A 57,671-nucleotide genomic window follows, 5' to 3' on the forward strand; every position below is an offset into this window, starting at 1 on the left:
GGTGATACACTTTGCATTGATGACGTGGCTTATCAACAGTTTCGTCGTAGAGTTCATCAAAAATGGCTACAACGTTTGTTTTTGTGCTTGCCATTAAAAGTGCGGTTGAAAATTGCGGAGAAAATTCGGGCAAAGAGTAATCAAGATAAACAAGCCAAATCACAGGAAATTATGGATGTAAACCAAGCCTTTACAACAGAAAAAGTACAAGAGTTTGGAGTGAATTTATTAATTCACGGACACACACACCGTGAGGCAATTCATCAACAAGAAGGATTTACCCGAATCGTATTAGGGGATTGGCGAAAAAATTATGCATCAATTTTAAAAATGGATGAAAGCGGAGAATTTGGTTTCATTAAAGATTAGAAGTGCGGTAAAGCAAAAACTCGTTATTTTACTTAATGATACTAGAATAATATTTATCCATAAAATCGTACCTAAAAGCTGGCGGATAAGCCCAACTTTTAGATACAGATAAAAGTGCGGTTAATTTAGGATTAGTTTTCTTTCGGTAAGCGAAGCAATGCGTAAATTAATCCTCCCCACAATAAGGTAAGGGCTATGATCATCATAATAATTGCACCAGTAGTCATTTTATTCTCCTTTAGTTTCATCAATCGTTAATTTGGTTTCGCTTTTCCATTTTAAGCGAGAAAGGAAAAATGCCACGACAAGTAAGCTAATAGACATCCCCCAACCAAAGGTGTTCACGAACCAGTTTGGATAACCTTCGTAACCTTCAGAGAAGACTTTTGCCCCTTCACTGAAAAGCATAAATGCTAAAACACCACTCGTTAATACAATGCATAAACGCCAGAAGAAACCCACTTTGAAAGATGAAGTTTCATTTAAGTGATTACCCAATAAACCGAGTTTTTCATTTGCCACAATCGCAATTAAAGACGCAAATGCTACGGCAACAATACCGAAATAGTTTACGAATTTATCGAACACATCTAACATCGGTAAGCCTGTTGTCGTGCCGAATAAGATGACAGAAACTATCATCATCGGTACACCCACGATGAATGTCACTTTTCCACGGCTAATACGAATTTTATCTTGAATTGCGGAAATAATTACTTCGATAACTGAGATGAATGAAGTTAATGCCGCAAAGGTTAATGAGCCGAAGAACAATACGCCTAGCACTTCGCCAAATGGTGCTTTGTTGATGATAGTTGGGAACGCAAAAAATGCTAAACCAATTCCGCCTTTTGCCACTTCACTGACTTCTTGACCTTGCGCTGTTGCAATAAAACCTAATGCTGCAAATACGCCGATACCCGCTAACACTTCAAAGCTACTGTTCGCAAAACCTACAACTAAACCACTTCCCGTTAAATCGGATTGTTTTTTGAGATAAGAGGCGTAAGTTACCATAATCCCAAATCCAATAGAAAGAGAGAAGAAGATTTGTCCATAAGCGGCAATCCATACACTTGGATTGGATAATTTTGTCCAATCTGGTGTAAATAATGCATCTAAACCTTTTGCTGCGCCGGGTAAGAATAAGGAATAAATCACAAGTGCCATAAACATCACAACAAGCACTGGCATTAATACGGAGGAGACCTTAGCAATTCCTTTTTGGACGCCCATAGAAAGTACGCCTAAGGCAACAATCCACATAGCAATTAATGGTGCGGTTACCATACCAACAAATTCAAAGCTGATACCGTTTTTAATATCGCCCATTTTTAAAAATTCGCCGATGAAGAAATCGATTGGTTTATCGCCCCACGCGCCAGTGAAAGAAAAATATGTGTAGCTTGCTGCCCAACCTAATACTACCGCGTAATATAACCCGATGATGACATTTACCATCATTTGCCACCAGCCAAACACCTCAAAGTGAGGGCTAAAACGACGATAAGAAAGTGGCGCGCCACCACGATGACGGTGTCCAATAGCATAATCTAAGAATAAAAGAGGAATCCCTGCGGTTAATAATGCAATAAGGTAAGGGATAATAAATGCGCCACCGCCATTTTCATAAGTGGTGTAAGGAAAACGCCAAATATTACCAAGACCGACGGCAGAACCAATTGCTGCCAGAATAAATGCACGACGACCAGAAAAAGTCTCACGCTTTTGTGCTTTTGGGGCTGAGTGAGCCATAAATTATCCTATGTAAAAAAATGAAAAGAGTTTCAATATAATGAAATCTAATCATCAGTCAATAAATAAGCCAAAAGAGCGGTAAAAATTAATGAATTTTTTAATAAAAAGAACATAAAACATTCAAAGCAAGCCAATTTTCACCGCACTTTTTTCGTTTTTTTTCGCGCCAAGCCCTACCAATGACTCGAAATTTCGCTACAATGCTGAACTTATCCCAAAATAAAAACAACAGGAAACAAACACAATGACAGGTGCACAACTCATCATGGAGTGCCTGAAAGCACACCATGTCACGACTCTTTTCGGCTATCCAGGCGGTGCAATCATGCCAACCTACGATGCCCTTTATGATGCAGGTTTAGATGCAATTAATCCAAATGATGATGTGTATATGGGAATGATTGGTATGCATGGTACAAAAGCTGCTAATTTTGCCGTGCAAGAAAGCGATTTATTACTTGTATGCGGTGCGCGTTTTGACGACCGTGTAACTGGTAAACTCGATACTTTTGCGCCTCATGCTAAAGTGATTCATTGTGATATTGATGCAGCAGAAATCCATAAATTACGCCGTGCAGATGTTGCATTACAAGGGGATTTAATCCAAGCACTAAATGCACTCAAACAAGATCTTGATATTGAACCTTGGCGTGAACAAATCAGAAATTTCAAAGCAAAATTAGATTTCACTTATGTTGAAAATCAAGGCAATCGCCTGATTGATCCTTGGGCATTACTCAACAGCCTATCTAATCGAAAACTAAATAATGCGGCACTCAACCGATTATTAAACAGTAAAACAGCCTATTTATTACAAGTATGTATTCCACCTGATGAATGTGTATGGCCACTTGTGCCACCGGATGCATGTAACGCGGATATGGTAGAGGATATGAATTAATGAATGAATATAAACTTGAACTCGTCGCTCGCCATCGTCCTGAAGTACTAGAACGCATTTTACGCGTAGCACGCCACCGCGGATTTACCGTTACAACAATGGACATGACACTCATTGAAACCCAAGTGCGGTTAAAAATCACTGTAAAATCTGACCGCACTTTTGATCTATTAGTGAATCAATTGGCAAAATTGCCAGATGTAAACGAAATAAAATAAGAATTAAGTGCAAGGCATTGCACGCTACTCTAACAAAATTTTACTCGGAGAGATTATTTATGCCAAAACTACGTTCAGCGACTAGTACACAAGGTCGTAATATGGCAGGCGCACGTGCCTTATGGCGTGCAACAGGAATGAAAGAAAATGACTTTGGTAAACCGATTATTGCGGTGGTGAACTCTTTCACTCAGTTCGTACCTGGGCATGTGCATTTAAAAGATATGGGACAGCTTGTTGCCGCAGAAATTGAAAAAGCAGGCGGCGTAGCAAAAGAATTTAACACCATTGCGGTGGATGATGGTATCGCGATGGGACACGGTGGAATGCTTTATTCTTTACCAAGCCGTGATTTAATTGCTGATAGCGTGGAATATATGGTCAATGCGCACTGTGCTGATGCGATGGTATGTATTTCCAACTGTGACAAAATCACTCCGGGAATGTTGATGGCAGCAATGCGCTTAAACATTCCAACTATCTTCGTTTCAGGCGGACCAATGGAGGCTGGCAAAACTAAACTTTCTGATCAATTAATCCGCTTAGATTTAGTTGATGCGATGATTGAGGCAGCCGATCCAAATGTGTCAGATGAACGTATTGATGCCATTGAACGTAGCGCTTGCCCAACTTGTGGTTCATGCTCAGGTATGTTTACCGCCAATTCCATGAACTGCTTAACTGAAGCCTTAGGTTTATCTTTACCAGGCAATGGTTCTATGTTGGCGACCCATGCTGACCGTAAAGAATTATTCTTAAAAGCAGGGCGTCAAATTGTTGAGCTTTGCAAACGTTATTACGAACAAGATGATGTAAGCGTATTGCCTCGTTCAATCGGTACTTTTAAAGCCTTTGAAAATGCTATGAGCTTAGATATCGCGATGGGTGGTTCAAGTAATACTGTTTTACACTTATTAGCGGCAGCACAAGAAGCAGGCGTAGATTTTAAAATGGAAGATATTGACCGTTTATCGCGCAAAGTGCCTTGTTTAAGCAAAATTGCACCAAACACCAATAAATACCATATGGAAGACGTACACCGTGCAGGCGGCATTATGGGATTGTTGGGTGAATTAGATCGCGCTGGATTAATTCATAAAAATACACACACCGTGCTTGGAATGAGTATGGGGGAACAACTAGACCAATACGATATTATTCGCAATCAAGATGAAGAATTACATAAATTCTTCCGTGCAGGCCCTGCTGGTATCCGTACAACTCAAGCATTCTCACAAGATTGCCGCTGGGATAGCGTCGATAATGATCGTGTAAACGGTTGTATTCGCAATAAAGAAAATGCGATTTCACAAGAAGGTGGCTTAGCCGTATTATTCGGTAATCTCGCTGAAGATGGATGTATCGTTAAAACCGCAGGCGTAGATGAATCTATTTGGAAATTCACAGGCACTGCAATCGTATTTGAAAGCCAAGAAGATGCGGTTGCAGGCATTTTGGGTGGCAAAGTTAAAGAAGGTCATATCGTTGTTATCCGTTACGAAGGCCCTAAAGGTGGACCTGGTATGCAAGAAATGTTATATCCAACCAGCTACTTAAAATCGATGGGCTTAGGTAAAAAATGTGCTTTATTAACGGATGGCCGTTTCTCTGGTGGTACATCAGGCTTGTCTATTGGACACGCTTCGCCAGAAGCTGCCTCTGGCGGTGCAATAGGCTTAGTACGCGATGGCGATATTATCAACATTGACATTCCAAACCGTGCAATTAACTTAGAAATCAGTAATGAAGAACTCGCAGCACGCAGAGCTGAACAAGATCAAAAAGGTTGGCAGCCTGCTAACCGTGAACGTGAAGTATCTTTCGCATTGAAAGTATTCGGTCACTTTGCCACCTCAGCGGACAAAGGTGCGGTACGCGATAAAACATTATTAAAATAATTTAACGGTTCCCCTTCCTTCATAAGAGGGGGATAAAACAAAGGAAAAACTAACCGCACTTCATCATCAAAACAAACACTATGAAAAACCTACTCACCAATTCTCAACCTTCTCAATCAGATTATATCAATGCCATTGTTAAACTTGGTTCACGCGTATATGAAGCAGCGCAAGTGACCCCTTTACAAAAAATGGGAAAACTTTCTGAACGACTGCACAATAATATCTGGGTCAAGCGCGAAGATCGTCAGCCAGTAAATAGCTTTAAACTACGCGGTGCTTACGCAATGATTTCTAGCCTTTCAGCAGAACAAAAAGCAGCAGGCGTAATAGCGGCATCTGCAGGTAACCATGCGCAAGGCGTGGCATTATCAGCGAAACAATTAGGCTTAAAAGCATTAATTGTTATGCCACAAAACACCCCAAGCATTAAAGTGGATGCAGTGCGTGGATTTGGTGGCGAAGTGTTGCTACACGGAGTTAATTTTGATGAAGCGAAAGCAAAAGCGATTGAGCTTTCAAAAGAAAAAAATATGACATTTATTCCTCCATTCGATCATCCATTAGTGATCGCTGGACAAGGCACTTTAGCGATGGAAATGCTACAACAAGTGGCAGATTTGGATTATGTGTTTGTACAAGTCGGCGGCGGCGGTTTAGCTGCAGGTGTGGCAATTTTGCTTAAGCAATTTATGCCAGAAATTAAAATCATCGGTGTAGAATCAAAGGATTCTGCATGCTTAAAAGCGGCTCTTGATAAAGGCGAACCAACAGATTTAACTCACGTTGGATTATTTGCCGATGGCGTTGCCGTAAAACGCATTGGCGACGAAACATTCCGCCTATGCCAACAATATCTTGATGATATGGTATTGGTCGATAGTGATGAAGTGTGTGCAGCAATGAAAGATTTGTTTGAGAACGTTCGTGCTGTTGCAGAACCATCTGGTGCATTAGGTTTAGCCGGTTTGAAAAAATATGCGAAACAAAACCATATTGAAGGCAAAAATATGGCGGCAATTTTGTCTGGCGCAAACTTGAATTTCCACACATTACGTTATGTATCTGAACGTTGTGAAATTGGCGAAAACCGAGAAGCTTTATTAGCCGTGAGCATGCCTGAACAACCCGGTAGTTTCTTAAAATTTGCTTATGTATTAGGTAACCGAGCTGTAACCGAATTCAGTTATCGTTGTGCAGATGATAAACGTGCTTGCGTGTTTGTTGGGGTAAGAACGACAAATGAGCAAGAAAAAGCAGATATTATTGCAGACCTCACTAAAAATGGTTTTGATGTTGAGGATATGTCTGATGATGATATTGCGAAAACGCATGTTCGCTATTTAATGGGTGGTCGTGCAGCCAATGATAATGAACGCTTATATACGTTCGAATTCCCAGAGCAAAAAGGTGCGTTATTAAAATTCTTGGAAACCTTGCAAAATCGTTGGAATATTTCATTATTCCATTATCGTGCCCACGGTGCGGACTATGGAAATATCCTTGCTGGTTTCCAAATTGAAGAACACGAACAAGCAGAATTTGAACAGACACTTGCCCAACTCAATTATGTTTTTGAAGATGTAACAGAAAGCAAATCTTATCGTTATTTCTTACGTTAATCTTATAAAAAAGGCGTGATATTTTTCACGCCTTTGTATTATTCAAACTCTAATTCCACCGCACTTTCGCCAAGTAAATTCACCAATTCCGTCAGAATTTCATCTGTTGGAATAATTGACCATTGCACGCCCAAACGTAACAACGCACGACCTTTCGGACTTTGATAATACACGTTAATCGGCAAGGTTCCACCACTCACTGGCTCAAGTAATGCTTTAAGTTGTTTAATGAAACTTGGTGTAATTTGATGCTCAGAAAGACTAATAGCTAAGGATTTGACATAACGAGAACGTGCTTCGTCTAAGGTCATTAACTCTCGCACCGCCATTTTTAATCCGCCAGAAAAATCATCAAAGCTCACTTGCCCTGATGCAACCACAACGGTATCTTTTTGTAACTTCTCACCAAATTGCTCTAGGCTTTCGCCAAATAATGTTAAATCTAAGCGACCAGAACGATCGTCTAATGTGGCAATGCCTAAGCGATTGCCTTTTTTTGTGATTGCAATTCGTGATGAGACCAATAATCCCGCCACAGTGCTAATTTGTCCACGGCGATTTGGTGCAAGATCTTTCAACCTTGTCGATGTGTAATGGGAAAGTTCTTTCAAATAACGGCTAACAGGATGGCTGCTTAAATAAAGCCCCAAGGTTTCTCGTTCGCCATCAAGAATTTGTTTTTCAGTGTAAGGTGGTGTATTAGCATAGGCATTTTCCACTTCTTCATGGGTTTCAGTCAGCACACCGAACATATCCGTTTGTCCCATTGCTTCATCTTTCGCATGCTGATCGGACGTTCTAAGCGCATCTTCTAAATTCTTAGAAAGTGCGGCGCGATGTGGGCCTAATTTATCAAAGGCACCCGACATAATTAGGCTTTCAAAGGTGCGGCGGTTAATTTTTTTCAAATCTACACGAGCGCATAAATCGAATAAATCTTTGAAAATACCCCCTTCATTTCTTGCCGTCACAAGTGCTTCAATCGGGCCTTCTCCTACCCCTTTAATCGCACCAATACCATACACAATTTCGCCTTGTTCATTGACGCTAAAATGATGTTTACCAATATTAATATCGGGAGGTGTCACTTTTAAGCCCATACGTAAACATTCGTCGTACAACCCTACGATTTTATCCGTATTATCCATTTCAGATGTCATCACTGCAGCCATAAATTCCGCAGGGAAATGGGTTTTGAGCCAAAGGGTTTGGTAAGATACCAAGGCATAAGCCGCAGAGTGAGATTTATTAAAACCATAGCCAGCAAATTTTTCCACCAAGTCGAAAATCTTCATAGATAGCTCGCCATCAACACCGTTTTTCTCAGCCCCCTCTTTAAATACAGAACGCTGTTTTGCCATTTCTTCTGGTTTCTTTTTACCCATCGCACGGCGTAATAAGTCAGCCCCACCCAAGGTATAGCCAGCCAATACCTGTGCAATTTGCATCACTTGTTCTTGATACAAAATAATGCCGTAAGTCGGCTCAAGAATAGGTTTCAAACTTGCATGTTGATATTTTGCGTCAGGGTAAGATACTTCTTCTCGCCCGTGTTTACGGTCGATAAAGTTATCTACCATGCCCGATTGCAACGGGCCAGGACGGAACAATGCCACCAATGCAATAATATCTTCAAAACAGTCTGGCTGCAGACGTTTGATCAAATCTTTCATACCACGCGATTCCAGCTGGAATACTGCTGTGGTTTCGGCACGTTTAAGTAATTCAAAAGATTCAGGATCATCAAGTGGAATGGCGGCAATATCTACTCGAGGCTTGCCTTCACGCACCATACGAACATTAATCATATCCAATGCCCATTTTATGATGGTGAGAGTACGCAAGCCTAAGAAGTCGAATTTCACAAGCCCCGCATATTCCACATCATTTTTATCAAAGTGAGTAACTGGATGTAAGCCTTCATTATCACAATAGAGTGGTGAAAAATCAGTAATTAAGGTTGGCGAAATGACCACGCCACCTGCATGTTTACCTGCATTACGGGTCACGCCTTCCAGTTTACGTGCCATATCAATCAACGCTTGCACTTCTTCATCACTATCGTAAGCAGTCTGTAATTGCGGCTCGGCTTCAAATGCTTTGGCAAGGGTCATACCTGGATCTGGCGGAATCAATTTCGAAATACGATCAACGAAACCATACGGATGCCCCAGCACTCGCCCTACATCTCGAATAACCGCTTTCGCCGCCATTGTACCAAAGGTAATAATTTGTGATACCGCTCCACGACCATAGGTTTCAGTAACGTGTTCAATCACGCGATCGCGACCATCCATACAGAAATCCACGTCGAAATCGGGCATAGACACACGTTCTGGATTTAAGAAACGTTCAAAAAGCAAATCAAACTCTAGCGGATCTAAATCCGTAATTTTCAGGGCATAAGCCACTAATGAACCCGCACCAGAACCACGACCTGGACCTACTGGAATATCGTTATCCTTAGACCATTGAATAAATTCCATTACGATTAAGAAATAACCTGGGAACCCCATTTGGTTAATTACATCTAGCTCAACTTGCAAGCGTTCATCATATTTTGGTCGTTTTTCTAACCGCACTTTTTCATCAGGGAATAAAAAAGCTAAACGTTCTTCCAAGCCCCCTTTGGATTTTTGTACTAAGAAATCTTCTGTACTTAAATCGCCAGTTGGGAATTGAGGTAAGAAATATTGACCAAGACGCAAAGTGACACTACAACGTTGCGCAATTAATAAAGTATTTTCAAGAGCGGAAGGAATGTCAGCAAACAGCTTACACATTTCGTCTTCGCTGCGGAAATATTGCTGTGAGGTATAATATTTCGGACGTTTAGGATCGTCTAAAGTATAGCCATCGTGAATTGCTACGCGAATTTCGTGGGCTTCAAAATCCTCTGTATTCAAAAACATCACATCATTAGTTGCGACCAGTGGTAAATTACAACGTTCTGCTAATTTCAAAGCCGCTTGAATATAACGTTCTTCATTGGGGCGACCTGTACGACTTAATGCCAAATAAAAATGATCGGCAAAAAATTCTTGATAAAAAGCGACCGCACTTTCAATTTCGGCTACGTTTTCTTTCAACAATTTTTTACCCACATCGCCTTGCATTCCCCCTGATAAAATAATCACGCCCTCACGATGTTCAATTAACCAATCTTGATCAATATAAGGTAAATCGTTATAACCTCGTTGATAAGCCTTTGATAACAATAAAGTAATATTTTTATAGCCTTCATTATTTTTAGCCAGCAAAGTAAGATCAAAGTATTCATCGCCACATAATGGGCTTTTTACTTTTACATCAGCCCCGATAATAGGCTTCATACCCGAAGAAAGCATTTCGCCATAAAAACGTACCACACCACAAAAATTAGTAAAATCCGTTAATCCCATCGCGACCATTTCATTAGCTGCACAGGCTTTCACTAAAGGTTTCACTTTGACAATACTGTCAATCATCGAAAAATCTGTGTGCGTGCGAAGATGGACGAAACGAGGTTGGGATGACATTGAAAATCCTTAAAGTGCGGTTAAATTTTGCCGTAAATATTGGGGCGATATTATAGCGAATTTTTCAAACAAATTCCTACGATACAAATAGCGTTTCCAAATTAGCTCGGATAACCGATTGCGTGAATAAAAAATGTTAAGTAGATCAAAAAATTGATAATTAGCCGTTTTCATTTTGTTAGATTTCCGCTAGTCTAAGGGCGATTTTTTTATTTATTTCAACGAATAAGGGTAACGCTATGACAACACTTTTTGAGGTTGCACAACATTGGTTAAACCAAGATCCTGACGCAGAAACTCGTGCAGAATTAATCGCACTTTTAGATGCAGCAAAAGGCGGAGATAAAGCGGCAGAAGCAGAATTACATGCGCGTTTTGATGGTCGTTTACAATTTGGTACGGCAGGTTTACGTGGCCGTTTGCAAGCTGGCTCAATGGGGATGAACCGAGTTTTAGTTTCTCAAGCTGCTGGTGGTTTAGCGGAATATTTAAAAGGTTACGATAAAGAACCATCTATCGTAATTGGTTATGATGGTCGTAAAAACTCTGATGTATTTGCTCGTGACACGGCTGAAATTATGGCGGGTGCAGGCGTAAAAGCTTATTTATTACCTCGCAAATTACCGACTCCAGTTTTAGCTTATGCGATCCAATATTTTGATACCACTGCTGGTGTAATGGTAACAGCAAGCCATAACCCACCAGAAGATAACGGCTATAAAGTGTATTTAGGTAAAGCAAATGGCGGTGGTCAAATTGTTTCGCCTGCGGATAAAGAAATTGCTGCATTAATTGATAAAGTTGCGGCTGGCAATATCCAAGATTTACCACGTAGCGATAATTATGTGGTGTTAAATGATGAAGTGGTAGATGCGTACATTGCAAAAACTGCATCATTAGCTAAAGAGCCAGCTTGCGACATTAACTATGTTTATACCGCTATGCACGGTGTTGGCTATGAAGTTTTAAGTAAAACACTAGCAAAAGCAGGCTTACCACAACCTCACGTAGTAGCAGATCAAGTTTGGCCAGATGGCACATTCCCAACCGTGAATTTCCCAAATCCAGAAGAAAAAGGTGCGTTAGATTTAGCAATTAAAGTGGCAAAAGAAAAGAATGCTGAATTTATCATTGCTAATGACCCAGATGCAGACCGTTTAGCCGTTGCGGTGCCTGATACGCAAGGCAACTGGAAATCACTACACGGCAACGTAGTAGGCTGTTTCTTAGGTTGGTACTTAGCAAAACAATATCAAGGTAAACAAGGCACATTGGCTTGCTCGCTTGTTTCTTCTCCAGCACTTGCTGAAATTGCGAAAAAATATGGTTTCCAATCAGAAGAAACCTTAACTGGTTTCAAATATATCGGTAAAGTATCTGGCTTATTGTTTGGTTTTGAAGAAGCATTAGGCTATTTAGTTGATCCAGACAAAGTACGTGATAAAGACGGTATTTCTGCGGCAATCGTGTTCTTAGATCTTGTGCGTCACTTGAAAAAACAAGGCAAAACTTTAGCAGATTATGCTGATGAATTTACCAAAGAATTTGGTGCTTATGTGAGTGGACAAATCTCTATTCGAGTAAGTGATCTTTCAGAAATCGGAAAATTAATGACCGCACTTCGTAACAATCCACCAGCAGAAATCGCTGGCGTAAAAGTGGCACAATTTATCGACCATACTAAAACAGATCGTCAAAGCGATATCCTTGTATTCAACTTGGAAAATGGCGGACGCTTAATTGCTCGTCCTTCAGGTACTGAGCCAAAAATTAAATTCTACTTGGATGCACGCGGTAAAGATCCAAAAGATGCAGATCGCGTATTAGCAGAATTTGATGAAGGTGTTCGTCACATTCTTCGCCAAGATGCTTATGGCAAACAAGCTTGCTAATTAATCGCTTCTAAAAATAAAACGCACTTTGTAGAAAGTGCGTTTTTATTACTAACTTTTTTAGGTTAATCAAGCGTCTTTCTATTTTAATAAGGAATTATCGAGTGCCAAATCTTCATTTTTATTTACCCCTATACCACGTGCGATAACATTTTTGGCAATTTCGTGTGCATCTTCTAAGGAATGTTCCGTATAGCTTCCGCATTGATAGATATTTAATTCGGGAATAGCGGTTTGATCTTGTACACCTAAAACATCTTGCATTGAAGCTAACCAAGCCTCAGACACTTGCTGTTCATTTGGTGTGCCAATCAAAGACATATAAAATCCAGTACGACATCCCATCGGAGAAATATCAATAATTTCTATGCTATCGCCATTTAAGTGATCACGCATAAATCCAGCAAACAAATGTTCAAGTGTATGAATACCTCTTGGGGAAAGAATTTCTTTTTTTGGAATACAAAAACGTAAATCAAAAACAGTAATATTATCGCCTTTTGGCGTGCGCATCGTTTTTGCAATGCGTACTGCAGGCGCGTTCATTTTTGTGTGATCCACTTTAAAACTATCAAGTAATGGCATAAATTTTCCTTGTAAATCAGTTGGTTAAGAAATAATTTGAATAAATATTTCTTTTTTACAAATTTTAATGAACTTTATAGTAAGGTTCATTGTCTTATAGAACAAGCAACTTGCAGTTGTTTTAATAAAATTGGTTCCTTAGGTTATTGCCCCACATTTATTGTGGGGTTTCTTTTATACAAAAATTTTTATTTTGAACATTTTTAAAAAACTTTGAACTTTCTTATAAAGGCTTAGTCTTATAGTGCAAGCAACTTGCAGTTGTTTTAATAAAATTGGTTCCTTAGGTTATTTTCCCCACATTTATTGTGGGGTTTTTTCTTGCGCATTTTATAATAAGAATGGCGTACTAAAAAATAATAACGCAACATAACGAACCATTTTTCCCAAAAAGATAAAGAGGCTACTCGCTACAAAATTTAATCTTAACCAACCAGCTATGGCACAAAATAAATCGCCAATGACAGGTAGCCAGCTCAAAAGTAAAGCAATCGCCCCATAACGCCGTAGCTGATTTATTGCCCATAAAGTGCGGTAATTTTTGGGATCGAATTTTGGTATCCATCGCCCAATCCCGTAAGTAGTTAAACTCCCCAATCCATTGCCAAGCGTGGCGAAAAAAACGAGTGCCAATATATCTGTACTAAATAAAGATCCCAACACTAATTTAGGTACAGCAAGCGCAACAAATATAACTTCTGAATTACCTGGTAATACTGTTGCACTCAAAAACGCGCTGATAAACATAAGGCATAAGCTATTAGCCTGCCAAAAATCAGTACTAAAAAATGAAAAAATATCCATTATCTTGGCGAAATAATTTCTCGCGTGCGAACATCAAACACATCCATCCCCGCATTTAACCCCGCTTGCACGCCTAAATCCGCATCTTCAAATACGATACAACGACTTGGATTTGCTTGAATTAATTCAGCACAGCGTAAAAAGGTTTCTGGGTGCGGTTTATGCTCTTTTACATCGTTTGCACTGACAATGGCATTAAAGTAAGGTGCAATAGCCAGTTTATCCATCAACATATCAATAATTTTACGGTGTGAGCCAGAACCTAGAGCCATTGGCTTTTTCTGATGAAAATATTTAACAATTTCAAAGGTTGGTAATAACTTTGATTGAGTTGGTATAAGTTGATAAGACAACTCACGTTTTGCAGCAAGTACATCCTCAATTCTATCTAATGGCATATTCGCCGCTTTCATCATTTCCCCTGCAATAGTTTTAACCGTCGCCCCACCGAAGTTATACATAATTTGGCAATCAAATTCATAGCCAAATCGCTCTCCCACCATCGTCCAAGCCTGTGCATGCACGGGCATTGTATCAATTAAAGTTCCATCCATATCAAAAATCAATCCTTCATATGGATTGAACATTTTGTAATCTAACATTTTTACATCCTTACAAGTTTTTTACCATTTTGCTACAAAACTGTGATCTATGCACTGTTTTATTTTAGTAAAGTGCGGTAAATTAATGAACAAATTTTGAACTAACAAAAACAAATGCGGTTATTTAAGCAATTAGAACGTTGGAAAATTCGCAAGCAAATAAATCAATCTATTATTGATGTGATATTTCGTTTACGAGCTCGTTTAGCCAATTACTGGCAAGCGGATGTGAATACGCCTCAAGTGGATTTTATGCTGCTGCATATTGCTTGCAGTTTAGGTCGGATAGAACGGGGAGGTTGCGTTTCTCCGCTTTATTCAGAAATGCTAGAAGAAATTCAAAGTGCGGTCATTTTTCCACAAGTTTTAGCTATTCATCAAGATTTACTCAAATTAATGCCATTTTCCATTCCTGAAGCAGAACAAACTTATTTTTTAGTGAACATTCATTCTTTGGTTCTTGAACAGAAGCAATTGAAGTCTTTGAAATGAATTATGCGGATGCTTATTCAATTTATGGTATAAAAATGGAGATTGATTTAGTAAATAATCCATCAAGTTACTAAAAACATTAAGGAAATCTACCGCACTTTTAAGTAAAATAGCGCAATTTTCCAAAGAGATAATAAATATGAAAGCCAAATTAGTCAGTTTACTTGTGCAAGCAAATATAAAAATAAGCGATCAACAAATTCAGCAGTTGATTGATCTGGTCAATTTACTCAATAAATGGAATAAAGCTTATAATTTGACGTCGGTTCGTGATCCACAAGAAATGTTAGTCAAACATATTTTAGATAGTCTTGTAGTAAGTCCTTATTTACAAGGTGATCGTTTTATTGATGTGGGAACTGGCCCAGGTTTGCCAGGCCTGCCTTTAGCTATTATTAATCCTTCCAAACAATTTGTTCTTCTTGATAGTTTAGGTAAGCGTATCAGCTTTATTAGAAATGCTATACGTGAGCTTAGACTTACTAATGCAACCCCTGTTTTAAGTAGAGTAGAAGAATATCAACCTGAAGATAAATTTGATGGTGTACTCAGTCGTGCTTTTGCTTCACTAAAAGATATGACAGATTGGTGTCATCATTTACCAAAAGAAAATGGATATTTTTATGCATTAAAAGGGATTTATCAGGAAGATGAAATTAATGAATTGAATAAAAAATATACTATTCAAAAAGTGATTGAATTATCTGTTCCAGAGCTTATAGGCGAACGACATTTAATCGTTTTACGTTAAATAGTTACAATTTAGTAAAAAATTTCTAAAAGTGTGATTTAGTTAACGTTTTTCAGTGCTTTTTAAGTTGAATCTAATTTGATCAAATGTATAATTAGAGCGTTTTAAGGTTTTAAAAATGTCGAGAATTGTACAACAAGCGAAAGTTCAGTATCAAAAAGCTATTTTTATTGAAATAGTCATTATGCTGCTATTGGCTTGTTTTTTTGCTTTATGGCAAATGAAAAGTGCGTTTGATTTTTTATTCGGATTTCTTTCGGCATTAATTCCTTTCGGTGTTTTTGTGTATGTGGTTTTTTATAGAAAACAACATTTAGCCACAAAATTGACCGCACTTTATAAAGGAGAAGCAATAAAATTTGTTTTAACCGTTGTTTTTATTAGTATTTCATTTAAATACTTTTCGGTTACAAATTTTATTATTTTTTTTAGTGGTTTTTTTATTGCATTAATGTTGAATAATTTAGTTCCATTTTTGCTTCGCCGAATTTGATTTTTATACTTGTACTAAGGGTTTATTATGTCTGGACAAACAACATCGGAATACATTAGCCACCATTTATCCTTTCTCAAAACAGGGGATGGGTTTTGGAATGTTCATATAGATACGTTGTTCTTTTCTATTCTTGCTGCGGTTATTTTCCTATTTGTTTTTTCTCGAGTAGGGAAAAAAGCAACAACTGGCGTTCCAGGAAAAATGCAATGCTTAGTTGAAATTGTAGTGGAATGGGTTAATGGAATCGTGAAAGAAAATTTTCATGGTCCACGTAACGTAGTTGCGCCACTTGCATTAACCATTTTCTGTTGGGTATTCATCATGAATGCTATCGACTTAATTCCTGTTGATTTCTTACCTCAATTTGCAGGTTTGTTCGGTATTCATTATCTTCGTGCAGTGCCGACAGCAGATATTAGCGCAACTTTGGGTATGTCCATTTGTGTTTTCTTTTTAATTCTTTTCTACACAATAAAATCTAAAGGATTCAAAGGTTTAGTTAAAGAATATACGCTTCATCCATTCAACCATTGGGCGTTTATTCCTGTTAACTTTATTCTTGAAACGGTGACTTTATTGGCTAAACCAATTTCACTCGCATTCCGTTTGTTTGGTAACATGTATGCAGGGGAATTGATCTTTATTCTTATCGCTGTGATGTATTCCGCTAATATGGCCATTGCAGCATTAGGGATTCCGTTACATCTTGCTTGGGCTATTTTCCATATTTTGGTTATTACCTTGCAGGCTTTCATCTTTATGATGTTGACGGTTGTTTATTTAAGTATTGCTTATAATAAAGCAGATCATTAATCATTTTTTATTAACTGGCTCTAGGGCTAAAACTTAACTTCTATTGGAGAAAATTATGGAAACTGTAATTACAGCTACAATCATCGGTGCATCAATTCTTCTTGCATTTGCTGCATTAGGTACTGCAATTGGCTTTGCTATTCTAGGTGGTAAATTCTTAGAATCATCAGCTCGCCAACCAGAATTAGCATCTAGCTTACAAACTAAAATGTTTATCGTGGCTGGTCTTTTAGATGCGATTGCAATGATTGCTGTTGGTATTTCATTACTTTTCATTTTCGCAAACCCATTCATCGGTTTATTACACTAATCACCTTATTTGCTTATCAACGTAAAACAAGCATAGTAAGGAGGACGTTGTGAATTTAAATGCAACATTGATTGGTCAACTTATCGCATTCGCACTTTTCGTGTGGTTTTGCATGAAGTTTGTTTGGCCACCAATTATTAATGCGATTGAAACACGTCAAAGCCAAATTGCGAACGCTTTAGCGTCAGCTGAAGCAGCTAAAAAAGAGCAAGCAGATACGAAAAATCTTGTTGAACAAGAACTTTCAGCTGCAAAAGTACAAGCTCAAGACATTTTAGATGCTGCGAATAAACGTCGCAATGAAGTATTAGACGAAGTGAAGGCAGAAGCCGAAGAACTAAAAGCAAAAATTATTGCTCAAGGTTATGCAGAAGTAGAAGCAGAACGTAAACGTGTTCAAGAAGAATTGCGTCTTAAAGTGGCTTCATTGGCAGTGGCTGGTGCTGAGAAAATTGTGGGTCGTTCTATTGATGAAGCGGCAAACAATGACATTATTGATAAATTAGTTGCAGAGTTATAAGAGGCTTAGCTTATGTCAGAATTAACTACAATAGCTCGCCCTTATGCAAAAGCTGCATTCGACTTTGCCATTGAACAAAGTGCGGTGGAAAAATGGACTGAAATGTTAGGTTTTGCTGCAGCCGTAGCTGAAGATGAAACGGTAAAAGCTTACTTAAGTAGTTCTCTTTCTGCACAGAAATTAGCTGATACAGTAATTTCTATTTGTGGCGAACAATTGGATCAATATGGGCAAAATCTTATTCGGTTAATGGCTGAAAATAAGCGTTTGAGTGCTATTCCTGCGGTGTTTGAAGAATTTAAACATCATGTAGAGGAGCACCAAGCTATTGCAGAAGTTGAAGTAACCTCTGCGCAACCATTGAATGCAACACAAATCGAAAAAATTGCAGCTGCAATGGAAAAAAGATTAGCTCGCAAAGTGAAATTAAATTGCAACGTGGATAATGCACTGATTGCTGGTGTGATTATTCGTACTGAAGACTTTGTGATTGATGGAAGTAGCCGTGGGCAACTTACTCGTCTCGCAAATGAGTTGCAATTATAAGAGGAATACAAGATGCAACTAAATTCAACTGAAATTAGTGAATTGATTAAAAAACGCATCGCTCAATTCGACGTGGTCAGTGAAGCGCGTAATACAGGGACAATTGTTTCTGTAAGCGATGGTATTATTCGCATCCACGGTTTAAGCGATGTGATGCAAGGTGAAATGATCGCCTTACCAGGTAATCGTTATGCGATGGCACTTAACCTTGAACGTGATTCTGTTGGTGCTGTAGTTATGGGACCTTACGCAGATTTAGCGGAAGGTATGGAAGTTCAATGTACAGGTCGTATTCTTGAAGTACCAGTTGGTCGTGGTTTATTAGGTCGTGTAGTTAATACGCTTGGTCAGCCAATCGATGGTAAAGGCGAAATTGAAAACGATGGTTTCTCACCAGTAGAAGTGATTGCGCCAGGTGTTATCGATCGTCGTTCTGTTGATCAACCTGTTCAAACTGGTTATAAAGCTGTCGATTCTATGGTGCCGATTGGTCGTGGTCAGCGTGAGTTAATCATTGGTGACCGCCAAACTGGTAAAACTGCGTTAGCAATTGACGCAATTATTAACCAACGTAATTCTGGTATTAAATGTATCTATGTTGCGATTGGTCAAAAAGCCTCTACTATCGCAAATGTTGTGCGTAAATTAGAAGAACATGGTGCGCTTGCAAATACTATCGTGGTAGCTGCATCTGCATCTGAATCAGCAGCGTTACAATATTTAGCACCTTATGCTGGTTGTGCGATGGGGGAATATTTCCGTGATCGCGGTGAAGATGCGTTAATTGTTTATGATGATTTATCAAAACAAGCTGTAGCTTATCGTCAAATTTCATTATTATTACGTCGTCCACCAGGTCGTGAAGCCTATCCAGGTGATGTATTCTATTTACATTCTCGTTTACTAGAACGTGCTTCTCGTGTAAATGAAGATTACGTAGAAAAATTCACTAAAGGCGAAGTGAAAGGAAAAACAGGTTCTTTAACCGCACTTCCTATTATTGAAACCCAAGCTGGTGACGTATCTGCATTCGTTCCAACCAACGTAATCTCTATTACCGATGGTCAGATCTTCTTAGAATCTAACTTGTTTAACTCAGGTATTCGTCCTGCGGTAAACCCAGGTATTTCGGTATCTCGTGTTGGTGGTTCAGCGCAAACTAAAGTTATTAAGAAATTAGCGGGTGGTATTCGTACCGCGCTAGCTCAATATCGTGAATTAGCAGCGTTTGCACAGTTTGCATCAGATCTTGATGATGCGACTCGTAAGCAACTTTCTCACGGTGAAAAAGTAACTGAATTATTAAAACAAAAACAATTCGCGCCATTATCTGTTGCAGAACAAGCGGTTGTATTGTTTGCTGTTGAATTTGGTTATTTGGATGACGTGGAATTATCAAAAATTGCAAGTTTTGAGACCGCACTTTTAGATTATTCTAACCGTAATCACGCTGAGTTTATGCAAGAACTTAATAAAACCGGTAACTATAATGACGAAATCAAAGATACATTAAAAGGTATTTTGGATAGTTTTAAAGCGAATAGTGCTTGGTAGTAACGGAGAGATAAGATGGCAGGTGCAAAAGAGATAAAAACCAAAATTGCCAGTGTACAAAGTACACAAAAAATCACTAAGGCAATGGAAATGGTGGCGACCTCGAAAATGCGTAAAACGCAGGATCGTATGGCTGCATCTCGTCCGTATTCTGAAACTATCCGTAACGTTATTAGTCATGTGTCTAAAGCAAGTACCGGTTATAAACATCCGTTCTTAGTTGAGCGTGAAGTAAAGAAAATCGGTATCTTGGTTATTTCAACAGATCGTGGTATGTGTGGTGGATTAAATGTTAATTTATTCAAAACCACGCTTAACCAAATCAAAAATTGGAAAGAACAAAATATTTCTACAGATTTGGGCTTAATAGGTTCAAAGGGGATTAGTTTTTTCCGTTCCTTTGGATTTAATATCAAAGGTCAGCTTTCTGGTTTAGGCGATACGCCTGCGCTAGAAGAGTTAATTGGTGTGGCAAATACAATGTTTGATGCTTATCGTAATGGTGAAATTGATGCAATTTATATTGCATACAATAAATTTGTTAATACGATGTCGCAAAAACCTGTTGTACAACAGTTAGTTCCTTTACCAGAATCTAAAGACGATCATTTAAATGAAAGACAACAGACTTGGGATTATCTTTATGAACCAGAACCAAAGGCACTTTTAGATAGCCTTTTAGTTCGTTATTTAGAATCCCAAATTTATCAAGCGGTTGTAGATAATGTAGCTTCAGAACAAGCGGCTCGAATGGTAGCAATGAAAGCAGCAACGGATAATGCAGGTAATTTAATTAATGATCTGCGGTTGGTGTACAACAAAGCTCGTCAAGCAAGTATCACAAATGAATTGAATGAAATCGTAGCCGGTGCGGCGGCGATTTAAGAAAAGAGGAACGGTAATGTCAGCAGGAAAAATTGTACAAATCATCGGGGCGGTGATTGATGTTGAATTTCCACAAGATGCGGTGCCAAAAGTTTACGATGCATTAAAAGTTGAATCAGGTTTAACACTTGAGGTGCAACAACAATTAGGTGGTGGAGTAGTTCGTTGTATTGCATTGGGTACATCCGATGGTTTAAAACGAGGCTTAAAAGTAGAAAACACAAATAACCCAATTCAAGTACCAGTAGGCACAAAAACTCTTGGTCGTATTATGAATGTATTGGGCGAACCAATTGACGAACAAGGAGCAATTGGTGAAGAAGAACGTTGGGCTATCCACCGTTCGGCACCAAGCTATGAAGAACAATCAAACAGTACGGAATTATTAGAAACTGGTATTAAAGTAATCGACTTAATTTGTCCATTTGCTAAAGGTGGTAAAGTTGGTCTATTCGGTGGTGCGGGTGTAGGTAAAACCGTAAATATGATGGAGTTGATTCGTAATATTGCGATTGAGCATTCAGGTTACTCTGTATTTGCGGGTGTGGGCGAACGTACTCGTGAAGGTAATGACTTCTATCATGAAATGAAAGATTCTAACGTATTAGATAAAGTATCTTTGGTTTATGGTCAAATGAACGAGCCACCGGGTAACCGTTTACGTGTTGCATTGACTGGTTTGACTATGGCTGAAAAATTCCGTGATGAAGGTCGAGATGTATTATTCTTTGTGGATAATATCTATCGTTATACCCTTGCGGGTACGGAAGTTTCTGCATTATTAGGTCGTATGCCATCAGCGGTAGGTTATCAACCGACATTGGCAGAAGAAATGGGTGTGTTACAAGAACGTATCACTTCAACCAAAACAGGTTCTATCACTTCTGTGCAAGCGGTGTACGTACCAGCGGATGACTTAACTGACCCATCTCCGGCAACAACTTTCGCACACTTAGACTCAACAGTTGTATTAAGTCGTAATATCGCATCTTTAGGTATTTACCCTGCGGTTGATCCATTAGATTCAACTTCACGTCAGTTGGATCCACTTGTAGTTGGTCAAGAACATTATGATGTTGCTCGTGGTGTACAAGGTATTTTACAACGTTATAAAGAATTGAAAGATATTATTGCAATTCTTGGTATGGATGAATTATCTGAAGAAGATAAACTAGTGGTAGCACGTGCACGTAAAATTGAACGTTTCTTATCACAACCATTCTTCGTTGCAGAAGTCTTTACAGGTTCACCAGGTAAATACGTGACATTAAAAGACACCATTCGTGGCTTCAAAGGTATCTTAGAGGGCGAATATGACCATATTCCTGAACAAGCGTTCTATATGGTTGGTTCAATCGATGAAGTGTTAGAAAAAGCCAAAAATATGTAATCACTTCAAGTCATTTGAAGGAGAACAAAATGGCGACATTTAATTTAACAATAGTAAGCGCAGAGCAGAAAATCTTTGAAGGTGAAGTAAAACAAATTCAGGCAACTGGTGTGGAAGGGGAGCTTGGTATTTTGCCCGGACATACGCCATTGCTAACAGCAATTAAGCCTGGGATTGTTAAATTTACCCTTCAAGATGGAAATGAAGAAGTTATCTATGTTTCCGGTGGTTTTTTAGAGGTTCAACCAAATATTGTGACAGTGTTAGCAGATGTTGCTATCCGTGGTAGTGAATTAGATGCAGATCGTATTCACGAAGCAAAACGTAAAGCAGAAGAAAATATAGTATCTCACGGATCTGATGCAGATCACGACTTACTTGTTGCAAAACTTGCTAAAGAGTTAGCAAAACTTCGAGCTTATGAACTCACTGAAAAACTATTGAAAACAAGACGATAATTGAAAGTATAATATAGATGAAGTGAACTTCATTTAGTTTAAGGGCTAAGTTCTATAATTTTAGAACTTAGCCTTTTTGTTGTATAAGATTAACGATAAGTTTTTGTCTGAACTTTTTATCTAAATTAATTAGGATAATATTTACTCTTTTTTAGATAAAAAGTGCGGTAAATTTCTAGTTTGTTTTTAACCTACTACAAATGGCAAGTAACCCGCACGAATCGCAAATGGAATAGATGTAATAGTTATGCCTAATACCAATACGATAATTAAAGTCAGATTTCCTCCCCATACTTTGTATGGTAAATTGGTGTGAGTTCGACGAGCTTTCCAAACAAGGCTAACTGGCAATACTACGGCATAGAAGGCAAACATTTGACCTGCGTAGCCTAGTGCTAAAATAAAACCTTCTGGGTAAAATAATGCAAAAACAAGTGGTGGAATAAAAGTCAGCAAACCAAGTGAAATTCTGCCTGCTGTAACGTTAAATGAACGTTTTAGTAAATCTTCAATACATTCTAACAATCCTAATCCCACGCCTAAGAAAGAAGTGATAAGTGCTAATGTAGAAAATAATTTTACCGCACTTGCGATCACATTACTTCCAGTAATGGCAAAGGTTGCTTTTACTAAGCCATTTAAGGTGGCGTCTTCTTTTAAGATTTGTAAAAATTCATTTTGTGTGAGCAAGCCGTGCGTGGACAGTTGCCATAGAATATAAGCACAAAGTGTTATGGCAGAGCCGACCAAAATGGAGAAGCGTAATGCTTTTACATTGCCGCCTAAGTATTTGTTTAAACTTGGAATGGAACCATGGAAACCAAATGCTGTAAAGAAGACAGGGCTTGCAGAGATAATTAAAGCGTTATCAATTGGTGTCGCCATTAAGTTATCAAATTTGATTTCTGGCAACATTAAGATTAACACGATTGCAAAGACTGCAAGCATCACAAAAAATAACACGCGATTAATTTTATCTACGCTATGTGTACCGATGATGATAAATGAACCGAAAATCACAGTGAATAATAAAATGCTGACTTTATCGCCAAAACTTTCTGGTAATAAATCTTTTAGTAGTGAACCGCCACCACTAACATAAGCGGCAATTAACGCGTATAAGAAAATAATTAGCACTGCCGTAGCAACAATGCGTCCTGCTTTACTAAAATATTGTTCAGCGAGTGTACCGATACCAGCATCACTTTCCGCAGTTTGATAGAGTTCAACGAATAAAAGTGCGCTAAAAGTTAATAATGCCCAAAGCCCTAACAATAAGACTAAAGTAAAGCCGAAGCCGATGCCTGCAGAAGTGAGTGGCATAGCCAACATTCCTGCTCCAATCATCGTACCAGCAACAAGAAGTGTGCTGCCAACAGTTTTGTTCATTTTTGTTTCCTTATGGTGTAATGTAAAATTTACGATGATTGTATTGTATAATTTACAGCGTGTAAACAACAGAATACAAAATATCTTTATTATTTACCGCACTTTTCTTTTCCCTTTCTGTGTTCATCTCGTTAAAATACTTAGCGAATCAACTAAGACAAAGCTAAGACAAAATAGGAGAGCTTATGATTTACAGTATGACCGCCTTTGCACGCCTTGAAGTGAAAAAAGATTGGGGTGATGCAGTATGGGAAATTCGTTCCGTCAATCAACGTTATTTAGAAAACTTTTTCCGTTTGCCAGAGCAATTTCGCGGATTAGAGAACACCTTGCGTGAGAAACTTCGTCAAAGTCTTACTCGCGGTAAAATTGAATGTTCTTTGCGTATTGAAACAAAAAAACAAACAAATGCTGAATTGAATTTAAATAAAGAACTTGCGAATCAAGTCATTCAATCTTTGCAATGGATTAAAACTCAAGCTGGAGAAGGTGAAATTAATTTGACAGATGTGTTGCGTTATCCTGGTGTGGTGGAAGCGCAAGAGCAAGATTTAGATGCGATTAGTCAAGATTTATTGACAACCTTTGATGATTTACTGACCGATTTTATTGCAATGCGTGGTCGTGAAGGGGAAAAACTGAACGATATTATTCAACAACGCTTAGATGCCATTGCAGTGGAAGCGGATAAAGTGCGGTCACAAATGCCAGCAGTTTTACAATGGCAGCGTGAACGGTTATTGCAACGTTTTGAAGATGCTCAACTTAATCTTGATCCACAGCGTGTGGAACAAGAAATGATTTTACTCGCTCAACGTGTTGATGTGGCGGAAGAACTCGATCGTTTACAAATGCACGTGAAAGAAACTACGAATATTTTGAAAAAAGGCGGTGCAGTTGGGCGTAAATTAGATTTTATGATGCAAGAATTGAATCGTGAATCGAATACCCTTGCGTCTAAATCCATTAATGCGGATATTACGGCTTCTGCGGTGGAGCTAAAAGTGCTTATCGAACAAATGCGTGAGCAAATTCAGAATTTAGAATAGGAAAGCAGAATGTCTCAATTTATTTCTCTTACTCAATATCAACTGATTGAAGTACAGGGTGCGGATGTAGAAAAATATTTGCAAGGGCAATTAACTTCTGATGTTGTGCGATTAGCGAGTGGCACAACGACGCTTACAGCTCACTGTGACCCAAAAGGTAAAATGAATGCAATTTACCGTTTGTTTAAAGTAAGTAGTGAACAATTCTTTTTGCTCGTTAAGAAAGATATTTTGCCAAGTGCTCTGGATGCTTTGAAAAAATATGCGGTATTTTCCAAAGTGAGTTTTGATTTACGTGATTGGCAAATCATCGGCGTAATAGGTGAAAAATGTGGAAAAATTACACCGCACTTTTCATTGGAAATTGATGGACAGCGTTCAATTTTATTAAATGAAACTGAATTACCCGTGAATTTTAATGGCGATGAAAAAATTTGGGAAGTAGCCGATATTCAAGCAGGATTGCCAAATTTAAGTCCGCAAACGCAAAATGAATTTATCCCACAAGCACTAAATTTACAGGCCGTTGAGCAAGCAATTTCTTTTACCAAAGGCTGTTATATTGGGCAAGAAACCGTGGCACGTGCGAAATATCGTGGGGCAAACAAACGTGCAATGTTTATTTTTAAAGCGCAAACTCAGCAGGAAGTGGAAATTGGCAGTGAAATCGAAATGCAGCTTGAAGCCAATTGGCGTAAGACTGGCACGATTACAAGTGCGGTCAATTTAGACGGTGTTTTATGGTTGCAAGTTGTGATGAATAATGACATAGATTCAGAGCAACAATTTAGATTGCCGAGTAATGAAATACTGTTAGAGCGAGTGCAGTTACCTTATTCGATTACTGAATAAGAAAGCAAAAAAGATCAGGCATTAACCTGATCTTTTTTTGTATTTAGTAAAGTACACGCGCACGAATTGTGCCATCAATTTCCTTCAATTTTGTCAGTAATGGCGATGCATCATTCGTTTCTACATCAACGACAACATAACCAATTTTTGGGTCAGTTTGTAAATATTGCGCGGCAATATTGAGGTTGGCTTCGACGAAAATTTGGTTCAGTTTGTTCAATATACCAGGGCGATTTTCGTGAATATGCAATAAGCGTTTTGTTCCCTCGTGCTCTGGTAAAGAGACTTCTGGGAAGTTTACCGAAGAAAGGGTTGATCCGTTGTCTGAATATTTGACAAATTTGCCTGCCACTTCAAAACCGATATTTTCTTGTGCTTCCGCTGTTGAGCCACCGATATGTGGCGTTAAAATCACATTATCAAATTCACGTAACGGCGAGACAAATTCTTCATTAATTGAAGCGGGTTCAACGGGGAATACATCAATTGCCGCACCGTGAATTTTACCGTCTTTTAAGGCTTGAGCAAGAGCATCAATATCTACTACTGTGCCACGCGCAGCATTGATCAAAATAGCCCCTTGTTTTAATTGTGCGATACGCGTTGCGTTCATTAAGTTTTTGGTGGAGGGCAGTTCTGGCACGTGTAGTGAAATCACATCGCAAGAACTAAGTAATTCTTCAAGACTACGAACCTGTTTTGCATTACCAAGCGGAAGTTTATTTTCAATATCGTAGAAATACACATCCATGCCTAATGATTCAGCAATAATACTTAATTGTGAACCAATGTGGCCGTAACCAATAATGCCTAATTTTTTTCCCCGCACTTCATGAGAGCCAGTCGCGGATTTATTCCAAACACCACGATGTACTTCGGCATTAGCCTGTGGCACATTGCGCATAAGTAATAAAATCTCGCCTAATACAAGTTCTGCGACGGAACGAGTGTTTGAGAATGGCGCATTAAATACAGGAATACCACGTGCTTTTGCTGCATTTAAATCCACTTGATTTGTACCAATGCAGAAACAGCCAACTGCGATTAATTTGGGTGCGGCTTCAATCATTTCTGCGGTTAAATGGGTGCGAGAACGTAAGCCGATGAAGTGTGCATCTTTAATGGCTTCTTTTAATTCATCGCCATCCAGTGCTTTTTTATAGTAATCGATATTGCTATAGCCTGCCGCGTGGAGCGTATCAAGTGCGCTTTGATGCACACCTTCAAACAATACAAATTTAATTTTTGATTTGTCGAGTGAAACTTTGTTTGTCATATTTACTTCCTTATGATTTTTATTATGAATTAGTCAATAATTTTGGCACCTTCAGGCGTGCCGACGATTACAACATCTGCGCCACGCAATGCGAATATCCCATTAGTGACGACACCTGCAACATTGTTTAATTCTTTTTCCATTTCAACTGGATTTAAAATACTGAAGTTGTGTACATCTAAAATCACATTGCCATTATCTGTAACCACGCCTTCACGATATTCAGGCGCACCGCCAAGTGCGGCTAATTTTCTGCCCACTTGTGAACGAGCCATTGGAATAACTTCAACTGGCAATGGGAAAGTCGAACCTAACACATCCACTTGTTTACTAGAATCTACAATACAAATAAATTTTTTCGCTAATGCCGCAACGATTTTTTCACGAGTAAGTGCCGCACCGCCGCCTTTAATCATCATTTTTTGTGGATTGATTTCATCTGCACCATCCACATAAATATCTAAGCTAGAGACATCATTTGCATTAAATACTTCGATCCCTTGTTTACGTAATAATTCTTCTGATGCTTTTGAAGCCGCAACTGCGCCTTGAATTTTATTTTTGATTGTACCCAAAGCCTCAATAAAGCAGTTCACCGTGGAGCCGCTTCCCACGCCAACAATTGTGTCAGCTTTTACATATTGTAATGCGGCTTGTGCGGCGAGTTTTTTCATTTCTAATTGATTCATTTCTTTTCCTTATTTCAATAAGTAAACGATTGCGTTACTTTATTACGAGCCTATCTAATAAACAAGTGTAATTTTTTAGCGGGCGTTTTTCTCAAGCAATGTTATTTCACAACTAGGCTATTTCATGATTAGGCTATTCTTCCGTTAAAAATAATTCCAAAAGTTCATTGAGAAATAACTTGCCGTGCTCAGTGATTTGCCAAGAATCAGCGTTTTCCACAATATAGTTTTGTTGAATGGCAAAATCAATTTGATTTTTCACCGCACTTTGCGACAAGCCTGTGTAATCTTCAAATTCTTGTTTGGGAACCGCTTCTAACAAACGAAAGCGATTCATAAAAAACTCAAAAGGGCGGTCAATTTCTTGCACGTTTTTTTCTTCGTAAAGATATTCGCCACGCAAATAACCTTTCGGGTGTTTGGTTTTAGAAAAGCGAGTAATCTCGCCATTCGGAAACGTCAATTTCCCGTGTGCGCCACAGCCAATGGCTAAATAATCCCCAAACCGCCAATAATTCAAATTATGTTTACACTGAAAACCTGTTTTTGCGTAAGCTGAGGTTTCATATTGCTGGTAGCCTGCCGCCGTTAAAAGTTGGTGACCTTGCTCAAAAATATCCCAAAGCGCATCATCATCTGGCAATTTAGGTGGGCGGTAAGCAAACATCGTATTTGGCTCAATAGTGAGCTGATACCAAGAAATATGGGGAGGGGATAGCTCAATCGCTTGACGAAGATCATCTAAAGCTTCTTCCAACGTTTGGTTCGGCAAGCCGTGCATTAAATCTAAATTGAAACTTTTTAGCCCAGAAACTTTCGCTAAATTGACCGCACTTTTTGCCTCTGCTACATTATGAATTCGCCCAAGACGCCGTAATTTGTCATCATTAAAACTTTGTATTCCCATAGAAATTCGCGTAATGCCTGCAGATACGTAACCTTTAAAACGTTCAGCTTCTACCGTGCCAGGATTAGCTTCTAATGTAATTTCAATATTATCTTCAAAATCAATCTGTTTTTTTATTTCCTTTAAAAGGTGTGTAATACTTTCTGATGAAAATAAACTTGGCGTACCGCCACCAATAAAAATCGAATGGAGTTTTCGTTGTTGAATGGAATTTTTAAAGCGTTGTAAATCAGCCTGCAAATCTTGCAGAAGATGATAAATATAGTCTTGTTCTGGTATATCGCCTTTTTGTGCGTGTGAATTAAAATCACAATAAGGACATTTTTGAACGCACCAAGGAATATGTATATACAAGGAAAGTGGAGGAAGTTGTAGCATTGTGTTATTAACAAGTTTTCAATTTGGAAAAGTATAAATTAACCTTGTGTAAAGATGAAATTTTCATCTCTAAAGTCAATAAAAGGGCTTGTTTTCACAAGCCCTAAAACATTCAATTAATTGACCGCTCTTTCCGATTTACTCGTCACTTTACGGCGTGGTGCTTTAGGTTTAGCCTCCACTTTAACAAACTCAATGCCTTCTGGTGGATTTTCCAACGCAAGACCAAGCACTTCATCAATGGTTTCTACCGCATGAATTGCAAGATTTTGTTTCACGTTTTCTGGAATTTCTTCAAGATCCTTAACGTTCTCTTTTGGAATTAATACGGTTTTAATTCCGCCACGATGTGCTGCAAGAAGTTTTTCTTTTAATCCACCGATTGGTAATACTTTACCGCGTAAACTGATTTCTCCCGTCATTGCCACATCAGCACGCACAGGATTACCTGTTAAACAAGAAACTAATGCAGTACACATTGCAATACCTGCACTTGGGCCATCTTTTGGTGTTGCACCATCTGGCACGTGAATGTGAATATCGCGTTTTTCATGGAACTCAGAATTAATACCTAATTTTTCAGCACGAGCTCGTACAACTGTCATTGCCGCTTGAATGGATTCTTTCATCACATCGCCTAATGAACCAGTGAAAGAAAGTTTTCCTTTACCCACAACGGAGGCTGTTTCAATGGTGAGTAAATCGCCGCCCACTTCTGTCCAAGCTAAACCAGTTACTTCGCCAATACGGTTTTGTGTGTCAGCTTTGCCAAATTCAAAACGTTTTACGCCAAGATAATCGTGCAGATTATCTGAATTTACCGTAATAGATTTAAGTTTTGGATTTACCAATAAATTTTTCACGGCTTTACGGCAGATTTTTGAAATTTCACGTTCTAGCCCACGCACGCCCGCTTCACGTGTGTAATAGCGGATAATATCTAAAATTGCACTTTCTTCGACGGTAAGTTCGCCTTTCTTCAAACCATTACGTTCAATTTGTTTGGCTAACAAATGACGCATCGCGATATTAAGTTTTTCATCTTCGGTATAACCAGAAAGACGAATCACTTCCATACGATCCAACAATGGGCCTGGAATATTCATAGAGTTTGATGTTGCCACAAACATCACATCAGAAAGATCATAATCCACTTCTAAATAGTGATCATTAAATGTGGTGTTTTGCTCAGGGTCTAATACTTCAAGCAATGCTGAGGCAGGATCGCCTCGCATATCGGATGCCATTTTATCGATTTCATCAAGCAAGAATAATGGATTTTTAACCCCCACTTTTGCCATCTTTTGAATTAATTTACCTGGTAATGCACCAATATAGGTTTTACGGTGACCACGGATTTCTGCTTCATCGCGAACACCGCCTAATGCCATCCGCACATATTTACGACCAGTGGCATTGGCAATGGACTGACCAAGAGAGGTTTTACCTACACCCGGAGGGCCAACTAAACAAAGAATCGGGCCTTTCACTTTGTTTAAACGCGCTTGTACTGCTAAATACTCAAGAATACGTTCTTTCACACGATCTAAACCATAGTGATCGGTATCTAAAACTTGCTGTGCTTTAACAATGTCTTTTTTCACTTTAGAACGTTGATGCCAAGGCACTTGGATCATCCATTCAATATAACTGCGTATTACGGTTGCTTCAGAAGACATCGCCGACATCATTTTAAGTTTTTGTAATTCATTTTCTACTTTGTCGCGTACCTCTGCCGGCATGCCTGCCGCTTCCACCTTTTGATGCAGTTGTTCAACTTCATCAATGGTATCTTCATTTTCTCCACCATCCATTTCTTTGCGAATGGCTTTAATTTGTTCGCTTAAATAATAGTTTCGCTGGCTTTTCTCCATTTGTTTTTTGACACGACCACGAATACGTTTCTCCACTTGAAGAATATCAGCCTCTGATTCCATCATACTAAGCAAATATTCTAAACGTTCTTGCACATTAGCGAGTTCTAACGCATTTTGTTTATGGCGAATGCTTACAGGGAGATGGGCTGCCATTGTGTCAGCTAAGCGATCAACATCATCAATACGTTGAAGGGCATTGAGAATATCTGCAGGCACTTTTTTGTTGAGGGTAAGATAATTTTCAAACTCAGAAAGCACCGCACTTTTTGCTACTACTAACTCTTTTTCATCGCCATAAGTGGTTTCGATAGGGGTAATTTGGGCAGAAAAGCATTTTTCGCCGTCTTCAAGGTTGTTAATTTTCGCGCGATTTTGACCTTCAACTAGCACTTTTACTGTGCCATCAGGTAATTTTAATAACTGAATAATGTTAGCAATAGTACCCACATCAAATAAATCTTCAGGGGTCGGTTCTTCTAAATCTGCTTCTCTTTGGGATACCAAAAGAAGCTGTTTATCATCATTCATTGCTTCTTCAAGGGCATTAATGGATTTTGCACGCCCTACAAAAAGTGGCATTACCATATAAGGAAAAACGACAACATCGCGTAATGGCAATACGGGCATTGTACGTTGGATATTCTTCGCCATAATTGGTCTCTCTTATAATTTCGTTCCGATAATTTGGGTAAATATGGGGGTAGGGAAAAGGAATTCAAGGAAAAGATTATAACAAAATCTGACTTATAAAGTGGGTTTCTAACAAAAAGAATTTTGGCAAATGAAGTGATAATGGCTAAAATAATGAAAAATTTTATTAAATTTCACAAAATATTGAATTATGTCCACGAAAAATAATTTTATTTTCCCCACCTATGTTCAAATGTATCCTTATTCTAAGGATCGCCCTTTTCTCAAACAAGTGCGGGAAAAATTACGCTATTATGGCTATAAATGGTTGTATCAAAAGCAATGTAACCAATTAGTGGATTTTCTTAATAAAGAAACGCAATGGCAGCCTTTATTTACACAAAATTATTACCGTATCAATACAATTCTGACTACTTTTTGCGATAAACGTTTTTCTGCTGCAGAACGTTTAACGGCGATTACGGAGAATTTACGTTTGGCAGAAGAAAAAATGGGACGTTTGCTTTGCCAACAATTATTAGATCAACAACATATCGTGCTAACCCAATTAACAGAGGATTTGCGTTTATCTTTGAGTATCAATCATATCGATCCCTTTGAGGGATATTTTTCTATTAACATTCGCAATCAAAATAACGAACGAGTATATGATGCGTCTTTCACTTTTTTAAGCCCGAATAAATTGCTTATCGCCTCAATTCAAGGCCCCTCAAGTGGTAATGCTCAAGAGCTTGTGAAACAGGCTACGAAAGCATTACACGGTATGCGTCCAATGTTTATGTTGGTTAATGCGTTCAAAATGCTTGCTGAAAAATGGCAATGTGAGTTAGTGGGTATTCCGCACAAAGCACAAGGAAAATATCGTCTTTCTGCACGCAGTAAGATTTTGTTTAATTACAATGAATTTTGGCAAGAGAACCAAGGGAAATATGATAATAATTATTGGCAATTACCTTTGGATATTGAACGCAAACAATTAGAAGATATCGCAAGTAAAAAACGTTCTATGTATCGTAAACGTTATGAAATGCTAGACCAAATGGCATTGGATATTCAGCAACTTTAACGAAGAACGTGCGGTAAAAAAAGTGCGGTCAAAACTTGATATAAAAGTCTTTAGTCAATTCAATAAACGCTTCCGTGTATTGATTATCCTCATCATAAATCACCAATTGATCTTGCATTAAAACTTGGGGCTGTTTGGCAAAGGTAAGTAGCATTCTTTGGGGCGTTTTTCCCACTTTAGTAATGACATTCGTCTGTTTTATGCAAAAAAGTGCGGTGGATTTTGTGAGCGTTTTCCCCGCATTATAAGGCAAAACAAAACTTATTTTCCCATTTTCCGATAAGCACGTGGCAGCCCATTCTAACCAATTTAAGTGGCTTTGCTTGGTATAACGAGCCAATGCTCTTTCCTCATTTTTGCAAGCAATACCTTGTTCAAAATAAGGTGGATTTGCCACAATTAAGTCAAAGGTTTGTTCAGTTTGTTGTAAAAAATGTTGTATATCCGCTTGAATAAGTTGAATGCGATTTTTCCACACCGAATTATTGATGTTTTCTTGTGCTTGTTTTGCTGCAATGGAATCCAACTCAACCGCTTGAATTTGACAGTTTCCTTCAGTTCGTTGTGCTAACATTAAAGCCAATAATCCTGTGCCGCTCCCCATATCTAAAATATTTTTACAATGTTTTACATCTGCCCAAGCACCTAACAAAATGCCATCAGTACCGACTTTCATGGCACAAGAATCTTGATTGATATGGAATTGTTTAAAGGTAAATCCGCTCATAAATTTTTCGTAAATTGACCGCACTTTCAGGTATAATTCCCACTAATTTTAACAAAGAACCGCACAATAATGAATTTATCCCAATTTGAACAATTCGATCTTTCTCCTGAGCTTTTAAAGGCACTTGAGAAAAAAGGTTATTCTCGTCCAACAGCTATTCAAATGGAAGCCATTCCTGCCGCAATGGAAGCGCGTGATGTATTAGGCTCTGCACCAACGGGAACAGGGAAAACGGCTACTTTTTTATTACCTGCGCTACAACATTTATTGGATTATCCACGCCGTAAACCGGGCTCACCGCGTATTTTGGTATTAACGCCAACCCGTGAATTGGCAATGCAAGTGGCAGAACAAGCGGAAGAATTAGCGCAGTTTACCCATTTAAATATTGCGACAATTATAGGTGGCGTGGCGTATCAAAATCACGGTGATGTGTGCAATACCAATCAAGATTTGGTGGTGGCTACGCCTGGCCGTTTATTGCAATACATTAAGGAAGAAAATTTTGATTGCCGTTCCGTTGAAATGCTGATTTTTGACGAAGCCGATAGAATGTTACAAATGGGATTTGGACAAGATGCGGAAAAAATTGCGGCTGAAACCCGTTGGCGGAAACAAACCTTGTTGTTTTCTGCAACCTTAGAAGGAGAGTTATTAGTCGATTTCGCGGAGCGTTTGTTGAATGATCCTGTGAAAGTAGATGCGGAACCAAGCCGTCGAGAGAGAAAAAAAATCAACCAATGGTATTACCATGCAGACAGCAATGAACACAAAATCAAATTGCTCGCGCGTTTTATTGAAACTGAAGAAGTAACCCGTGGAATTGTGTTTATTCGTCGTCGTGAAGATGCACGAGAACTTTCTGAAACATTGCGTAAACGAGGCATTCGTTCTGCGTATTTAGAAGGTGAAATGGCACAAACTCAACGTAATAATGCGATTGATAAATTGAAATCAGGTATTGTGACGGTATTGGTTGCAACAGATGTGGCTGCGCGTGGTATTGATATTGACGATGTAACTCACGTGATGAATTTTGATTTGCCCTATAGTGCGGATACTTATTTGCATCGAATTGGACGTACAGCGCGAGCAGGTAAAAAAGGCACAGCGGTCTCTTTTGTCGAAGCCCATGATTACAAGTTACTAGGTAAAATCAAACGTTATACTGAGGAAATTTTAAAGGCACGCATTTTAGAGGGTTTAGAGCCTCGCACTAAGCCACCAAAAGATGGTGAAGTGAAATCTGTCAGCAAAAAACAAAAGGCACGCATTAAAGAAAAACGTGAAGAAAAGAAAAAAACAGAGGCAAAGAAAAAAGTAAAATTGCGTCATAAGGATACGAAAAATATCGGCAAACGACGCAAGTCAAGCAACAGTAATATTTAATTAGGTGTGTAAATTCTGCTTGAGGCAAATTTTACATAGGAAATTTTTCTATATTGCTTTAACGTTTTTTTATAGTAGAAGTATATACTCAGTTATGGTTATGGTTACATAGTAAGCTTTTACTTTGTTCTAATTCACTTTAATAACCCTAAATAATTGAGGATTCCTTATGAAAAGAAATTTATTAAAACAATCTGTAATCGCTGTGTTAGTAGGTGGTGCATTACCAGTTTTGGCTTCTGCTAGTAATAGTGCTACTGTAGCAACTCAGTCACAGTCAGATACAGAATTAGATAATGAGATGATTTCTATCTTAGAGGATATTTCTAATATAAACGATGATCTTGATGGACTTACAAATAAAGTAGCTAGTCATTCTAGAACATTAGGTCGTCATACAAATAGACTCAATAATCTTAAAGATCTTGTAGAACGTTTGACAAATAGGGTAAATGGAGCTGCTAATGCACTTAGTTTACTTTCTCAAAATATTGGTTTAAATAAAACTAACATCGAGAAAAAAGCAGACAAAACAGAAGTCTCTCTTTTGAAAAATAGGGTAGATGGAGCTGCTGGGGCACTTAATTTACTTTCTCAAAATATTGGTTTAAATAAAACTAACATAGAGAAAAAAGCAGACAAAACAGAAGTCTCTCTTTTGAAAAATAGGGTAGATGGAGCTGCTGGGGCACTTAATTTACTTTCTCAAAATATTGGTTTAAATAAAACCAACATAGAGAAAAAAGCAGACAAAACAGATGTAGATGCAAACAAAGCTGACATTGCAACTAACAAAGCTGACATTGCAACTAACAAAGCTGACATTGCAACTAACAAAGCTGACATTGCAACTAACAAAGCTAACATTGCAACTAACAAAACTAACGTTGCAACTAATACAGTTGTAATCGCAACTCACACTCAACGTCTTGATAATTTAGATAACAGAGTAAATAACCTTAATAAAGATCTTAAACGTGGTCTTGCTTCTCAAGCTGCATTAAATGGTTTATTCCAACCGTATAACGTAGGTAAATTAAATCTTACTGCTGCTGTAGGTGGTTATAAATCTCAAACTGCGGTTGCTGTAGGTACTGGTTATCGTTATAACGAAAATATCGCGGCTAAATCAGGTGTTGCTTTCACTCGTGGTGGCAGCGCAACTTATAATGTTGGCGTAAATTTTGAATGGTAATTAGATAACTAATTTTCCATAACAGAAAATAAATACCTGTTTTTGAGTAATATCAGAAACAGGTATTTTTTATAGGCTTCGTTTCGCACACTCGTTACTAGTGTGGATATGTGAATAAAATCAATAATATTTGGTGTATTTCATCTATTTTATTAATTTTGTTAGCGGATAAAATAACTTTCTGTGTGTTCCTCCAAATTCTTTAAATTCAATAAACCCTAATCGTTCATAAAACGAGCTGGCATCATCATTTTTTGCTTCAACGACTAAAATTGTAGCAGCTACCGTAGCATTCTTAATCTTATGAATGGCGTCTACAATTAGAAACTTTCCATACCCTTGCTTCTGGAAATTCGTATCAATGGCTAATCGCCCTATTAAAACAGCAGGAATATTAGGATATGGTACACCTTTACTTATTCGTTCTTGTGGTATATCTGCAATTGGTATTGATAATGCCGATAAAGTGTAATAGCCAACAATCCTAGATTGTTGTTCATTTATAAGCACAAAACACTTTGCAAGCCCTTTTTTTACATCTTGAGAAACGTACTTATGAAAGTAGTTTTCTAAAGGTTCAACTGAACAAGAAAATGAACTTCTCTCAATCTTTACATCTTCTAAGGGTAATACTCTTAAATATGCTAAATTTTCATTTATCATTATTTTTTCCTGTAATAGATAGATATGCTTCATACATATTAAGCGCATTTTTCATTGATTGATTAGGCTCAAATGGTTTACTTAGACTTTCAATCAGCAATGCTTGATCATTCACTGCTAAACGTAAAACTTGATGTTCTGAAATGGTCTTTTTGGCTTCCTCGTAAGCTACACTTACCACAAAGTCGGTTAATGTTCGCCCTGTAATTGCAGCCGCTTGTTTTAGTAATTCATATATATCTATGTTTACTTTAGCCTCCAATCTAGCTTTTGTTACTTGTGTTTTCATTCATCTACTCCTTATGTTGTTAATATAATATCTTATATTATACGGCTAATAGACGTACATTATCAAGAAAAATACAATACATATTTATCGTTTTGGAGAGTGGGCGAGCTATCGTCCAAGTGTAATAAATATCAGGCTGGGACACAGCCGTCGAGCTTGTGAAGTGAACTTCATTGAGAAGTCAGCAGCAAGAACCCATCGAGAGTAACCCACGCAAAGCGTGGGAGCTAGTAGAAATTCCCGTCCTTTAGAGCGGGGAGTATGTTAATTAGAATGTGGATTTCTTGTATTTGTATTAACTAAATTACGCATTAATAAAGCGTAATTTAAGTTAATATCTTGTGGCACATTTAAGAATACAAAATGCCCATCACCTAGTGCTGCATCAACTGCTTCATTTTTACGATTTAGCATTTTTTCAATTTTGAAATTAATATTGCCTTGTGGCGTCATCATTTCTACCTTGTCGCCAAGTAAGAATTTGTTTTTTACTGCCACTTCAGCCATACCTTGTTCGTTACGTTTACCGGTAAATTCACCGACAAATTGCTGACGATCAGAAATAGAATAGCCATATTCGTAGTTTTGGTATTCATCATGCGTATGACGACGTAAGAAACCTTCGGTATAACCACGGTGTGCAAGGGATTCTAATGTATCCATTAAATTTTCATCAAATGGTTTGCCTGCTGCCGCGTCATCAATTGCCTTGCGGTAAACTTGAGCAGTTCTTGCACAATAATAAAATGATTTAGTACGACCTTCGATTTTTAAAGAATGCACACCAAGTGCGGTCAATTTTTCCACGTGTTGTACGGCACGTAGATCTTTTGAATTCATAAAGTAGGTGCCGTGTTCATCTTCAAACGCCGTCATTTGCTCGTCAGGCTTTTGTGATTCGGTATAAAGGAAGACTTTATCCGTTACCGCACCCTCGCCTAAGGTTGGAGCAACATTTTTCACTTCAATTTGTTGAGCAGGATCGATTTTTGGCACAATGTTGCCCACTTCATCGGTGGTGCCTTCTTCCATTTTGTATTCCCAACGGCAAGCATTAGTGCAAGTGCCTTGGTTTGGATCGCGTTTGTTGATATAGCCAGAAAGCAAGCAACGACCAGAATACGCCATACATAACGCACCATGTACGAAAATTTCGAGTTCAATATCTGGCACCTGTTGGCGAATTTCAGCAATTTCATCGATTGAAAGTTCGCGCGATAAAATCACACGAGTTAATCCCATTTGTTTCCAGAATTTCACTGTTGCCCAGTTTACCGCATTTGCTTGCACAGAAAGATGAATATCAATATTAGGGAAATTTTCACGCACCAACATAATTAAGCCTGGGTCAGACATAATTAAAGCATCTGGTTTCATATCGATGACAGGTTGTAAATCTTTAATAAAAGTTTTGAGTTTGGAATTATGGGGCGCAATGTTTACCACTACATAGAATTTTTTGCCAAGGGAATGGGCTTCATCGATCCCGATTTTTAAATTGGCGTGATTAAATTCATTGTTACGCACGCGCAAGCTATAACGAGGTTGGCCTGCATAAACGGCATCTGCACCATAAGCAAACGCATAGCGCATATTTTTAAGAGAGCCTGCAGGGGAAAGTAATTCAGGTTTGAATTGGGTTGTCATAATATTCTCTTGTCTGATTTCAGGTCAGGGATTTGCGCTAGGCAAATCGTTAGGTGGGGTATTGTAGAGAAAATATTTGGCTTGTAAAGGAAAGTGCGGTCAAATTCTTAGTAGAATTTTATGTAAAATTTAACCGCTTAATAGATTTTATTTAATTATACAAATCTTAGGATAGTAATTTATCTTTCGTTTCTGAAATAAACCACAACCCGACCAAGCTCAATACAGCGTTTAGGGTTAAATAAATGCCCACGCCTTTTAAACCATAGTTGGCGTTGAGTGGTAAAGCAATCACAGCAGCCACGCTTGCCCCGAATAAGCCTGCAATATTATAGGTTAAAGAGGCTCCTGAATAGCGAGCATGAGTGGGGAAGAGTTCAGGTAAAAAACTCGCTAATGGCCCATAGCCCATTCCAATTAAGCCCATACCGATGATTAAAAACCAAAACAGACTAGCAGTTGTACCGTTTTCGAGAAATAACGGTAAGGATAAACTAAAAATCGCAACGCCAACAGTTGTCCAAATTAACCAAGTTCTTCGTCCGATTTTATCGATATATTTACCCGAAAGTGCAATAGTTATTGCCAAAGAAACCGCACTTGCCATCAATAAAGCGGTGAAAATTTGCGGGGAAAATCCTAATCCCATTGCATAGCCGGCTTCTGATACTGTTGGGGCAGATTTTGCATAAATTTGGCTAAAGGCAATCATAATATAGAACAGCACATAGCCTGCGATGCAAACCAACATTCCTAAGAAAAACGGCTTAAAATGAGTAGTGACAACTTCCAACATTGGTAAGCGTTTTGGTTGGGGTTTGTTGAGTGCGGCGAGGAAAATCGGGGCTTCAGTTAGTTTTAGGCGAACATATAAGCCAATTGCCACTAAGATAACGGAAGATAAAAACGGTATCCTCCACGCCCATTCCGCCATAGCTTCTTGCCCAAAAATTGCAGTAATGCCTAAGAATACGCCATTTGCCAACAACAAGCCAAGTGGTGCTCCAAGCTGTGGAAATGTGCCATACCAACCTCGTTTACCTTCGGGAGCATTTTCGACCGCAACTAACGCTGCACCGCCCCACTCTCCGCCTAAACCGATACCTTGCCCGATGCGACACAAACAGAGCAAAATTGTTGCCCAAATACCGATGCTGTCATAAGTTGGCAACAAACCAATAACAACAGTGGAAACGCCCATCAACAGCAAGCTCATCACAAAAGTATTTTTCCGCCCGAAACGGTCACCGAAATGCCCGAACAATATTGCTCCCAAAGGACGAGCAATAAAAGTGAGTGCTAAAGTGGAAAGGGCGGCAATCTGCCCTGAAAGTGGATCTGCGGCATGGAAGAATTGATGGTTAAATACCAATACCGCAGCCATTGCGTAAATGTAGTTATCGAAATACTCAATTGCGGTGCCGACCATCGTTGCCGTCGCAACCTGTTTTAGACTATTTTGCGTATTCATCGCTTGCCTCCCGTAATGCTTTTGTTGCTGCTTTAACATTTTCTGCTTGGCTGATGGCTGTAATTACTGCCACACCGTCCGCACCAAATTCTCGTAAGGTTTTAACGTGAGCTAACTTCACTCCACCAATTGCCACAAGCGGTTTAGTTATGCCCGCATTTCGCAAAGTTTGAATAAACGCCATTCCTAGCGTTGGCTTCGGATTCTCTTTTGATTGCGTTGGAAAAATCGGGCCAATTCCAAAATAATCAATTTCCGCTAAATTTTCCCCAATATTCGCCTCATCTAAACGATTCACCGACCAACCAATAATCAGCGGTTTATCTGTTTTAGCTCGAATCTCTTGCACAGGCATATCGCTTTGCCCAACGTGAATACCATCCGCCTCGATTTCCAACGCCAAATCAACGTTGTCGTCCACAATAAACGGTACGCCATATTCACGGCACAAATCACGACAATTAATCGCCAGCGCCTTCTGTGCTGAGGGCGTATGTTCTAACGAAAATTTGCCTTTATCCCGAAATTGAAAGCAGGTAATCCCGCCTTCTAACGCTTGTTTTAGCACGAATAATAAATTTTCTGACAAGTTCTCGCCCAAATGACGGCAATCTTGCGTGCCTGCCACAAAGTAAAGCGGTAAGATTTTTTGAATGTTTTGCATCTTCCAATCCTTAAAGGCGACTGTAAGCCCAATGATTGGTTGGTCCATGTCCATGCCCGATATTCAACGGGTGAGAAATCGCAGCGGTAATAAAATCTTTCGCTGTTTGCACCGCACTTTGCAACGGTTCACCTTTTGCCAATTCAGCGGTTAAACAGGCAGAAAAGGTGCAGCCTGTGCCGTGCGTATGAGGCGTATCAAAACGTGGACTTTGCAAAGCGAAATATTCGCCGTTTTGTAAAAGGATCCAATCTTGGCACAGCTCACTTTGCGAATTGAGCGAATGTCCACCCTTAATAATCACATTCTTCGCTCCCTGTTTTTGCAAGGCTTTTGCGGCTTGTTGAATACTGGTGTCGTCCACAATCGCAATCCCCGTTAAAGCTTCCGCTTCGGGAATGTTCGGTGTAATCACGTCTGTCAACAGCAGCAATTTTTGGCTTAACACACTCACCGCTTGCTGTTGCAATAACGGTGCCCCACCTTTGGCGATCATCACTGGGTCTAGCACCAGCGTGCCGAATGGTTTATCAGCAAGAAAATCTGCCACGCATTCAATAATTTCTGCATTGCCCAGCATACCAATTTTGCAACTTGCAATTTGGAAGTCATTTTTGACCGCTTCCAGTTGCGCTTGAATTGTTTTCAGTGGAATAGAGTGAATATCAAATACGCCAAGGGTATTTTGTGCCGTAACTGCCGTGATTACTGAAGTACCAAACACGCCTTGCATTTGGAAGGTTTTAAGATCCGCCTGAATGCCTGCCCCGCCGCCACTGTCTGACCCTGCGATGGTTAAAACTTGTTTCACATTACTCATTGATGCGTCCTCTTTGTTCAATGATTTCAGGGGAAATGGCAGCAAGTTCGTCCAACAAACGGATTTGGAACTGTCCCACTTGTGTGGTTAAGCCTTGCGCCGCACGCTCGCCAGCAATGGTGTATGCTACACAGGCTTCTAATGTCGCAGAAAAATAATTCCCTTCACTTACCGCTAAAAAAGCCGCACACACGGCACTCAACAGACACCCCGAAGCCGTGACTTTCGGGAACAATGGCGTGCCGTTGTGAATGGTCGCAGTTTGTGTGCCATCGCTGACAATATCCACCATTCCGCTAATCAACACCGTACAGCCATGGCGTTGAGCCACTTTCTCGGCAACGGCTTTTAAATCCACTTCGCCCTGCCCTGCATCTACACCTTTTGCCTGCCATGCTTCTCCTGCAATCGCAGCCAGTTCACCTGCATTGCCACGAATCAGAGCAAATTTTACCTCGGCTAAAAGCTCACGAATGGTCTCACGGCGATAGCTAGTTGCCCCCACACCAACAGGATCTAACACCACAGGAATCCCAACCGCATTCGCGGTTTTGCCCGCTAATAACATCGCCTCTCGCTCCTTTCCAATCAGCGTGCCGATATTAATGACCAACGCTTGACTGATTTTCGGTACTTCCTGCATTTCTTCGACATTCGCCGACATCAATGGCGAAGCCCCCAATGCCAACAAGCCATTGGCACTAAAATTCGCTGCCACAATGTTGGTGATGTTATGAATGAGCGGATTCTGCTCACGGATTTTGGATAGATAGATGGATTTCATTTTGTCTCCTGTTGTTATGCCAAATCCAACCCCATTTGCCAAAACGCAATTTCCATTCTGGTTGCGGTGGTGAAAATCTGTTGAATCTCGGCAAGTTGGCTTGGGTTTAGCGGTTTGCAAAGTGCTGTAAGAAAATCAACGGTTTCTTGGGCGGATTGTTGAAATTCCTCGCTCGTATAGGTGTCAATCCACGTTTGATAAGGGTTGTTCGGTAAGCGAGGATAATGCTGAGTAATGTAACGGGCAACTTGAGCGTAACCCAAAGCACAAGGGGTCACGGCTGCATAAAGCTCAGCTAAACCGCCCGTCATGCCGCAATCAAGCAAATAGCGGGTATAAGCAATACAAGCGGCACTTTCTTGAGTAGCAAAAATCTCTTGTTCGCTAATGCCCCATTGGCGGCAATAATTTAAATGCAATTGAATTTCTTGGCAGAGTATCTCTAACGTTTTGCGAGGAATTTCCATTTCCGCAAAATTTTTTGCTTTATATACACCCAAAGCAAAGGCTCGACTATAGTGGAACAGATAGAGGTAATCTTGCTTCAAATAATGCTGAAAACAAGCTTTTGGCAGCGTACCTTTTGCTAGCTGTTGCACAAATTCGTGTTCAATATATTGTTGCCAATAAGGTTGAGCTTGTTGAATGAGTTGTTCAATCATCTTTTTTCCTTATTTAATTTCTACCGCATATTCTTTCAACGCTAAGGCTTTTGGAATTAAGCCTTTTTGTTGCATAAATTCTGCCATTTGTTGATAACGTTTAACGTCTAATTGGCGAGGTTTATTGGCTAAGAAGGGGAGCGTGTCTTTCCACGCTAGTTGGTTTAATGGCGTGTTGAGTTCGTTCGGTTTATAGCTTACAAAGGCTTGCCACGCTTCATTGGGGTGAGCTTGCAGATAGTCGGTGGCTTGTTCAAGTGCGGTTAAAAATGCAGATGTTTTTTTATCTGTTATGCTGTTTTTATTGGTAACTAAAATCAATTCATCATAAGCAGGCACGCCATATTGTTCAGGGAAGAATGCGATACCTTCTTGCTTTTCTAAAGCAAGCTGATTGAGTTCAAAATTACGAAATGCACCAATCACAGCATCCACTTGTCCAGTTAAAAGAGAGGGCGAAAGCGACCAATTTACATTCACTAATTCCACATCTTTATTGCTTAAACCAATAGAATGAAGCATTGTATCAAGCAATCTATCTTCAAAACCGCTGACAGAATACCCCACTTTTTTACCTTTTAAATCAGCAAGGCTTTTCAAATTGCTCTTTTTTAGTACCACTACGCTATTTAATGGATTTGAAATCAGTGAACCCACTCGCACTAAAGGTAAGCCTTCTGCCACTTGTTGATAAAGCTGAGGTTGATAACTCACGGCTAAATCAACTTTTCCTGCCGCCGCTAATTTCGGCGGTAATGCGGGATCAGCAGGTTCGATAATTTCAACCTCAAGGTTATTTTTTTCAAAAAAGCCTTTTTGTTGAGCCACAATAATGGCAGCGTGATCGGGGTTTACATACCAATCTAGCATTATGCTGATTTTCTCCTTTGCCAAGCTAGGAAGCGTGAGCATTAGCCCCATTACAAAGCTGAAATAACGGATGATTGTCTTCATTTTTTTCTCCTTTAATGAAAAGTTAAACAGACCAAATAAAACGGTGTAATAGCCTATCAATACTGAAATATAAACAGAGTGAAATTGACACTAAAATCAGTAAGGCAGCAAACATTAAATCGACTTGCATTCGGGCATTGGCGTGAATCATCAAATACCCCAACCCTTCAGACGAACCTACCCATTCGCCTACCACCGCACCAATCGGGGCAACCGAAACCGCAATTCGCAAGCCCGAAGCAAAAGCAGGTAAAGCCGCAGGTAATCGCACTTTAAGTAATAAACGCAAGGGGGAAATGTTAAAGGTTTTCGCCAGATCGAGCCACGCTTGCGGGGCGTTGCGTAGTCCATCATAACAAGCTGCCGTGACGGGGAAGTAGATAATCAGCACCGACATCACAATTTTGGATGCCATTCCATAGCCAAACCACAACACCAACAACGGTGCGATAGCAAACACAGGAATCGCTTGCGAAATGACCAAAATCGGCAATAACACGGCAGAAATTTGACGAGAAAATGAGAGCAACAACGCCGAAATCAACCCAAACAGAAAGCCTAACAACAGTCCTAAGCAGATTTCTAACAACGTGACTTGCGTATGCTGCCAAAGCAGCTCAGCGTGTGTGAACAACTGCTGCCCTACAGCTTGCGGTGAGGGAAAAATGTAGTGTGGAAAGCTGCCCAAGGTTGCAACCATTTGCCAGAGCATCAACAACATGCCTACAATTAAAAGCGGTTTAAGTAGGCGAATTTTCATTGTTCGCCCCCTAATTCTCTCAATAATTGCTGCTGCAACGCCCATAAATTGGCTTGATGCAACTCACGCGGAGCGTTCCCTTCGGGAAGAATTACCTCCGACAATGCTGTTTGATGAGTCTCAGGCGAACGCAACACAAAAATTCGATGGCTTAGTCGCAACGCCTCTTGCGGATCGTGGGTCACGAGCAGCACTGATTTATCTTCGAGCAGTTCAAAGGCTAAACCTTGAAGTTGATGGCGACTGATGGCATCAAGAGCGGAAAAAGGCTCATCTAGCAAAATCAAATCTACCTCTTGCATTAAGGTGCGTGCCAAGGCAACCCGCTGTTTTTGCCCGCCTGAAAGTTGCGAACAAGGCTTGTGCCAATGTGCTGCCATTCCCACTTTTTCAAGCAACATTTTAGCTTTTTCAGTGGTTTTTGCAGATTTTCGTCCAAATAAGACCGCTTGCAATTGTACGTTATCGACAATTGATAGCCACGGATAAAGCGTCTCTTTTTGAGGCATCCACGCAATGCGAATTTTCGGTTCAAATAGGATTTTTCCCTGCACCACGCCTTGCGTTTCAATGCCCGACAGTAGTCGCAAAAGTGTCGATTTCCCCACGCCTGAACTGCCCAACAAGCTTACCCATTCGTTCGGCAACAGGGTTAAATTAAGATGCTCAAATAACGTTTGCCCATTAAAGGCAAGACTCAAATCTTGAATACGCACCATCGCTCGCCTCAATGATTAAAGGGAATGCGTAATAAAAAGGAAAGGATAAGAAATGGAATGAAAAGAAAATGGATTTATTGGCATATTAGTTTCCTACGTCAGTGCTAACTGTTTCAGGTTCACGGGTATCATCTCAGCCTTTCGGCACCCCGACTAAAAGTGGGAAAAATTCTATACTGTAATGAAAAATAAAACAAGGCTGAATTTTATTTGCTTTGGTTTATGATTTTTTAGAAAAACTAAATTTATAAAAAATGCCTTTCCCATTTATGAACGAAAAGGCATTTTTACCAAATGAATTTCAGTGCTTTTTATTACTGCAACATAATATATCGCAGAAATTAACCGCACTTTTTTATCTAAATGATTATTTTACGCGAGAGACGTATTCGCCAGAGCGGGTATCAACTCTGATAACTTCGCCGATTTGAACGAAAAGAGGAACTTTTACTACTGCGCCAGTGCTTAATGTTGCTGGTTTACCGCCAGTACCTGCGGTATCGCCTTTTAAGCCTGGGTCTGTATCGACGATTTCTAATTCAACAAAGTTTGGTGGAGTAACAGTAATTGGTGCGCCGTTCCATAAAGTCACGATACAATCTGCTTGGTCTAATAACCATTTTTCTGCATCGCCTACAGCTTTTGCATCTGCAGAGTACTGTTCAAATGTTTCTGGGTGCATGAAGTACCAAAACGCATCGTCTTTGTATGAATAAGTTAAGTTAAGATCCATAACATCAGCCGCTTCAACTGAGGTGCCAGATTTAAAGTTTACGTCTAATACTTTGCCTGAAATTAATTTACGAATACGAGTACGAGTGAATGCTTGACCTTTACCTGGTTTTACAAATTCATTTTCAACGATTACACAAGGCTCGCCGTCTTGCATAAATTTTAGACCCGGTTTGAAATCACTGGTAGTATATGTGGCCATATTTGAAATATCCTAAAAATGAGAGATGGTTTGAAAAGTGCGTATTTTAACCCAAGAACCCGTCATTAGAGAAGAACAAAATTGGCTCACAATTCTAAAAAATGCCATTTCAGATCCTAAATTGTTGCTAAAAGCCTTAAATTTACCAGAAGATGATTTTGAGCAATCCATTGCTGCGCGGAAACTTTTTCCCCTTCGCGTGCCACAACCTTTCATTGATAAAATGGAAAAAGGCAATCCGCAAGATCCGCTTTTCTTGCAAGTGATGTGTTCTGATTTAGAGTTTGTACAAGCGGAAGGATTTAGTACAGATCCATTAGAAGAAAAAAATGCCAATGCGGTGCCGAATATTCTTCATAAATATAGAAATCGCCTACTTTTTATGGCAAAAGGCGGTTGTGCAGTGAATTGTCGTTATTGTTTTCGCCGACATTTTCCTTACGATGAAAATCCAGGAAATAAAAAAAGCTGGCAGCTGGCATTAGATTACATTGCAGCGCATTCTGAAATTGAAGAAGTGATTTTTTCTGGTGGCGATCCTTTAATGGCGAAAGATCACGAATTAGCGTGGCTAATAAAACATTTGGAAAACATACCGCACTTACAACGTTTGCGTATTCACACCCGTTTGCCTGTTGTCATTCCGCAACGAATTACTGATGAATTTTGCACTTTACTAGCAGAAACTCCTTTGCAGAAAGTTATGGTGACACACATTAATCATCCAAATGAAATTGATCAAGTTTTTACTAATGCGATGCAAAAATTAAATGCCGTGAATGTCACGCTTTTGAATCAATCTGTTTTGCTAAGAAGCGTGAATGATGATGCGCAAATTCTAAAAATATTGAGCGATAAACTTTTTCAAACAGGAATTTTGCCTTATTACTTGCATTTGCTAGATAAAGTGCAAGGGGCGAGCCATTTTCTGATTAGCGATATTGAAGCTATGCAAATCTATAAAACCTTGCAATCTCTGACTTCTGGCTATCTTGTTCCTAAACTTGCACGAGAAATTGCGGGCGAGCCAAATAAGACTTTATACGCAGAATAAGATCCGATAAAATACGCCTAATTTTCTCGCCGCACTTTTAGGTTTATCAATTTTGTGGCTAATTAATATGAATAAGAACAAGCATCAGGGGCAATCCAGTGAATTCTATGGATAAAAATGTACAATCATCCCAAAATGAATTAGATTTAGGGCTTAATCAAGCGGAGCCGATTACACCAAAGAAAACAATTCAGCCAAGTTCATCAATTTTAGGTAAAGCAAAAGGGTTGTTTACCAAAAAAAATCACGTGCAAACTAACTTTCAGCAACGTAAAGAACCCACTTTTGGGCATACTCCTGCTCAAGAAAGCATACCTTTTATTTCTAGCGAAACATTGAGAACGGAACAAGAGCCTGTTCTTCAAACAAATTCCACAGAAGAAAATATTTCTGCGGTTGATGAAGAAATCAGTGCTGAAAATAATGCGGATGAAACCGTCGAAAAGGCTGAAAAACCTATTTTAGCCCAACCAGAAAAATGGAAAGTATTACAAGTATTGCCAGCAAAACATCGTCGTTTGTTTATGGCTATTTTTGTATTAGTTATTTTATTGATTATTTTCTTCGCATTAAAACCAAGTTCTGACACCGTTGAGTCTTTCACTCAATCTAACAGCAATGAAATTCCTGTGCAGTTCCAATCGTTAGATCAAAGTCAGCCAGTGGAAACCACGATTTTAGATAATCCTCCTGCACAAAATCAAATGCCAAATGAAATGGCTGCGGCATCTGTTATGCCTATGCAACCAGTTCAAGCGGAACAGCCTCAAATGCAACCTGCACAAACGCAAGCAGAACACCCAAAACCAACTGTGCCTGTTCAGCCGATGAAAAAAACGGTAGAGCCACAAGTTGTGCATAAAGATACCGCGAAAAAAGAAGTGAAAGTGGCGGAGAAAGCACAGGATCCATCAAAAGCAATGGAACAAAGCGTCGCTAAAACAGCAGGAAAAGCACCGATTGTTGAAGCCAAACCTGTTCAAGCTAAAAAAGAAAAGAAAGTTCAAATCGTTGATGCAAAACCTGTGAGTAAATCTACAGCCTCTCGCCTTTCAGCAAAAACATTAACTGTGCCGAAAGGTGTTTCGCTGATGCAAGTCTTCCGTGATAATCAACTTAATATTTCCGATGTAAACGCAATGAGCAAAGCAGCAGGGGCGGGCAATGTATTAAGTAGCTTTAAATCTGGCGATAAAGTAACGGTATCTGTGAATAATCAAGGGCGAGTAAATGAAATGCGTTTATCCAATGGTGCACGTTTTGTTCGTCAGTCTGATGGTTCTTATCAATATAAAAAATAATTTTTTGGGCGAGTAATCGCCTTTTTTCTTTTTAAGTTCTTTTCTCAAGGTAGGATTTATGTTGAAAAAAACATCTCTTATTTTTACCGCACTTTTGCTGGCTGGCTGTACGCAAAATACGAATGTGACAACGCCCCAAGCGCAAAAAATGCAAGTAGAAAAAGTGGATAAAGCCTTACAAAAAGGCGAAGCTGACCGATATTTATGTCAAGATGATAAAGTTGTTCGTGTTGTACACGCTACGCATAAAAAATACAAAAAAAATTTGCATTATGTCACTGTCACTTTTCAAGGCGTATCAGAAAAACTAACCTTAATGATTTCTGAACGTGGTAAAAATTACGCCAATATTCGTTGGATGTGGCAAGAGCGTGACGATTTTAGTACGCTAAAAACAAATCTTGGCGAAATTTTAGCGGTGCAATGTGTGTCACAAACAAGTGAACGCTTATCTGGACAATAATCGTGCAAAGCGAACTTCAACGTGGTTTTGTTTTGCATCGCCGCCCTTACAGTGAAACGAGCTTATTGGTGGATTTATTCACTGAAGAAAGTGGGCGTTTAACAGTCATTGCAAAAGGGGCGCGTGCAAAGCGTTCATCTTGGAAGTCGGTCTTGCAACCTTTCACACCTTTATTGTTGCGTTGGACGGGAAAAAGCGCATTGAAAACCCTTACCAAAGCTGAACCTGCCGCAATTACACTTCCTTTACAACAAATCGCTCTTTATAGTGGCTTTTATGTAAATGAATTACTCACTCGTGTTATTGAGTCTGAAACGCCAAATCCTGCGCTATTTCAACATTATTTAAAATGCTTAACAGGCTTGGCAACGGAAAGCAACGTTGAGCCAACGTTGCGTCTTTTTGAATTTCAACTTTTACAAATTCTTGGTTACGGCGTGGATTTTCTGCATTGTGCAGGTTCTGGCGAGCCTGTCGATTGCACAATGACATATCGTTATCGTGAGGAAAAAGGTTTCATCGCGTCTTTAGTGAAAGATAATCTCACCTTTTACGGAAGAGATTTGTTAGCCTTTGAAGCCCTCGATTTTTCTGATGATGCGGTACGTCAAGCGGCAAAACGTTTTACTCGTATTGCACTGAAACCTTATCTTGGCGATAAACCGCTAAAAAGCCGAGAGTTATTCACTCAAAATATTTTACTTTTAAAATAATGGTTCTTCTTTATACCCCAAAGCAAAAAACAAAAAATGTTCAAACCATTACGGCGGATATTCTTGATTTAGATTATCAAGGTTTAGGCGTGGCGAAAATTAATGGTAAAACTTGGTTTATTGAAAATGCACTTCCGTACGAAAAAGTGGAATGTCGTATTTTGGAAGATAAACGCCAATATGGACACGCCATTGCAAAAAAATGGCGAGTAAAAAGCCCTGAACGTTTAGCACCAAAATGTGCTCATTTTATGCGTTGTGGTGGTTGCCAAGGGCAGCATATTCCTATTGAAATGCAGAGAAAAGCGAAAGAATCTGCATTGTTTAAACGATTAAGCAAATTACAGTCAGAACCGATTTCATTCCAACCTATGATTTGTGGCGACGCTTGGGCGTATCGTCGTCGTGTGCGTTTGAGTTTATGGTTTAATCCAAACACAAAACAAATCGACATGGGATTTCGTCAGAAAAATGCTAACGATTTAATACCCGTTCAATCTTGCGAAGTGGCTGAACCTGCAATTAATTGTTTACTGCCTAAATTAACCGCACTTTTAGGACAATTTTCTGCACCGAAACAGTTGGGGCATATTGAACTTGTGGCTGCCGATAATGGAGTCGCAATGTTGTTACGTTACACTAAAAACCTTGCGGAAATTGACCGCACTTTATTGCTCAAATTTGCTGAACAAAAAAAGTTAATGCTGTTTTTACAAAGCGACAAAGGCATTGAACAAAACTATGGCGATGCACCTTATTATCAATTTTCTGATGGCATAAAATTACATTTTGATATTCGTGATTTTATCCAAGTAAATCGTGCATTAAATGAACGTATGGTGAATACAGCCTTGGATTGGCTTGAATTGAGCCAACAAGATTGTGTGCTAGATTTATTTTGCGGTATGGGAAATTTTACGCTGCCTCTTGCCAAACGCGTAAAAAGTGCGGTAGGAATTGAAGGCGTTTTTGAAATGGTGCAAAAAGCGGCACAAAATGCCACAAGAAACCAAATCAAAAATATTGAATTTTTCCAAGCGGATCTTGACCAATCCTTTGTTGAACAACCTTGGGCTAATCAGTCGTTCAATAAAATTTTGCTTGATCCTCCACGCAGCGGCGCAGCTTTTGCGTTAAATGCGTTGTGCGAGTTGAAAGCAGAGAAAATTTTATATGTGTCTTGTAATCCCACAACATTGGTGCGTGATGCGGAAATTTTACGTGATTTTGGCTACAAGATTGAAAAAAGCTCAGTAATAGATATGTTTCCGCACACAGGGCATTTGGAATCAATAACCTTATTCACTACAAAATAACTCGGTTATTCGGTACAATCTCAACCCAAAATAAAAGTGGCAGGAAGCGACTTTCTTTTCATTAACAAGGGGGTGTTATGGTTGCTGTTCGTGGTTCTCATTTGTTAAATCCGCAGGATTTTGTGATTGAACAATGGTGTGCTGGCTTAAAACTGGCAGAACAAACAGAAAAAAGTTTGATCGATGCGTGGTATTACGTACGTGATTTAATGAATATCTATCCTGATGAAATGAAGAATGCGACCTTGATACTGCAGTCTGGCGTGGAAATGGTAGAAATTTTGCACGAACTTAATATGGATGCGGAAACATTGCTTACTGCAATGCTGTTTCCTGTGGTTGCAAATAAATTAACAGACTGGGAAAGTCTAAAAGAAAAGTTTGGTGCGAAAATCACTAAATTGCTTAAAGGCGTGTTGGAAATGGATAATATTCGCCAACTCAATGCCAGCCATTCCGCTAATGCGTTACAAGTGGATAATGTTCGCCGTATGTTGTTGGCAATGGTGGACGATTTCCGCTGCGTAATCATTAAACTTGCTGAACGCATTACTTTCTTGCGTGATGCAGAGCATCGTTGCGCTGAAGAAGACAAAGTCCTTGCTGCCAAAGAATGTTCTTATATTTATGCCCCACTTGCCGATCGTCTTGGGATTGGTCAGTTGAAATGGGAGTTAGAAGATTACTGCTTCCGTTATCTCCATCCTGAACAATATCGCGTTATTGCTAAATTATTGCAGGAACGTCGTCTTGATCGTGAACATTATATTGCTGATTTCGTCAGTGAGTTGAGCGGTTATTTACGTGAAAATATTGAGCAAGTGGAAGTTTATGGTCGTCCGAAACATATTTACAGCATTTGGCGAAAAATGCAGAAAAAGCATCTTGAGTTTAGCGGTTTATATGATGTAAGAGCGGTCAGAATTATCGTGCAAAAATTGCAAGATTGTTATACCGCACTTGGGATTGTTCATACTCAATTTAAACACTTACCCAAAGAATTTGACGATTATGTCGCGAACCCGAAACCGAACGGTTATCAATCTATTCATACTGTTGTTTTAGGTAAAGGTGGCAAGCCAATTGAAGTGCAAATTCGAACTCAACAAATGCATGATGATGCAGAGTTGGGTGTGGCTGCACACTGGAAATATAAAGAGGGCAATACAGGCAGTATGTCTGCCTACGAAGAAAAAATTGCATGGTTGCGTAAATTGCTAGCTTGGCAAGATGATATTACGGATTCAGGCGAAGTGATGGCAGAATTGCGTAGCCAAGTGTTTGATGACCGCGTGTATGTGTTTACGCCGAAAGGCGAAGTGGTGGATTTGCCAACGGGATCTACGCCATTAGATTTTGCTTATGCCATTCATAGTGAAATTGGTCATCGCTGCATCGGGACAAAAGTGGCGGGGCGTATTGTGCCATTTACCTATCAGCTACAAATGGGCGATCAAATCGATATTATTACCCAGAAAAATCCTAACCCGAGCCGTGACTGGCTAAACCCAAATTTAGGATTTACCCATACGTCAAAATCTCGTGCCAAAATCCAAGCGTGGTTTAAAAAACAAGATCGCGATAAAAATATTCCAGCAGGAAAAGAATTACTCGATAATGAACTCGCGCGTTTAAATTTAAGTATTAAGCAAATAGAACCTTATGCATTGCCACGCTATAACTTGAAAAATTTAGACGATCTTTATGCAGGTATTGGCAGTGGCGATATTCGTTTAAATAACTTAATCAATTTCTTACAAAGTAAATTGATTAAAGTGACTGCTGAAGAAGCGGATCAGGAAATTCTGCGTCACGTTGCTAATAAAAGTGCGGTAAATTCTCAGCAGAAATCTGAAAAGAACAATGGCTATGTGATTGTGGAAGGAGTAGGCAATCTTATGCATCATATTGCACGTTGCTGCCAGCCTATTCCCGGTGATGCGATTGTTGGTTATATCACAATGGGGCGTGGTATTTCTATTCACCGAGCGGATTGTGAACAATTCTTAGATTTACAAGTGGCTCATCCAGAACGCGTGGTGGAATCTATTTGGGGCGAAAATTATGCAAGTGGTTTCCATATTAATATCCGTATTGTGGCAGGGGATCGCAATGGCTTATTGCGTGATATTACGACGGTTCTGGCAAATGAAAAAATTAGCGTATTAGGGGTCTCAAGCCGTGCTGATACCAAAAAACAGCTTGCTACCATTGATATGGAAATTGAACTCCATAATGTTGAAAGTTTAAGTAAAATATTGGCTCGATTAGCAAAATTAGATGATGTTATCGAAGCCAAACGTTTATAAAAATAGGAAAGTTTATGTATAAAACAACGGGGCTAACTCATTTAATCAATTCCACTAAATATTCATTACAAGGCTTAAAAAGTGCGTTTAAGAATGAAACGGCCTTTCGCCAAGAGTGTTTTCTTGCCTGCATTTTAATTCCTCTTGCTTTCTTTTTAGGCGAAACAAAAATTGAAATTATCTCGATGATTTCTTCTGTTTTGCTTGTGATGGCGTTAGAACTTTTAAACAGTGCGGTGGAAGCTGTCGTTGATCGCGTTGGTACAGAACGCCACGAACTTTCAGGGCGTGCGAAAGATCAAGGTTCTGCATCGGTATTTATTGCCCTTTGTATTGTCGGTATCGTTTGGGGCGGAATTTTATTCTTCTAGCCCTTCAAAAGTGCGGTAAGTTTTTACCGCATTTTTGATTTATTCAATCACGTCAAAATCATTTATAAAAATAAGGAAAAATATGACCGCACTTTTAAAAATTGGTCTTGTGTCTGTTTCAGATCGTGCATCAGCAGGCGTATATCAAGATCAAGGTATCCCAGAATTACAGGCTTGGTTAGAACAAGCGCTTGTCGATCCTTTCCATTTGGAAACAAGATTAATTCCCGATGAACAGCCAGTTATTGAACAAACATTAAAAGAACTGGTGGATGAACAAGGTTGTCATTTAGTGCTGACAACTGGTGGAACAGGGCCAGCAAAACGCGATGTAACGCCTGATGCAACCCTTGCGGTAGCGGATCGAGAAATGCCGGGTTTTGGCGAACAAATGCGTCAAGTGAGTTTGCATTTTGTGTCTACCGCAATTTTATCCCGCCAAGTGGGCGTGATTCGTAAGGAAAGTCTGATTTTAAATCTTCCGGGTCAGCCTAAAGCGATTAAAGAAACCTTAGAGGGCGTGAAAGATAAAGAGGGAAATGTGCTTGTAAAAGGTATTTTCAGTGCTGTGCCTTATTGTTTGCAACTGATTAACGGCTTATATATTGATACCAAGCCTGAAATCATTGAAAGTTTCCGTCCTAAATCAGCAAGACGTGAAAATCTGGAGAAATAGCATGAAAAAAATCGAAGCAATGATCAAACCCTTTAAATTAGATGATGTTCGAGAAAGCCTTTCAGATATGGGTATTTCAGGTATGACAATCACGGAAGTACGTGGATTTGGTCGCCAAAAAGGTCATACAGAACTTTATCGTGGTGCGGAATATATGGTGGATTTTCTGCCGAAAGTGAAATTGGAAGTAGTGGTTCCTGATGAGCTTGTGGATCAATGTATTGAAGCAATTATTGAAACGGCACAAACAGGCAAAATCGGTGACGGCAAAATTTTTGTTTATAACGTTGAGCGAGCGATCCGCATTCGCACGGGCGAAGAAAACGAGGATGCGATTTAGTGCAAAATAATTTAAATTTACACCGCACTTTGCTTGGCATCGCTGCGGTAATTATTATCTTAGCTGGCGTAAAATTGGCGGCAGAAATTGTGGTGCCATTTTTACTATCGCTATTTATTGCGATAATTTGTTCGCCGATAATTAAGGCGATGACCCAACGCCACGTCCCGCATTGGTTAGCCATTACTTTACTTTTCGTCTTGATTTCTTTGGTATTTTTCTTCTTAGTCGGGTTGATTAACAGCACAGCAAGAGAATTTACCCAATCTATTCCACAATATAAAATTTTGCTTTCACAACGCATAAATGATTTGACTGCTTTATCGCAACGTTTCAATTTGCCTTTCACGCTTTCGCGTGAAACCATCCAAGAAAATTTTGACCCAAGCATCATTATGAATTTTGTGAGCCGAGTATTGCTGAATTTCTCTGGTGTGGTGAGTAATGTGTTTGTTTTAGTGTTAGTCGTGATTTTTATGCTTGCTGAAGCGCCAACGATGAAACATAAATTTGCTATGGTGATTAGCTCAACACATTATGATGCAGTCAAAGAAGAACGTCATATTGACCGAGTTTTGCAAGGCGTAATTGGTTATCTTGGAATTAAAAGCATCACGAGCTTACTGACTGGTGTTGGGGTATTTATTTTGTTGGAAGCCTGTGGCGTTCAATATGCCATTTTGTGGGCAACCTTGAGTTTCTTGCTGAATTATATTCCCAATATAGGTTCTATCATTGCAGCTATTCCGATTATTGTGCAAGCCTTATTACTGAACGGTTTTGGCATTGGCTTTGGCGTGGCAATTGGTGTTATTGCGATCAATATGGTTGTCGGTAACATTATTGAGCCTAAAATGATGGGACAACGATTAGGGCTTTCAACCTTAGTGGTGTTCCTTTCATTATTGTTTTGGGGATGGTTACTTGGAACAGTGGGAATGCTACTGTCTGTTCCTTTGACGATGGCATTAAAAATTGCCTTGGAGTCCAGTCCCAATACAGCGAAATATGCCTGTCTATTGGGGGATGTCGAAGATTTCAAATAGATTTTAGAGATAAAAGTGCGGTGAATTTTCACCGCATTTTTTATGATAAGTCTTGCGGATCAACGTCCAAAATTAACCGCACTTGGCTGTTTTTTTCAAGTTCGGCTTGTTGATATTCTCTCAATGCTTTTTGCAACGTCATTCTTGACGGATGCTGCAATAATAACTGCCAGCGATATTGCCCTGCTTTTTTGCTGAACGGTGCAGGCATTGGACCAAGCATTTGTAATCCCGCGATTTGCTTTGATTGAAAAAAATCTGCAATCTGGCTTAAGCAATTTTCTGCAAGCTCAGAATGTCTAGCCTGTGCTTTGAATAACGCCTGAAAAGTGAAAGGGGGTAATCCCATTGAATGGCGTAATTGTAAGGTTTCTTTGGCAAAAGCTTGATAACCATTTGCCAATAAGGTGGTAAGCAAAGGATGATCGGGATAATGTGTTTGTAGCACGACTTCGCCTTGTTTATCGGCACGTCCAGCACGTCCAGCAACTTGAATATAAAGTTGAGCTAAACGTTCTTCTGCACGAAAATCCAGTGAAAATAATGCACTATCTACATTCACTAAGGCAACGAGGGTAACATTCGGAAAATGATGCCCTTTCGCAAGCATTTGTGTGCCAATCAAAATTTGGCTTTTGCCTTGTTGAATATCTTCTAAATAACCTTCCAATTTTCCTTTACGCGAAGTACTATCGCGGTCGATTCGTGCTACAGAATAATGAGGAAATAGCGTTTTCAAGGTTTCTTCTAATTGTTCCGTGCCGAGACCTGTGGTGACTAAATGGGTAGAACCGCAATCGCCACATTGACGAGGAATAGTTTTCTGAGTGCCACAATGATGACAACGCAATACATTTTGATGTTGATGATAGGTATAAGGTTTTTCACAATGAGGGCATTGGGCGATCCAACCACATTCGTGGCAAAGCAATACGGGCGCAAAGCCACGACGATTTAAGAAAAGCAACACTTGATTGCCTTTTTCAAGGTGGGCTTTCATTCGTTCCAATAAGGGTTTTGAAAGCCCGTTTTGTATGTTTTGATTTTTCAAATCAATAACGAAATGACGAAGTGCGGTAGAATTTCCCGCTCTTTTTGATAAAACTAAATGTTGGTATTTGCCGTTTTGTACATTATTAATACTTTCTAAACTTGGCGTGGCGGAGCCCATTAATACCGCAATATTTAGTTTTTGAGCCAGTACAATCGCTAAGTCTCGCGCATGGTAACGCCAACTGTCTTGCTGTTTGTAAGACGAGTCGTGTTCTTCGTCCAAAATAATTGCACCAAGATTAGAAAATTGCGTGAACAATGCCGATCTCGTGCCAATCACAATGGCATTTTGTCCAGAGCGGGCGCGATCCCATACATAAAGCCGTTGCGTATCGGTTAAATTAGAATGCAGTACATCAATTTCTACATTAAAACGTGCTTTAAAACGTTGCACCGTTTGAGGTGTTAGTCCGATTTCGGGTACAAGCACCAATATTTGTTTACCCGATTTTAAAATTTCTTCAATATATTGCAGATAAATTTCTGTTTTGCCTGAACCTGTCACCCCATCGAGCAGCCATACGTTGAAACCAGAATGAAAGCGCAATTGACTAAACGATAAGGCTTGTTGCTTATTTAAGGTTAAACGATTTTCAGCATTGACAATTGGGTTATCGCCTAAGCTTTGTTGCCAGCTTAGGGGCTTTGTTTGGATAGTCATTTCCTCAATGAACCCTTTGGCTTTTAAGGCTGACCAAATGGCAGAGGAAAAATTATTATTGCCTTTTTCAAGATCAGTTTCAGATAAGTATTGGAGGGCTTCAGCTTGCTTTTTCGAGCGTTTTAATTCGCCTTGTTCAAGGGCATTTTTCCCCGCATCTGTAATTCGCCAAAA

57 protein-coding genes and 1 riboswitch (2 of these 58 only partly in view) are annotated in these 57,671 nt (G+C 39.3%); of the genes, 32 read left to right on the top strand and 25 right to left on the bottom strand.

The window, feature by feature from the left end:
• Positions 1-369 carry the 3' portion of a UDP-2,3-diacylglucosamine diphosphatase gene (gene lpxH / locus DQN24_RS02330; RefSeq protein ID WP_111695334.1) on the top strand. It extends 345 nt beyond the left edge of the window, so the window shows 369 of its 714 coding nt (coding positions 346-714); the start codon falls outside the window, past its left edge; it ends in the stop codon at positions 367-369.
• A gap of 131 nt (positions 370-500) precedes the next feature.
• Here lpxH and DQN24_RS02335 read toward each other — a convergent pair whose 3' ends face one another.
• On the bottom strand, positions 501-596 hold the full coding sequence (locus tag DQN24_RS02335; protein WP_005648534.1) for a methionine/alanine import family NSS transporter small subunit: 96 nt from the start codon (positions 594-596) through the stop codon (positions 501-503).
• A gap of 1 nt (position 597) precedes the next feature.
• Positions 598-2,124 carry a sodium-dependent transporter gene (locus DQN24_RS02340; RefSeq protein ID WP_111695335.1) on the bottom strand — a complete coding sequence of 509 codons (1,527 nt, stop codon included), beginning with the start codon at positions 2,122-2,124 and terminating at the stop codon, positions 598-600.
• Between the two features lie 247 nt (positions 2,125-2,371).
• Between DQN24_RS02340 and DQN24_RS02345 the strand changes: the two genes are divergently transcribed.
• The 4 genes from DQN24_RS02345 to ilvA all read left to right on the top strand — a co-directional run bounded on the left by DQN24_RS02345 (position 2,372) and on the right by ilvA (position 6,766).
• Positions 2,372-3,028: a thiamine pyrophosphate-binding protein gene (locus DQN24_RS02345; RefSeq protein ID WP_050948800.1), complete on the top strand. Its 657-nt coding sequence runs from the start codon at positions 2,372-2,374 to the stop codon at positions 3,026-3,028.
• Positions 3,028-3,246, top strand: a complete 219-nt coding sequence (gene ilvM, locus DQN24_RS02350) for an acetolactate synthase 2 small subunit (RefSeq protein WP_050948801.1) — start codon at positions 3,028-3,030, stop codon at positions 3,244-3,246. Before DQN24_RS02345 ends, ilvM begins: the two co-directional genes overlap by 1 nt.
• Positions 3,247-3,305: 59 nt before the next feature.
• The gene (ilvD, locus tag DQN24_RS02355; protein ID WP_050948802.1) at positions 3,306-5,144 is read left to right on the top strand and encodes a dihydroxy-acid dehydratase; all 1,839 of its coding nucleotides are present in this window, start codon (positions 3,306-3,308) and stop codon (positions 5,142-5,144) included.
• Between the two features lie 80 nt (positions 5,145-5,224).
• A complete protein-coding gene (ilvA, locus tag DQN24_RS02360) occupies positions 5,225-6,766 on the top strand; it encodes a threonine ammonia-lyase, biosynthetic (RefSeq protein ID WP_050948803.1) in 1,542 nt (513 codons plus the stop codon).
• 38 nt (positions 6,767-6,804) lie between these two features.
• Here the strand turns inward: ilvA and dnaE are convergent, their stop codons facing one another.
• Positions 6,805-10,284 carry a DNA polymerase III subunit alpha gene (gene dnaE, locus DQN24_RS02365; protein ID WP_111695336.1) on the bottom strand — a complete coding sequence of 1,160 codons (3,480 nt, stop codon included), beginning with the start codon at positions 10,282-10,284 and terminating at the stop codon, positions 6,805-6,807.
• 239 nt (positions 10,285-10,523) lie between these two features.
• Between dnaE and DQN24_RS02370 the strand changes: the two genes are divergently transcribed.
• The gene (locus tag DQN24_RS02370; RefSeq protein WP_050948805.1) at positions 10,524-12,176 is read left to right on the top strand and encodes a phospho-sugar mutase; all 1,653 of its coding nucleotides are present in this window, start codon (positions 10,524-10,526) and stop codon (positions 12,174-12,176) included.
• A gap of 81 nt (positions 12,177-12,257) precedes the next feature.
• On the opposite strand, the gene luxS is transcribed toward DQN24_RS02370, so the two are convergent.
• From luxS to DQN24_RS02385, 3 genes are all read right to left on the bottom strand, one after another.
• A complete protein-coding gene (gene luxS, locus DQN24_RS02375; protein ID WP_111695337.1) occupies positions 12,258-12,761 on the bottom strand; it encodes an S-ribosylhomocysteine lyase in 504 nt (167 codons plus the stop codon).
• 330 nt (positions 12,762-13,091) lie between these two features.
• Positions 13,092-13,565, bottom strand: a complete 474-nt coding sequence (locus DQN24_RS02380) for a YqaA family protein (RefSeq protein ID WP_050848076.1) — start codon at positions 13,563-13,565, stop codon at positions 13,092-13,094.
• Complete coding sequence (locus DQN24_RS02385; protein ID WP_005666454.1) at positions 13,565-14,167, bottom strand: beta-phosphoglucomutase family hydrolase; 603 nt, start codon at positions 14,165-14,167, stop codon at positions 13,565-13,567. Before DQN24_RS02385 ends, DQN24_RS02380 begins: the two co-directional genes overlap by 1 nt.
• 114 nt (positions 14,168-14,281) lie before the next feature.
• Here DQN24_RS02385 and DQN24_RS02390 point away from each other — a divergent pair, with 114 nt between their 5' ends.
• The 11 genes from DQN24_RS02390 to DQN24_RS02440 all read left to right on the top strand — a co-directional run bounded on the left by DQN24_RS02390 (position 14,282) and on the right by DQN24_RS02440 (position 22,382).
• Positions 14,282-14,659: a PRD domain-containing protein gene (locus tag DQN24_RS02390; RefSeq protein ID WP_048946801.1), complete on the top strand. Its 378-nt coding sequence runs from the start codon at positions 14,282-14,284 to the stop codon at positions 14,657-14,659.
• A gap of 139 nt (positions 14,660-14,798) precedes the next feature.
• Positions 14,799-15,410, top strand: coding sequence for a 16S rRNA (guanine(527)-N(7))-methyltransferase RsmG (gene rsmG / locus DQN24_RS02395; protein ID WP_021034464.1), 612 nt, complete (start codon positions 14,799-14,801; stop codon positions 15,408-15,410).
• Positions 15,411-15,528: 118 nt separating this feature from the next.
• Positions 15,529-15,903, top strand: a complete 375-nt coding sequence (locus DQN24_RS02400; RefSeq protein ID WP_050848074.1) for an ATP synthase subunit I — start codon at positions 15,529-15,531, stop codon at positions 15,901-15,903.
• A gap of 27 nt (positions 15,904-15,930) precedes the next feature.
• Positions 15,931-16,719 (top strand): F0F1 ATP synthase subunit A, encoded by a 789-nt coding sequence (atpB, locus tag DQN24_RS02405; RefSeq protein ID WP_005629251.1) that lies wholly within the window; start codon positions 15,931-15,933, stop codon positions 16,717-16,719.
• Positions 16,720-16,774: 55 nt separating this feature from the next.
• Positions 16,775-17,029, top strand: a complete 255-nt coding sequence (atpE, locus tag DQN24_RS02410; protein ID WP_005629249.1) for a F0F1 ATP synthase subunit C — start codon at positions 16,775-16,777, stop codon at positions 17,027-17,029.
• 49 nt (positions 17,030-17,078) lie between these two features.
• Entirely contained in the window at positions 17,079-17,549 is a 471-nt protein-coding gene (gene atpF / locus DQN24_RS02415; protein ID WP_005649414.1) for a F0F1 ATP synthase subunit B, read from the top strand.
• A gap of 12 nt (positions 17,550-17,561) precedes the next feature.
• Positions 17,562-18,095 (top strand): F0F1 ATP synthase subunit delta, encoded by a 534-nt coding sequence (gene atpH, locus DQN24_RS02420; protein WP_005649413.1) that lies wholly within the window; start codon positions 17,562-17,564, stop codon positions 18,093-18,095.
• Positions 18,096-18,107: 12 nt separating this feature from the next.
• Positions 18,108-19,649 (top strand): F0F1 ATP synthase subunit alpha, encoded by a 1,542-nt coding sequence (atpA, locus tag DQN24_RS02425; protein ID WP_005686966.1) that lies wholly within the window; start codon positions 18,108-18,110, stop codon positions 19,647-19,649.
• 15 nt (positions 19,650-19,664) lie between these two features.
• Positions 19,665-20,534 carry a F0F1 ATP synthase subunit gamma gene (gene atpG / locus DQN24_RS02430; RefSeq protein WP_050848073.1) on the top strand — a complete coding sequence of 290 codons (870 nt, stop codon included), beginning with the start codon at positions 19,665-19,667 and terminating at the stop codon, positions 20,532-20,534.
• A gap of 16 nt (positions 20,535-20,550) precedes the next feature.
• Positions 20,551-21,924, top strand: coding sequence for a F0F1 ATP synthase subunit beta (gene atpD / locus DQN24_RS02435; protein ID WP_021034460.1), 1,374 nt, complete (start codon positions 20,551-20,553; stop codon positions 21,922-21,924).
• 29 nt (positions 21,925-21,953) lie between these two features.
• Entirely contained in the window at positions 21,954-22,382 is a 429-nt protein-coding gene (locus tag DQN24_RS02440) for a F0F1 ATP synthase subunit epsilon (protein ID WP_050847423.1), read from the top strand.
• A gap of 186 nt (positions 22,383-22,568) precedes the next feature.
• Here DQN24_RS02440 and DQN24_RS02445 read toward each other — a convergent pair whose 3' ends face one another.
• The gene (locus DQN24_RS02445; RefSeq protein WP_050848072.1) at positions 22,569-23,771 is read right to left on the bottom strand and encodes an aromatic amino acid transporter; all 1,203 of its coding nucleotides are present in this window, start codon (positions 23,769-23,771) and stop codon (positions 22,569-22,571) included.
• A gap of 185 nt (positions 23,772-23,956) precedes the next feature.
• Between DQN24_RS02445 and DQN24_RS02450 the strand changes: the two genes are divergently transcribed.
• Both DQN24_RS02450 and DQN24_RS02455 read left to right on the top strand, forming a co-directional pair.
• Positions 23,957-24,820: a YicC/YloC family endoribonuclease gene (locus DQN24_RS02450; protein ID WP_050948808.1), complete on the top strand. Its 864-nt coding sequence runs from the start codon at positions 23,957-23,959 to the stop codon at positions 24,818-24,820.
• 9 nt (positions 24,821-24,829) lie between these two features.
• Positions 24,830-25,672 carry a YgfZ/GcvT domain-containing protein gene (locus DQN24_RS02455; protein ID WP_111695338.1) on the top strand — a complete coding sequence of 281 codons (843 nt, stop codon included), beginning with the start codon at positions 24,830-24,832 and terminating at the stop codon, positions 25,670-25,672.
• A gap of 43 nt (positions 25,673-25,715) precedes the next feature.
• Here the strand turns inward: DQN24_RS02455 and serA are convergent, their stop codons facing one another.
• The 4 genes from serA to lon all read right to left on the bottom strand — a co-directional run bounded on the left by serA (position 25,716) and on the right by lon (position 31,450).
• Complete coding sequence (serA, locus tag DQN24_RS02460) at positions 25,716-26,948, bottom strand: phosphoglycerate dehydrogenase (RefSeq protein ID WP_050847421.1); 1,233 nt, start codon at positions 26,946-26,948, stop codon at positions 25,716-25,718.
• Between the two features lie 29 nt (positions 26,949-26,977).
• Positions 26,978-27,637: a ribose-5-phosphate isomerase RpiA gene (rpiA, locus tag DQN24_RS02465; RefSeq protein WP_050848068.1), complete on the bottom strand. Its 660-nt coding sequence runs from the start codon at positions 27,635-27,637 to the stop codon at positions 26,978-26,980.
• A gap of 133 nt (positions 27,638-27,770) precedes the next feature.
• Entirely contained in the window at positions 27,771-28,922 is a 1,152-nt protein-coding gene (gene hemW, locus DQN24_RS02470; protein ID WP_050948810.1) for a radical SAM family heme chaperone HemW, read from the bottom strand.
• 116 nt (positions 28,923-29,038) lie between these two features.
• Entirely contained in the window at positions 29,039-31,450 is a 2,412-nt protein-coding gene (lon, locus tag DQN24_RS02475) for an endopeptidase La (RefSeq protein ID WP_050848066.1), read from the bottom strand.
• Positions 31,451-31,640: 190 nt separating this feature from the next.
• Here lon and DQN24_RS02480 point away from each other — a divergent pair, with 190 nt between their 5' ends.
• Positions 31,641-32,516, top strand: a complete 876-nt coding sequence (locus DQN24_RS02480) for a VirK/YbjX family protein (RefSeq protein WP_041175246.1) — start codon at positions 31,641-31,643, stop codon at positions 32,514-32,516.
• Positions 32,517-32,544: 28 nt separating this feature from the next.
• On the opposite strand, the gene DQN24_RS02485 is transcribed toward DQN24_RS02480, so the two are convergent.
• Positions 32,545-33,243 (bottom strand): tRNA1(Val) (adenine(37)-N6)-methyltransferase, encoded by a 699-nt coding sequence (locus tag DQN24_RS02485; protein ID WP_041175245.1) that lies wholly within the window; start codon positions 33,241-33,243, stop codon positions 32,545-32,547.
• 69 nt (positions 33,244-33,312) lie between these two features.
• Here DQN24_RS02485 and srmB point away from each other — a divergent pair, with 69 nt between their 5' ends.
• Together srmB and DQN24_RS02500 are read left to right on the top strand one after the other, a co-directional pair.
• Positions 33,313-34,632: an ATP-dependent RNA helicase SrmB gene (srmB, locus tag DQN24_RS02490; RefSeq protein ID WP_111695339.1), complete on the top strand. Its 1,320-nt coding sequence runs from the start codon at positions 33,313-33,315 to the stop codon at positions 34,630-34,632.
• Between the two features lie 169 nt (positions 34,633-34,801).
• Positions 34,802-35,827, top strand: coding sequence for a YadA C-terminal domain-containing protein (locus DQN24_RS02500; RefSeq protein ID WP_227894322.1), 1,026 nt, complete (start codon positions 34,802-34,804; stop codon positions 35,825-35,827).
• 144 nt (positions 35,828-35,971) lie between these two features.
• Here DQN24_RS02500 and DQN24_RS02505 read toward each other — a convergent pair whose 3' ends face one another.
• The 12 genes from DQN24_RS02505 to efp all read right to left on the bottom strand — a co-directional run bounded on the left by DQN24_RS02505 (position 35,972) and on the right by efp (position 46,194).
• Positions 35,972-36,490 (bottom strand): GNAT family N-acetyltransferase, encoded by a 519-nt coding sequence (locus tag DQN24_RS02505; protein ID WP_021034447.1) that lies wholly within the window; start codon positions 36,488-36,490, stop codon positions 35,972-35,974.
• Positions 36,480-36,779, bottom strand: coding sequence for a DUF1778 domain-containing protein (locus DQN24_RS02510; protein WP_006995116.1), 300 nt, complete (start codon positions 36,777-36,779; stop codon positions 36,480-36,482). The genes DQN24_RS02505 and DQN24_RS02510 overlap by 11 nt, the downstream gene beginning before the upstream one ends.
• A 264-nt stretch (positions 36,780-37,043) precedes the next feature.
• Positions 37,044-38,426: a tRNA 5-hydroxyuridine modification protein YegQ gene (gene yegQ, locus DQN24_RS02515; protein WP_021034446.1), complete on the bottom strand. Its 1,383-nt coding sequence runs from the start codon at positions 38,424-38,426 to the stop codon at positions 37,044-37,046.
• A 166-nt stretch (positions 38,427-38,592) separates the two neighbouring features.
• Complete coding sequence (locus tag DQN24_RS02520) at positions 38,593-39,897, bottom strand: MFS transporter (protein ID WP_021034445.1); 1,305 nt, start codon at positions 39,895-39,897, stop codon at positions 38,593-38,595.
• Positions 39,881-40,561: a thiamine phosphate synthase gene (thiE, locus tag DQN24_RS02525; RefSeq protein WP_021034444.1), complete on the bottom strand. Its 681-nt coding sequence runs from the start codon at positions 40,559-40,561 to the stop codon at positions 39,881-39,883. The genes DQN24_RS02520 and thiE overlap by 17 nt, the downstream gene beginning before the upstream one ends.
• A 10-nt stretch (positions 40,562-40,571) precedes the next feature.
• Complete coding sequence (thiD, locus tag DQN24_RS02530) at positions 40,572-41,381, bottom strand: bifunctional hydroxymethylpyrimidine kinase/phosphomethylpyrimidine kinase (protein WP_021034443.1); 810 nt, start codon at positions 41,379-41,381, stop codon at positions 40,572-40,574.
• Positions 41,374-42,165 carry a hydroxyethylthiazole kinase gene (gene thiM, locus DQN24_RS02535; protein WP_111695340.1) on the bottom strand — a complete coding sequence of 264 codons (792 nt, stop codon included), beginning with the start codon at positions 42,163-42,165 and terminating at the stop codon, positions 41,374-41,376. Before thiM ends, thiD begins: the two co-directional genes overlap by 8 nt.
• Before the next feature lie 14 nt (positions 42,166-42,179).
• The gene (tenA, locus tag DQN24_RS02540; RefSeq protein ID WP_005666624.1) at positions 42,180-42,827 is read right to left on the bottom strand and encodes a thiaminase II; all 648 of its coding nucleotides are present in this window, start codon (positions 42,825-42,827) and stop codon (positions 42,180-42,182) included.
• Positions 42,828-42,836: 9 nt separating this feature from the next.
• Positions 42,837-43,781: an ABC transporter substrate-binding protein gene (locus tag DQN24_RS02545; protein ID WP_041175244.1), complete on the bottom strand. Its 945-nt coding sequence runs from the start codon at positions 43,779-43,781 to the stop codon at positions 42,837-42,839.
• A 22-nt stretch (positions 43,782-43,803) separates the two neighbouring features.
• On the bottom strand, positions 43,804-44,541 hold the full coding sequence (locus tag DQN24_RS02550; protein WP_021034440.1) for an ABC transporter permease: 738 nt from the start codon (positions 44,539-44,541) through the stop codon (positions 43,804-43,806).
• Positions 44,538-45,260 carry an ABC transporter ATP-binding protein gene (locus tag DQN24_RS02555; protein WP_021034439.1) on the bottom strand — a complete coding sequence of 241 codons (723 nt, stop codon included), beginning with the start codon at positions 45,258-45,260 and terminating at the stop codon, positions 44,538-44,540. The genes DQN24_RS02550 and DQN24_RS02555 overlap by 4 nt, the downstream gene beginning before the upstream one ends.
• A 73-nt stretch (positions 45,261-45,333) precedes the next feature.
• A riboswitch (TPP riboswitch) is annotated at positions 45,334-45,422 on the bottom strand.
• 205 nt (positions 45,423-45,627) lie between these two features.
• Positions 45,628-46,194 (bottom strand): elongation factor P, encoded by a 567-nt coding sequence (gene efp / locus DQN24_RS02560; RefSeq protein WP_005544066.1) that lies wholly within the window; start codon positions 46,192-46,194, stop codon positions 45,628-45,630.
• 37 nt (positions 46,195-46,231) lie between these two features.
• On the opposite strand from efp, the gene epmB reads away from it, so the two are divergent.
• The 10 genes from epmB (at position 46,232) to DQN24_RS02610 (ending at position 55,783) form a co-directional block, all read left to right on the top strand.
• The gene (epmB, locus tag DQN24_RS02565) at positions 46,232-47,248 is read left to right on the top strand and encodes an EF-P beta-lysylation protein EpmB (protein ID WP_021034438.1); all 1,017 of its coding nucleotides are present in this window, start codon (positions 46,232-46,234) and stop codon (positions 47,246-47,248) included.
• Between the two features lie 98 nt (positions 47,249-47,346).
• Positions 47,347-48,549 carry an opacity-associated protein OapA gene (oapA, locus tag DQN24_RS02570; RefSeq protein ID WP_111695341.1) on the top strand — a complete coding sequence of 401 codons (1,203 nt, stop codon included), beginning with the start codon at positions 47,347-47,349 and terminating at the stop codon, positions 48,547-48,549.
• 58 nt (positions 48,550-48,607) lie between these two features.
• Positions 48,608-49,012, top strand: a complete 405-nt coding sequence (locus tag DQN24_RS02575) for an MliC family protein (protein ID WP_042594291.1) — start codon at positions 48,608-48,610, stop codon at positions 49,010-49,012.
• A gap of 2 nt (positions 49,013-49,014) precedes the next feature.
• Positions 49,015-49,725, top strand: coding sequence for a DNA repair protein RecO (gene recO / locus DQN24_RS02580; protein ID WP_005656323.1), 711 nt, complete (start codon positions 49,015-49,017; stop codon positions 49,723-49,725).
• Entirely contained in the window at positions 49,725-51,041 is a 1,317-nt protein-coding gene (gene rlmD / locus DQN24_RS02585; RefSeq protein WP_111695342.1) for a 23S rRNA (uracil(1939)-C(5))-methyltransferase RlmD, read from the top strand. The genes recO and rlmD overlap by 1 nt, the downstream gene beginning before the upstream one ends.
• Before the next feature lie 77 nt (positions 51,042-51,118).
• Positions 51,119-53,350: a GTP diphosphokinase gene (relA, locus tag DQN24_RS02590; RefSeq protein ID WP_111695343.1), complete on the top strand. Its 2,232-nt coding sequence runs from the start codon at positions 51,119-51,121 to the stop codon at positions 53,348-53,350.
• A 14-nt stretch (positions 53,351-53,364) separates the two neighbouring features.
• Entirely contained in the window at positions 53,365-53,721 is a 357-nt protein-coding gene (locus tag DQN24_RS02595) for a diacylglycerol kinase (RefSeq protein WP_111695344.1), read from the top strand.
• An 82-nt stretch (positions 53,722-53,803) separates the two neighbouring features.
• On the top strand, positions 53,804-54,397 hold the full coding sequence (gene mog / locus DQN24_RS02600; protein WP_105873174.1) for a molybdopterin adenylyltransferase: 594 nt from the start codon (positions 53,804-53,806) through the stop codon (positions 54,395-54,397).
• A 1-nt stretch (position 54,398) separates the two neighbouring features.
• Positions 54,399-54,737, top strand: a complete 339-nt coding sequence (gene glnB / locus DQN24_RS02605; protein ID WP_005656327.1) for a nitrogen regulatory protein P-II — start codon at positions 54,399-54,401, stop codon at positions 54,735-54,737.
• On the top strand, positions 54,737-55,783 hold the full coding sequence (locus tag DQN24_RS02610; protein ID WP_111695345.1) for an AI-2E family transporter: 1,047 nt from the start codon (positions 54,737-54,739) through the stop codon (positions 55,781-55,783). The genes glnB and DQN24_RS02610 overlap by 1 nt, the downstream gene beginning before the upstream one ends.
• 40 nt (positions 55,784-55,823) lie before the next feature.
• Here the strand turns inward: DQN24_RS02610 and priA are convergent, their stop codons facing one another.
• On the bottom strand, positions 55,824-57,671 hold the 3' portion of the coding sequence (priA, locus tag DQN24_RS02615) for a primosomal protein N' (RefSeq protein ID WP_111695346.1). 345 nt of this gene lie beyond the right edge of the window; only the last 1,848 of its 2,193 coding nucleotides appear in the window; its start codon lies beyond the right edge, outside the window; its stop codon occupies positions 55,824-55,826.

Origin of the sequence: Haemophilus influenzae, assembly GCF_900475755.1 — a bacterium.
Lineage (GTDB): Bacteria > Pseudomonadota > Gammaproteobacteria > Enterobacterales > Pasteurellaceae > Haemophilus > Haemophilus influenzae_D.

Bases quoted from the DNA above. Each gene is read 5' to 3' on its own strand.
- glnB (WP_005656327.1), top strand. From the start codon at position 54,399: ATGAAAAAAATCGAAGCAATGATCAAACCCTTTAAATTAGATGATGTT.
- DQN24_RS02595 (WP_111695344.1), top strand. From the start codon at position 53,365: ATGTATAAAACAACGGGGCTAACTCATTTAATCAATTCCACTAAATAT.
- efp (WP_005544066.1), bottom strand. From the start codon at position 46,194: ATGGCCACATATACTACCAGTGATTTCAAACCGGGTCTAAAATTTATG.
- DQN24_RS02380 (WP_050848076.1), bottom strand. From the start codon at position 13,565: ATGGATATTTTTTCATTTTTTAGTACTGATTTTTGGCAGGCTAATAGC.
- DQN24_RS02385 (WP_005666454.1), bottom strand. From the start codon at position 14,167: ATGTTAGATTACAAAATGTTCAATCCATATGAAGGATTGATTTTTGAT.
- DQN24_RS02505 (WP_021034447.1), bottom strand. From the start codon at position 36,490: ATGATAAATGAAAATTTAGCATATTTAAGAGTATTACCCTTAGAAGAT.
- atpA (WP_005686966.1), top strand. From the start codon at position 18,108: ATGCAACTAAATTCAACTGAAATTAGTGAATTGATTAAAAAACGCATC.
- serA (WP_050847421.1), bottom strand. From the start codon at position 26,948: ATGACAAACAAAGTTTCACTCGACAAATCAAAAATTAAATTTGTATTG.
- srmB (WP_111695339.1), top strand. From the start codon at position 33,313: ATGAATTTATCCCAATTTGAACAATTCGATCTTTCTCCTGAGCTTTTA.
- hemW (WP_050948810.1), bottom strand. From the start codon at position 28,922: ATGCTACAACTTCCTCCACTTTCCTTGTATATACATATTCCTTGGTGC.
- DQN24_RS02335 (WP_005648534.1), bottom strand. From the start codon at position 596: ATGACTACTGGTGCAATTATTATGATGATCATAGCCCTTACCTTATTG.
- tenA (WP_005666624.1), bottom strand. From the start codon at position 42,827: ATGATTGAACAACTCATTCAACAAGCTCAACCTTATTGGCAACAATAT.
- luxS (WP_111695337.1), bottom strand. From the start codon at position 12,761: ATGCCATTACTTGATAGTTTTAAAGTGGATCACACAAAAATGAACGCG.
- mog (WP_105873174.1), top strand. From the start codon at position 53,804: ATGACCGCACTTTTAAAAATTGGTCTTGTGTCTGTTTCAGATCGTGCA.
- yegQ (WP_021034446.1), bottom strand. From the start codon at position 38,426: ATGACAACCCAATTCAAACCTGAATTACTTTCCCCTGCAGGCTCTCTT.
- DQN24_RS02510 (WP_006995116.1), bottom strand. From the start codon at position 36,779: ATGAAAACACAAGTAACAAAAGCTAGATTGGAGGCTAAAGTAAACATA.
- ilvD (WP_050948802.1), top strand. From the start codon at position 3,306: ATGCCAAAACTACGTTCAGCGACTAGTACACAAGGTCGTAATATGGCA.
- rlmD (WP_111695342.1), top strand. From the start codon at position 49,725: ATGGTTCTTCTTTATACCCCAAAGCAAAAAACAAAAAATGTTCAAACC.
- DQN24_RS02345 (WP_050948800.1), top strand. From the start codon at position 2,372: ATGACAGGTGCACAACTCATCATGGAGTGCCTGAAAGCACACCATGTC.
- DQN24_RS02370 (WP_050948805.1), top strand. From the start codon at position 10,524: ATGACAACACTTTTTGAGGTTGCACAACATTGGTTAAACCAAGATCCT.
- DQN24_RS02500 (WP_227894322.1), top strand. From the start codon at position 34,802: ATGAAAAGAAATTTATTAAAACAATCTGTAATCGCTGTGTTAGTAGGT.
- thiE (WP_021034444.1), bottom strand. From the start codon at position 40,561: ATGCAAAACATTCAAAAAATCTTACCGCTTTACTTTGTGGCAGGCACG.
- dnaE (WP_111695336.1), bottom strand. From the start codon at position 10,284: ATGTCATCCCAACCTCGTTTCGTCCATCTTCGCACGCACACAGATTTT.
- atpD (WP_021034460.1), top strand. From the start codon at position 20,551: ATGTCAGCAGGAAAAATTGTACAAATCATCGGGGCGGTGATTGATGTT.
- DQN24_RS02400 (WP_050848074.1), top strand. From the start codon at position 15,529: ATGTCGAGAATTGTACAACAAGCGAAAGTTCAGTATCAAAAAGCTATT.
- atpE (WP_005629249.1), top strand. From the start codon at position 16,775: ATGGAAACTGTAATTACAGCTACAATCATCGGTGCATCAATTCTTCTT.
- DQN24_RS02550 (WP_021034440.1), bottom strand. From the start codon at position 44,541: ATGAAAATTCGCCTACTTAAACCGCTTTTAATTGTAGGCATGTTGTTG.
- relA (WP_111695343.1), top strand. From the start codon at position 51,119: ATGGTTGCTGTTCGTGGTTCTCATTTGTTAAATCCGCAGGATTTTGTG.
- DQN24_RS02340 (WP_111695335.1), bottom strand. From the start codon at position 2,124: ATGGCTCACTCAGCCCCAAAAGCACAAAAGCGTGAGACTTTTTCTGGT.
- thiM (WP_111695340.1), bottom strand. From the start codon at position 42,165: ATGAAATCCATCTATCTATCCAAAATCCGTGAGCAGAATCCGCTCATT.
- atpG (WP_050848073.1), top strand. From the start codon at position 19,665: ATGGCAGGTGCAAAAGAGATAAAAACCAAAATTGCCAGTGTACAAAGT.
- DQN24_RS02555 (WP_021034439.1), bottom strand. From the start codon at position 45,260: ATGGTGCGTATTCAAGATTTGAGTCTTGCCTTTAATGGGCAAACGTTA.
- DQN24_RS02485 (WP_041175245.1), bottom strand. From the start codon at position 33,243: ATGAGCGGATTTACCTTTAAACAATTCCATATCAATCAAGATTCTTGT.
- atpH (WP_005649413.1), top strand. From the start codon at position 17,562: ATGTCAGAATTAACTACAATAGCTCGCCCTTATGCAAAAGCTGCATTC.
- ilvA (WP_050948803.1), top strand. From the start codon at position 5,225: ATGAAAAACCTACTCACCAATTCTCAACCTTCTCAATCAGATTATATC.
- DQN24_RS02450 (WP_050948808.1), top strand. From the start codon at position 23,957: ATGATTTACAGTATGACCGCCTTTGCACGCCTTGAAGTGAAAAAAGAT.
- lon (WP_050848066.1), bottom strand. From the start codon at position 31,450: ATGGCGAAGAATATCCAACGTACAATGCCCGTATTGCCATTACGCGAT.
- thiD (WP_021034443.1), bottom strand. From the start codon at position 41,381: ATGAGTAATGTGAAACAAGTTTTAACCATCGCAGGGTCAGACAGTGGC.
- atpB (WP_005629251.1), top strand. From the start codon at position 15,931: ATGTCTGGACAAACAACATCGGAATACATTAGCCACCATTTATCCTTT.
- DQN24_RS02480 (WP_041175246.1), top strand. From the start codon at position 31,641: ATGTCCACGAAAAATAATTTTATTTTCCCCACCTATGTTCAAATGTAT.
- DQN24_RS02445 (WP_050848072.1), bottom strand. From the start codon at position 23,771: ATGAACAAAACTGTTGGCAGCACACTTCTTGTTGCTGGTACGATGATT.
- ilvM (WP_050948801.1), top strand. From the start codon at position 3,028: ATGAATGAATATAAACTTGAACTCGTCGCTCGCCATCGTCCTGAAGTA.
- rpiA (WP_050848068.1), bottom strand. From the start codon at position 27,637: ATGAATCAATTAGAAATGAAAAAACTCGCCGCACAAGCCGCATTACAA.
- rsmG (WP_021034464.1), top strand. From the start codon at position 14,799: ATGAAAGCCAAATTAGTCAGTTTACTTGTGCAAGCAAATATAAAAATA.
- DQN24_RS02520 (WP_021034445.1), bottom strand. From the start codon at position 39,897: ATGAATACGCAAAATAGTCTAAAACAGGTTGCGACGGCAACGATGGTC.
- DQN24_RS02575 (WP_042594291.1), top strand. From the start codon at position 48,608: ATGTTGAAAAAAACATCTCTTATTTTTACCGCACTTTTGCTGGCTGGC.
- DQN24_RS02545 (WP_041175244.1), bottom strand. From the start codon at position 43,781: ATGAAGACAATCATCCGTTATTTCAGCTTTGTAATGGGGCTAATGCTC.
- DQN24_RS02455 (WP_111695338.1), top strand. From the start codon at position 24,830: ATGTCTCAATTTATTTCTCTTACTCAATATCAACTGATTGAAGTACAG.
- DQN24_RS02390 (WP_048946801.1), top strand. From the start codon at position 14,282: ATGCGGTTATTTAAGCAATTAGAACGTTGGAAAATTCGCAAGCAAATA.
- DQN24_RS02440 (WP_050847423.1), top strand. From the start codon at position 21,954: ATGGCGACATTTAATTTAACAATAGTAAGCGCAGAGCAGAAAATCTTT.